General features: G+C 33.2%; 57 protein-coding genes and 1 pseudogene (1 of these 58 running past the window's edge). 36 read left to right on the top strand and 22 right to left on the bottom strand.

The features are described 5' to 3' along the window. Positions 1-145 carry the beginning of a lipopolysaccharide heptosyltransferase I gene (waaC, locus tag LS64_RS02495; protein WP_034573244.1) on the bottom strand. It extends 1,163 nt beyond the left edge of the window, so 145 of the gene's 1,308 nt are visible here — the first part of the coding sequence; it begins with the start codon at positions 143-145; its stop codon lies off the left edge, out of view. Positions 146-217: 72 nt separating this feature from the next. On the opposite strand from waaC, the gene LS64_RS02490 reads away from it, so the two are divergent. Both LS64_RS02490 and LS64_RS02485 read left to right on the top strand, forming a co-directional pair. Continuing rightward, positions 218-505 (top strand): hypothetical protein, encoded by a 288-nt coding sequence (locus LS64_RS02490; protein ID WP_034573246.1) that lies wholly within the window; start codon positions 218-220, stop codon positions 503-505. 27 nt (positions 506-532) lie between these two features. Continuing rightward, positions 533-1,285: a GTP-binding protein gene (locus tag LS64_RS02485; protein ID WP_064773733.1), complete on the top strand. Its 753-nt coding sequence runs from the start codon at positions 533-535 to the stop codon at positions 1,283-1,285. A gap of 49 nt (positions 1,286-1,334) precedes the next feature. Here LS64_RS02485 and LS64_RS02480 read toward each other — a convergent pair whose 3' ends face one another. Further along, positions 1,335-2,537 carry a hypothetical protein gene (locus LS64_RS02480; protein ID WP_034573247.1) on the bottom strand — a complete coding sequence of 401 codons (1,203 nt, stop codon included), beginning with the start codon at positions 2,535-2,537 and terminating at the stop codon, positions 1,335-1,337. A 13-nt stretch (positions 2,538-2,550) separates the two neighbouring features. Next, positions 2,551-3,411, bottom strand: a complete 861-nt coding sequence (locus LS64_RS02475; RefSeq protein WP_034573249.1) for a hypothetical protein — start codon at positions 3,409-3,411, stop codon at positions 2,551-2,553. 87 nt (positions 3,412-3,498) lie between these two features. On the opposite strand from LS64_RS02475, the gene LS64_RS02470 reads away from it, so the two are divergent. From LS64_RS02470 to tssM, 4 genes are all read left to right on the top strand, one after another. Beyond that, positions 3,499-4,002: a hypothetical protein gene (locus LS64_RS02470; RefSeq protein ID WP_052062642.1), complete on the top strand. Its 504-nt coding sequence runs from the start codon at positions 3,499-3,501 to the stop codon at positions 4,000-4,002. 63 nt (positions 4,003-4,065) lie between these two features. Further along, positions 4,066-4,515 carry a hypothetical protein gene (locus LS64_RS02465; protein WP_034573251.1) on the top strand — a complete coding sequence of 150 codons (450 nt, stop codon included), beginning with the start codon at positions 4,066-4,068 and terminating at the stop codon, positions 4,513-4,515. Between the two features lie 107 nt (positions 4,516-4,622). After that, on the top strand, positions 4,623-5,318 hold the full coding sequence (gene plsY / locus LS64_RS02460; RefSeq protein ID WP_052062643.1) for a glycerol-3-phosphate 1-O-acyltransferase PlsY: 696 nt from the start codon (positions 4,623-4,625) through the stop codon (positions 5,316-5,318). 41 nt (positions 5,319-5,359) lie between these two features. Beyond that, entirely contained in the window at positions 5,360-8,917 is a 3,558-nt protein-coding gene (gene tssM, locus LS64_RS02455) for a type VI secretion system membrane subunit TssM (RefSeq protein WP_034573253.1), read from the top strand. A 14-nt stretch (positions 8,918-8,931) separates the two neighbouring features. Here tssM and pgsA read toward each other — a convergent pair whose 3' ends face one another. The 7 genes from pgsA to LS64_RS02425 form a co-directional block, all read right to left on the bottom strand. After that, positions 8,932-9,474: a CDP-diacylglycerol--glycerol-3-phosphate 3-phosphatidyltransferase gene (pgsA, locus tag LS64_RS02450; protein WP_034573255.1), complete on the bottom strand. Its 543-nt coding sequence runs from the start codon at positions 9,472-9,474 to the stop codon at positions 8,932-8,934. Between the two features lie 76 nt (positions 9,475-9,550). Then, positions 9,551-10,429 carry a TonB-dependent receptor domain-containing protein gene (locus tag LS64_RS02445; protein ID WP_202391551.1) on the bottom strand — a complete coding sequence of 293 codons (879 nt, stop codon included), beginning with the start codon at positions 10,427-10,429 and terminating at the stop codon, positions 9,551-9,553. Between the two features lie 11 nt (positions 10,430-10,440). Next, positions 10,441-10,611 (bottom strand): hypothetical protein, encoded by a 171-nt coding sequence (locus LS64_RS12315; protein WP_160659363.1) that lies wholly within the window; start codon positions 10,609-10,611, stop codon positions 10,441-10,443. Positions 10,612-10,681: 70 nt separating this feature from the next. After that, entirely contained in the window at positions 10,682-11,005 is a 324-nt protein-coding gene (locus tag LS64_RS02440; RefSeq protein WP_034573258.1) for a hypothetical protein, read from the bottom strand. Positions 11,006-11,157: 152 nt separating this feature from the next. Beyond that, a complete protein-coding gene (locus LS64_RS02435) occupies positions 11,158-11,715 on the bottom strand; it encodes a TonB-dependent receptor plug domain-containing protein (RefSeq protein WP_034569643.1) in 558 nt (185 codons plus the stop codon). Positions 11,716-12,017: 302 nt separating this feature from the next. Then, positions 12,018-15,545 (bottom strand): TonB-dependent receptor, encoded by a 3,528-nt coding sequence (locus LS64_RS02430; RefSeq protein ID WP_237416291.1) that lies wholly within the window; start codon positions 15,543-15,545, stop codon positions 12,018-12,020. Between the two features lie 228 nt (positions 15,546-15,773). Next, positions 15,774-18,821 carry a TonB-dependent receptor gene (locus LS64_RS02425; protein WP_237416292.1) on the bottom strand — a complete coding sequence of 1,016 codons (3,048 nt, stop codon included), beginning with the start codon at positions 18,819-18,821 and terminating at the stop codon, positions 15,774-15,776. Between the two features lie 197 nt (positions 18,822-19,018). Between LS64_RS02425 and LS64_RS02420 the strand changes: the two genes are divergently transcribed. Next, the gene (locus tag LS64_RS02420) at positions 19,019-19,465 is read left to right on the top strand and encodes a GNAT family N-acetyltransferase (RefSeq protein WP_034573099.1); all 447 of its coding nucleotides are present in this window, start codon (positions 19,019-19,021) and stop codon (positions 19,463-19,465) included. Positions 19,466-19,551: 86 nt separating this feature from the next. Here LS64_RS02420 and pyrD read toward each other — a convergent pair whose 3' ends face one another. Then, a complete protein-coding gene (gene pyrD / locus LS64_RS02415) occupies positions 19,552-20,634 on the bottom strand; it encodes a dihydroorotate dehydrogenase (quinone) (protein WP_034573101.1) in 1,083 nt (360 codons plus the stop codon). Between the two features lie 9 nt (positions 20,635-20,643). Next, positions 20,644-21,708 (bottom strand): flagellar basal body P-ring protein FlgI, encoded by a 1,065-nt coding sequence (locus tag LS64_RS02410; protein ID WP_118949391.1) that lies wholly within the window; start codon positions 21,706-21,708, stop codon positions 20,644-20,646. A gap of 127 nt (positions 21,709-21,835) precedes the next feature. On the opposite strand from LS64_RS02410, the gene LS64_RS02405 reads away from it, so the two are divergent. Next, on the top strand, positions 21,836-23,128 hold the full coding sequence (locus LS64_RS02405; protein WP_034573874.1) for an ABC transporter permease: 1,293 nt from the start codon (positions 21,836-21,838) through the stop codon (positions 23,126-23,128). 265 nt (positions 23,129-23,393) lie between these two features. Continuing rightward, positions 23,394-25,088: a DUF262 domain-containing protein gene (locus tag LS64_RS02400; protein ID WP_052062724.1), complete on the top strand. Its 1,695-nt coding sequence runs from the start codon at positions 23,394-23,396 to the stop codon at positions 25,086-25,088. A 106-nt stretch (positions 25,089-25,194) separates the two neighbouring features. On the opposite strand, the gene LS64_RS02395 is transcribed toward LS64_RS02400, so the two are convergent. Both LS64_RS02395 and LS64_RS13040 read right to left on the bottom strand, forming a co-directional pair. After that, a complete protein-coding gene (locus tag LS64_RS02395; RefSeq protein WP_034573876.1) occupies positions 25,195-26,694 on the bottom strand; it encodes an McrC family protein in 1,500 nt (499 codons plus the stop codon). 17 nt (positions 26,695-26,711) lie between these two features. Then, positions 26,712-29,414, bottom strand: a complete 2,703-nt coding sequence (locus LS64_RS13040; protein WP_052062725.1) for an AAA family ATPase — start codon at positions 29,412-29,414, stop codon at positions 26,712-26,714. Between the two features lie 185 nt (positions 29,415-29,599). Between LS64_RS13040 and trmB the strand changes: the two genes are divergently transcribed. The 6 genes from trmB to LS64_RS02360 all read left to right on the top strand — a co-directional run bounded on the left by trmB (position 29,600) and on the right by LS64_RS02360 (position 36,119). After that, positions 29,600-31,138, top strand: a complete 1,539-nt coding sequence (trmB, locus tag LS64_RS02385; RefSeq protein WP_118962108.1) for a tRNA (guanosine(46)-N7)-methyltransferase TrmB — start codon at positions 29,600-29,602, stop codon at positions 31,136-31,138. Between the two features lie 10 nt (positions 31,139-31,148). After that, positions 31,149-32,129, top strand: a complete 981-nt coding sequence (locus LS64_RS02380) for a hypothetical protein (protein WP_034569285.1) — start codon at positions 31,149-31,151, stop codon at positions 32,127-32,129. Then, the gene (locus tag LS64_RS02375) at positions 32,126-33,091 is read left to right on the top strand and encodes a DNA cytosine methyltransferase (RefSeq protein WP_034569282.1); all 966 of its coding nucleotides are present in this window, start codon (positions 32,126-32,128) and stop codon (positions 33,089-33,091) included. Before LS64_RS02380 ends, LS64_RS02375 begins: the two co-directional genes overlap by 4 nt. Positions 33,092-33,209: 118 nt before the next feature. Beyond that, on the top strand, positions 33,210-33,881 hold the full coding sequence (locus LS64_RS02370) for a cell division ATP-binding protein FtsE (protein ID WP_034571934.1): 672 nt from the start codon (positions 33,210-33,212) through the stop codon (positions 33,879-33,881). Further along, positions 33,868-34,677, top strand: coding sequence for an FtsX-like permease family protein (locus LS64_RS02365; protein ID WP_034571937.1), 810 nt, complete (start codon positions 33,868-33,870; stop codon positions 34,675-34,677). The genes LS64_RS02370 and LS64_RS02365 overlap by 14 nt, the downstream gene beginning before the upstream one ends. Further along, the gene (locus LS64_RS02360; protein WP_034571940.1) at positions 34,674-36,119 is read left to right on the top strand and encodes a murein hydrolase activator EnvC family protein; all 1,446 of its coding nucleotides are present in this window, start codon (positions 34,674-34,676) and stop codon (positions 36,117-36,119) included. Before LS64_RS02365 ends, LS64_RS02360 begins: the two co-directional genes overlap by 4 nt. 147 nt (positions 36,120-36,266) lie before the next feature. Here LS64_RS02360 and LS64_RS02355 read toward each other — a convergent pair whose 3' ends face one another. The 3 genes from LS64_RS02355 to LS64_RS02345 form a co-directional block, all read right to left on the bottom strand. Beyond that, positions 36,267-37,076 (bottom strand): hypothetical protein, encoded by an 810-nt coding sequence (locus LS64_RS02355; protein ID WP_034571942.1) that lies wholly within the window; start codon positions 37,074-37,076, stop codon positions 36,267-36,269. A 25-nt stretch (positions 37,077-37,101) separates the two neighbouring features. Further along, positions 37,102-38,199, bottom strand: coding sequence for a dehypoxanthine futalosine cyclase (locus tag LS64_RS02350; protein WP_034574400.1), 1,098 nt, complete (start codon positions 38,197-38,199; stop codon positions 37,102-37,104). A gap of 163 nt (positions 38,200-38,362) precedes the next feature. Then, positions 38,363-39,586 carry an RluA family pseudouridine synthase gene (locus LS64_RS02345; RefSeq protein WP_034571945.1) on the bottom strand — a complete coding sequence of 408 codons (1,224 nt, stop codon included), beginning with the start codon at positions 39,584-39,586 and terminating at the stop codon, positions 38,363-38,365. Between the two features lie 135 nt (positions 39,587-39,721). On the opposite strand from LS64_RS02345, the gene LS64_RS02340 reads away from it, so the two are divergent. Together LS64_RS02340 and LS64_RS02335 are read left to right on the top strand one after the other, a co-directional pair. After that, positions 39,722-40,807 carry an alpha/beta hydrolase gene (locus tag LS64_RS02340; protein ID WP_034571950.1) on the top strand — a complete coding sequence of 362 codons (1,086 nt, stop codon included), beginning with the start codon at positions 39,722-39,724 and terminating at the stop codon, positions 40,805-40,807. A 27-nt stretch (positions 40,808-40,834) separates the two neighbouring features. Next, positions 40,835-41,602, top strand: a complete 768-nt coding sequence (locus tag LS64_RS02335) for a YebC/PmpR family DNA-binding transcriptional regulator (RefSeq protein ID WP_034571953.1) — start codon at positions 40,835-40,837, stop codon at positions 41,600-41,602. A gap of 46 nt (positions 41,603-41,648) precedes the next feature. On the opposite strand, the gene LS64_RS02330 is transcribed toward LS64_RS02335, so the two are convergent. The 3 genes from LS64_RS02330 to LS64_RS02320 are packed head-to-tail and all read right to left on the bottom strand — an operon-like array spanning position 41,649 to position 43,665. Next, positions 41,649-42,101: a hypothetical protein gene (locus LS64_RS02330; protein WP_034571956.1), complete on the bottom strand. Its 453-nt coding sequence runs from the start codon at positions 42,099-42,101 to the stop codon at positions 41,649-41,651. A 2-nt stretch (positions 42,102-42,103) separates the two neighbouring features. Further along, entirely contained in the window at positions 42,104-43,120 is a 1,017-nt protein-coding gene (gene purM / locus LS64_RS02325; protein WP_034571959.1) for a phosphoribosylformylglycinamidine cyclo-ligase, read from the bottom strand. 5 nt (positions 43,121-43,125) lie between these two features. Then, complete coding sequence (locus LS64_RS02320; protein WP_034571960.1) at positions 43,126-43,665, bottom strand: hypothetical protein; 540 nt, start codon at positions 43,663-43,665, stop codon at positions 43,126-43,128. A 173-nt stretch (positions 43,666-43,838) separates the two neighbouring features. Here LS64_RS02320 and LS64_RS02315 point away from each other — a divergent pair, with 173 nt between their 5' ends. Genes LS64_RS02315 through LS64_RS02305 form a run of 3 tightly spaced genes read left to right on the top strand, consistent with a single transcriptional unit; the run spans position 43,839 to position 46,913 of the window. Beyond that, a complete protein-coding gene (locus LS64_RS02315; protein ID WP_034571963.1) occupies positions 43,839-44,120 on the top strand; it encodes an SEL1-like repeat protein in 282 nt (93 codons plus the stop codon). Positions 44,121-44,170: 50 nt separating this feature from the next. Then, a complete protein-coding gene (nhaA, locus tag LS64_RS02310) occupies positions 44,171-45,505 on the top strand; it encodes a Na+/H+ antiporter NhaA (protein WP_034571965.1) in 1,335 nt (444 codons plus the stop codon). Between the two features lie 34 nt (positions 45,506-45,539). Beyond that, positions 45,540-46,913 (top strand): phosphomannomutase/phosphoglucomutase, encoded by a 1,374-nt coding sequence (locus tag LS64_RS02305; protein WP_034571967.1) that lies wholly within the window; start codon positions 45,540-45,542, stop codon positions 46,911-46,913. Positions 46,914-47,086: 173 nt separating this feature from the next. Here LS64_RS02305 and LS64_RS02300 read toward each other — a convergent pair whose 3' ends face one another. Next, a complete protein-coding gene (locus tag LS64_RS02300; RefSeq protein ID WP_034571969.1) occupies positions 47,087-47,902 on the bottom strand; it encodes a hypothetical protein in 816 nt (271 codons plus the stop codon). Positions 47,903-47,971: 69 nt separating this feature from the next. Between LS64_RS02300 and LS64_RS02295 the strand changes: the two genes are divergently transcribed. The 16 genes from LS64_RS02295 to LS64_RS02230 all read left to right on the top strand — a co-directional run bounded on the left by LS64_RS02295 (position 47,972) and on the right by LS64_RS02230 (position 56,120). Then, positions 47,972-48,649 carry an amino acid ABC transporter permease gene (locus tag LS64_RS02295; protein ID WP_034571971.1) on the top strand — a complete coding sequence of 226 codons (678 nt, stop codon included), beginning with the start codon at positions 47,972-47,974 and terminating at the stop codon, positions 48,647-48,649. Between the two features lie 64 nt (positions 48,650-48,713). Next, positions 48,714-50,870, top strand: a complete 2,157-nt coding sequence (locus LS64_RS02290; protein ID WP_034571973.1) for an AAA family ATPase — start codon at positions 48,714-48,716, stop codon at positions 50,868-50,870. Between the two features lie 114 nt (positions 50,871-50,984). Further along, the gene (locus LS64_RS02285; RefSeq protein ID WP_034571975.1) at positions 50,985-51,779 is read left to right on the top strand and encodes a ParA family protein; all 795 of its coding nucleotides are present in this window, start codon (positions 50,985-50,987) and stop codon (positions 51,777-51,779) included. Positions 51,780-51,828: 49 nt separating this feature from the next. Then, on the top strand, positions 51,829-51,966 hold the full coding sequence (locus tag LS64_RS12310; RefSeq protein WP_160659362.1) for a hypothetical protein: 138 nt from the start codon (positions 51,829-51,831) through the stop codon (positions 51,964-51,966). A 13-nt stretch (positions 51,967-51,979) separates the two neighbouring features. Then, entirely contained in the window at positions 51,980-52,414 is a 435-nt protein-coding gene (locus tag LS64_RS02280; RefSeq protein ID WP_118949394.1) for a hypothetical protein, read from the top strand. Then, a complete protein-coding gene (locus tag LS64_RS02275; RefSeq protein ID WP_034569585.1) occupies positions 52,356-53,396 on the top strand; it encodes a hypothetical protein in 1,041 nt (346 codons plus the stop codon). Before LS64_RS02280 ends, LS64_RS02275 begins: the two co-directional genes overlap by 59 nt. Beyond that, positions 53,396-53,659, top strand: coding sequence for a hypothetical protein (locus tag LS64_RS02270; protein ID WP_034569587.1), 264 nt, complete (start codon positions 53,396-53,398; stop codon positions 53,657-53,659). Before LS64_RS02275 ends, LS64_RS02270 begins: the two co-directional genes overlap by 1 nt. Next, positions 53,660-53,878 (top strand): hypothetical protein, encoded by a 219-nt coding sequence (locus tag LS64_RS02265; protein ID WP_034569590.1) that lies wholly within the window; start codon positions 53,660-53,662, stop codon positions 53,876-53,878. Continuing rightward, positions 53,875-54,168 carry a hypothetical protein gene (locus LS64_RS02260; protein WP_034569593.1) on the top strand — a complete coding sequence of 98 codons (294 nt, stop codon included), beginning with the start codon at positions 53,875-53,877 and terminating at the stop codon, positions 54,166-54,168. The genes LS64_RS02265 and LS64_RS02260 overlap by 4 nt, the downstream gene beginning before the upstream one ends. Positions 54,169-54,180: 12 nt before the next feature. Then, positions 54,181-54,396, top strand: coding sequence for a hypothetical protein (locus tag LS64_RS02255; RefSeq protein WP_034569596.1), 216 nt, complete (start codon positions 54,181-54,183; stop codon positions 54,394-54,396). Beyond that, a complete protein-coding gene (locus LS64_RS13545) occupies positions 54,393-54,521 on the top strand; it encodes a hypothetical protein (protein WP_272916595.1) in 129 nt (42 codons plus the stop codon). Before LS64_RS02255 ends, LS64_RS13545 begins: the two co-directional genes overlap by 4 nt. Before the next feature lie 155 nt (positions 54,522-54,676). Next, entirely contained in the window at positions 54,677-54,871 is a 195-nt protein-coding gene (locus LS64_RS02250; protein ID WP_034569599.1) for a hypothetical protein, read from the top strand. A gap of 110 nt (positions 54,872-54,981) precedes the next feature. Further along, positions 54,982-55,257: a hypothetical protein gene (locus LS64_RS02245; RefSeq protein ID WP_034569602.1), complete on the top strand. Its 276-nt coding sequence runs from the start codon at positions 54,982-54,984 to the stop codon at positions 55,255-55,257. Then, positions 55,254-55,532 (top strand): hypothetical protein, encoded by a 279-nt coding sequence (locus LS64_RS02240; RefSeq protein ID WP_034569605.1) that lies wholly within the window; start codon positions 55,254-55,256, stop codon positions 55,530-55,532. Before LS64_RS02245 ends, LS64_RS02240 begins: the two co-directional genes overlap by 4 nt. After that, entirely contained in the window at positions 55,529-55,741 is a 213-nt protein-coding gene (locus LS64_RS02235; protein ID WP_034569608.1) for a hypothetical protein, read from the top strand. Before LS64_RS02240 ends, LS64_RS02235 begins: the two co-directional genes overlap by 4 nt. 10 nt (positions 55,742-55,751) lie before the next feature. Continuing rightward, positions 55,752-56,120, top strand: a complete 369-nt coding sequence (locus LS64_RS02230) for a hypothetical protein (RefSeq protein ID WP_034569611.1) — start codon at positions 55,752-55,754, stop codon at positions 56,118-56,120. Positions 56,121-56,125: 5 nt separating this feature from the next. On the opposite strand, the pseudogene LS64_RS12305 reads toward LS64_RS02230, so the two are convergent. Then, positions 56,126-57,671: pseudogene (locus tag LS64_RS12305) on the bottom strand (hypothetical protein); the annotation flags it as partial.

Here is a 57,671-nt window from a genome sequence, read left to right as displayed (position 1 = left end):
AACTAAAATTGCCACTAGATTCCAACTTAGAATCTTTAGCGTCCAAAATCGCCCTTTTAACTTCGCCCAAAAAGCCCAAAAACGCCGCACTTATAATCACATCACCAAGCGCGCTCAAGCGAATAATTCCCACACGAAAACCCATCCAAAATCCTTTAAAATCACCAAAAATCCAAAAATTTTCGTTATAATGTTAGCTTTATTTTAAGGAGAAAATATGAAAATTTTTAGCAATATTTTGGCGTTTTTGCTTTGTATTTTGGCGACTTTTGGTATTTTAAATCTCAGCATTTTAAACGCCCAAGAAAAAATTGTGCAGGAAAAATCTCCAAAAATCACTGAATCTAAAATACAAATAAAGGGCGACACGCTAATTATAACTGACGCAAACTGCGATAGCGGCAGGGGAAATTCGCTTTTAGACAAGCTAAAAGATTCTAAAATAAGCAAAGCTAGTGATTGCGATTTAAGCGAGTTAGGCGATAAAAATCCTAGCAAAAAATAACTTCAAACATAGATTCTAAGGCACTTTATGGAATCTAAAATCACTCAATCGCGTTTTATAGAATCTATTCGCCCACTCAATGCTAGATTTATAAAATCTTCTGTGGGCTTTAAAGATTCTATCCCGGCTGAGTGTGCTGAAGTGGCTATTTTAGGGCGTAGCAATGTTGGGAAAAGTAGTTTTATTAACACGCTTTTAAATCACAAACTTGCCAAAAGTTCATCTACGCCGGGCAAAACGCGGCTTATAAATTTTTTTAAGGTTGATTTTGAGGTAAAAATTTTGGATTTTAACGCAGATTCTAAGAATTTTATAGAATCTAATCTAAAAGATTCTATAAAAAATATAGAATCTAGCCCTTGCAAAAACGCAGATTCTAAACAATCCCAAACCCTAAAAATCCCCCTTATTATCATTGATTTCCCCGGCTTTGGCTATGCAAAAGTGGATAAAAAAACACGCAATTTGTGGGATAAAAACTTAAGCGATTTTTTGGCAAAAAGGCTTAGCGTGAAACTATTTTGCCATCTAATTGACGCGCGTCATAGGGAGCTTGAAATAGATTCTAACATCGCGCATTTTTTAGAATCTACGCTAAAAAATCAACAAAGAATTGATTACGAAATCATAAATATCTACACAAAAGCTGACAAATTAAAAAAAAATGAACTAGCTACCCTACGTCATCAAAACGCCCTAACAATCTCCACCATCAAAAAAGATTCTAAAAATTTGCAAGAAATTTACAAAATAATTCTTATTAAAACGTTGGGAATATAGAATCTAACCCATAATTTTACTTATATTCTAAAAAATACCACATCTATGATTACCCAAAAAGGCTTGGTTGGGTGGGATTTTTGGGCTTTGGGGTAAGGTCGATTTGAGTTTTATTGCTTCCGCATATTATGGCGATGTCAAAGGGAATGTTACTTAGAATCTGCTTTAGATTTGCTATGTGTGGGTAGGGTAGGATGCTGCATTTTGCAAAGGGTTTTTTAAGGCTTGAGCCATTTTTGTAGCAAATTAGCACTTTTTGGTGTGAAATGTGGATTTTAAAATATGTCATTATGATGTTTAGGAATTTAGATTCTGTATTTTCCTTAATTATTTTTTTTATTTCGCTTTGCAGGCTTAGCGAAAAATCTTCACGCTTTAAAGAAATAAGAGAAAAAATCTTAATATTTGGCAGAAAAATTAGGGCTTTTTGTCGCTGCGTATTACTGAATCTAAGCTTAGAATCTAAAAACGCACACTCAAAATACTTGATATTTTCACGCACATTATATGTGATATTTGCACTAAAATTTTCATTTATATAAGAAATACTATTTATTGCACCCTGCAAAAATGGCGTAAAAATATAAGGGTAATTTAGTGTAAAAATCTTTTCGTTAAGATGTATTTTTGTCTCAAAAAGATTATAAGAAAAAATATTTAACTTAGCATTTTTATCTATAACTTTTATAAATTCATTATTACTAAAATCATAATTTCTAGCCTGCATTTCTTGCGTATATAATAAGGAGCATATTTTTAACACTTCTATTTTTTCTAACTCTTTTATATCGCTAATTATAATTTCTTTTTTAGAATCAACTCCTTTAGATTCATCCAAATAATTACTAAAAAGATAATTTAATGTTTCATTTAAGTCATCATTTTTTAGTATTTTTATAGCCTTTTCATCGTGCATAATTTTTGTTATAGAATCTATTTCCAAAGTATTCATCATTAAAAAAATATAATTAGATTCTAAGATAAGATAGCGAATTAGCCTAAAAATGCTCTTTTCCATAGAATCTACTTTTATCCACGCTATCTCACTATCGCTAATCTCGCACTCACCGCTAAAAACTACGCCATACGCCCCATTTTTAATAGCCGCTCCTATATCATCATTATTAAAAGAAAAAAACAATGAGCCTTTTTTCGTCTCGTCAGCCGAATTTGCAAGAGAGCTAAATGTGCTAATATAGCCCTTATTCACAAGAGTGCCATATAAAATATCAAGTATTTTTTCAAGTCTCATAAGCTTTCCAAATCTAATTCACTTTAGAATCTAAAATGCTATAAATCTCGATTGTGCCATTGAGATTTTTCTCATCATTATTAAATGTGTAAAGTATATCCACGCCCTTTTGACAGCCTGTTAGATTTACTTCTAGGGTCGTCTTATTTTTCCGCCACACATAGTATTTGCACACGGCGTTATTAGAATCTTTAAAGCTAAAATCATGCTTTTTATAATCCTTTGGTAAGCCAAAATTAATAAGCTCTTTTATACGATTTATAAGGGCTGAATTTCTAGGCTTCTTAGATTCTAAAAAGGCTATATGCTCTTTTAGAATCTTTTTATAAAAGCCCAACGCATCGCTATTTTGACGCTCTTCAATAAATGTATAAACCACATCAATATTTTCATTGCATCCACTAATATTTAGCTCTAGCTCTTTTATATCTTTCTGCCAAACATAATATTTACACAATGTGTTATTAGAATTTGTAAAGCTAAAATCATGCTTAAAATTATCCGTTGGCAAGCCAAATTCTATCATTTCTTTCACTCGCGGCATAACTTCTTTTAGCTCTTTATCATTAGAATCTTGCAAGGAATCAAGATGCGTAACTAAGGCTAGTGCGTATAAATCCTTTGTTTGCGTATTGTAAGCGCACTTTGTGGAATAGCACATAAAATCGCCCTTGCAGAAATTTTCCTGCCAAGTTATATCGCATTTTGGCGTTAGATTTAGTGAATCTTCATCGATATATAGTCGTTGCAGTGTTTTATAAATGTAGTTGTATGCTTTTTTAAAGTTTGATTTTTTCTCACTTTCTGCATTTAAAGTTAGAAAATTTATAGCTATAAAGCTTAGTAATATGATACTTTTTAGAATCTTTTTCATTTTTCTCCCCACTTGTTGAAATTCATAGAATCTTCAAATTTTTAAAGTAAAATTTTAGCAATCTTTAGTGTTTTTTAAGTAGTTTTTATGCAAGAAAAGAATTTTTTTACTAAGACTGAATCGTTGCTTGAAAAGATAAGCACCTTTAGCATTTTTGATAAGGATGTGCTGCAAAAAGGAATGAAATTTGATTCTAATGATGGCAAAGATTCTATATTTTTTACGCTGTATGTAGGCTCTACTCTGCATTTGGGCGTGGCGTATAGTTACATTTTTGATGAGCGAGATTTTAATAAAGTTGAGTCACCTAGACTACACATTATTAAGTGTGATAGCTTTAAGAAGATTTCGCCTGATAATATCAAGGTGTGTGTGCCAAGTGTGAATGCCTTTGACTATCGCGTGCGTGTAAATGGCGTGGATACAAGGCTTTTTTACGAGCATCCGCTGCATATTTGTGAAGTGTGCGTTAGCCTTTTAATGCGGATTCTAAGCAAGAAATACAAACGCGAAATGCCGCCCTTAAAGGAGCAGGAAATATTGAATCTAGTTTTTAGAAATAAGCTTAAAAATCTAATTTTTGGGCAGTGAAAGTTATGGATTTTAGAATCTAGATTCTATAAAAGTTATAAATTTTAGAATAAAAGGAGTTTTATGGTTCCCTCTCTTATTATGTTGCATATTTATGACAAGATTCCAAATGAGAGCTTTAATATCGTGCGTGGCAAGCTTAAAAAGCTCGATAAAATCGGCTTGGCAAAAATCGTAATCGGGCTTCCCGCACTAAAACTTCACAATGTCAGCATGGTTTTTTGGGTCGGCAGCGTGATTTTGGGCATTTTTGGCGTGGGACGCTTTATGATAGGCGACAAACTTTTGGGCTTTCTAAAAGTCACGCTACTTTTTTTATCCTACATTTTACTCGCCGCAAGTCTCGCCCTAGCCCTATTTCCCGACTACGCCACACTCGCGGTTTCGCTTATGATAGCGGGCTATGTAGGCTTAATCCTTTGCACGATATGGTGGGGCATTGACATTTTCATCATCTCCACAAAAACCAAACGCGTGAATCTAAACAAAATCCTTATGCTTTTCACGCTGTAGAAAACTAAATAAAACACAAAGTATTAATTCTACGTTACTTTATAAAATCTTTTGTATAATACACATTTTTAGATTCTATAAATTAGTATCAATAAAGGAGAGCAAAAATGAATATCTTAGAAATCTTAACAAACCCAAATGTGCTTTTTTACATCATTGCGTATTTTGTGGGGGCAATTCCCTTTGGCGCGATAATCGTAAAGGTTTTTGCGAAAAAAAATGTCCTTGAAATCGGCTCAAAAAGCACGGGCGCGACAAATGTGTATCGTGCGTTCGCGGATATTTCGCCTAAAAAAGCGCGGTTTTTCTCCATTTCTACGCTCATTTTGGATGCGTGTAAGGGGATGTTTGTCGTGCTTGCTGCAAAATGCGTGGGGCTAAGTTATGAAACGCAATACACAATCGCAATTTTGGCTATTTTAGGGCATTGTTACAGCCCATTTTTGCGATTTAATGGTGGCAAGGGCGTGGCGACCGCAATCGGTAGCGTGATACTTTTAATCCCCATTGAAGGCACGTGCGGACTGCTTGTGTGGGCAATCGTTGGCAAGGTTTTCAAGGTCTCATCACTTAGCTCACTTTTGGGCGTTTTAAGCGGCATTTTGCTGACATTTATCGTGCCAAATGTATTCGCCCTACCGCCTAGCATTGATGTAAATGTGCAAATCCACACGCACACGCCACTTGTCCTAATCGGGCTAATCATCCTAAACACGCACACGGAAAATATCAAGCGACTAATCAAACGCGAAGAGAAAAGCTATAAGGATAATAATGTGGTGACAAATGCCATTAAAATATAAACTAGATTCTATAATTTAATATAATTCAAAGTGTTTTATGAATGTTTAAAAAAATATTTAATTTTTTATTTTCTAAGAAAGTATTAATTTGCGTAGGGCTATTAACCCTACTTATTTTAAGTGTGCTATTTTTTTTATATGGCTCATTATTTGCCTTTAATGATATATATATTTTTAGTAGTAGTTTTATTCGTCTAGGTATCATTTTTGTAGTTTGGATTATAGTTTTTTTGGTATTTTTTTTACAAGAAACAATAGAATTTATACAAAGCTTTAAAAATGAAGATAAAGAAAAACTAAAAGAAATCAAAAAAGAATCAAAAAGTTTTATACACAGAATGAGACGTAACTTCAAATTATCCATAAAAGATTCCAAAAATACTTGGAAATATATGCGATTAAAAAGCATTCCATTAGTTGTAATTATCGGTAATGAAGGAGTTGGTAAAAGTACATTAATAAATTATGCAAATATTGATTATCCTTTAAATGATAGTTTAGAATCTTATAAAAAGTTTCATCACTCAACAACAAATTTTAGTCTTTATATTAGTAAAGATGGAGCATTAGTTGATACAGAAGGAAATTATTTTAATCAAGAGGAGCTATTTAATCCTGCAAGTAGTGATGAAATGCCAGAGGATGATTTAGATAAAAATAAAGATTATATTGTGAAAAAAAATATATGGAAAAAATTTATAAGTTTTTTAAATAAAAATATATTTTATAATAAATTAAATGCGATTATTTTAGTAATTGATACAAGATTATTTTTGACAAGTGATGTTGAATACTCAAAGAATCTTGCTAGATATTTAGTAAAAAGAGTTAGCGAGATTGAAAATAATACAGATACAAAATTTCCTATTTATCTTGTATTTAGCAAAATTGATTTAATTGATGGTATGGGTGATTATTTAAGAATTTTTAGTGAAGATGTAGCAAATAATGTGCTTGGGATTTCTTTACAAGATTCTATTAATTTAGATTCTAATATATTACACAATGAATTTAGTATTTTAATGCAAAATTTGCAATATTATTTATTTAGCAAAAATAATTTAATTCATTCACTAGATGAAAAAAATAAAGCATATTTATTTTTAAAGCAATTAGAAAATCTTTTCTTTCTTGCAAGTGAATTTGCTCTTTTAGCAAATAAAGAAAATATTTTAAAAAATAAATCATTTATAAAAGGCATATATTTTGTAAGTCCTTATCAAGAAAATATACCTATAAATTATTTATATGATGCTATTTGTGATAAATTTGATATTAAAAAGCCCATAAATAAAGCACGTAATAATTACACAAAACAAAGTTATTTTGTAAAATCACTTCTTAAAAATGTGATATTTAAAGATTTAAGTGCTAGTGGTGTTTTAAAGCAATTATGGAAAAAGGTTGCCGTGACTTGCGTAATTATTTGCACTATATTTATTACATATAAAATTAGCAGTTTTTATATCAATAAAACAAATGTAGAAATAGAAATCGCAAATAATAATGCTAAAAAAATACTAAATCTAATGGATATGTATAGAATCTATGACAGATTAAGTATTGAAGCTAAGGTTAGATTTTTACAGAATCTAAAGGGGATTTTAGATTCTTATCCCGAGCTTTTTAAAAAAGATTCTATAAATAACTATATCACCCTAGATATTTCATATAAAGCATTTGAAAATGCAAAAGATATGTATATAGAATCTATTAATAAACTTTTAAAGGATACACTAATAATAGAATTAGAATCTAAATTAAAAACCACACAAGATTCTAAAGAACTTATAAAGACACTATATATTTATAAAAGCTTATTTGATAGCACATATTTAGATAAAGAACTATTAAAAATATGGTTGCTTAATAATTACGAATCTTTTAAAAAATATAAGATTCCACAAGAAGATTTAATATCTTGCATAAATAATATTCATTTTCAAAAAAATAAGGAAAATAAAGAGATTAGTCTATTTGCTAGTGAAAAGATTCTAAGGATTCCTAGAATAGAGCGATTATACACGATATTAGAAATTACGTCATATAAAAATAATAAAAAGATTCTATATAATCTAAAAGATGATATAGGCTTAGGTTTTGATATATTGTTTACGTATAATGACAATCTAAAATTTGATAGTATTTATACTAAAAAAGGAGTTGAACGATTTTTAATAAATATTAATAAATATGTAGATAATAGCATAGATATAGAATCTTGGCTATTAAAAGATTTTAGTTTAGATTCTATAAATGATAAAGTTGCAATTAATATTGGGCTTATAAATTTATATTTTCATAGCTATGTAGAAAAATGGCAAATTTTACTAGATAATCTAGAGCCAAAAAAATATAACACAAAAGAAGAAATGATTATGTATCTAAACACATTAGCAAAAAATCCTATTACCACCAACACAATGTATAATTTAATTAGTATAGTAAATAAAAACACAAATTTAAACGACCCTTTAATCTTTACGTTTGCGTATAATTTAGGCTTACCAACAAGTGAAATTAAAAATATATTTAATAATGTAAGTTCTAATTTTACGTCCTATCACACCTTAATAAATGAAGATTCTATGATAGATAACATAGCTCAAAAGGCAAGTCCTAAAAAAGATTCTAATAACACACAAAATAATCAAACTAAAGATTCTAATATCTTAGAAATAATTAGTAAAGATATAGCAGGAGTTAGTGCAAGACTAAGTGAATATCTAAATCAAAGTGATAATAAAAAAGAAAGAATAACTTATGCTTTTTCTAAAAATTTACCAAAAGAAGATGCCTTTAGCATTTTAAGAAAAGATATAAATGCCTTGCCAAAGGAGCTAAGGAAATATTATAACACTGCGATTAGTAATGTATGGAATCTAATAGAATTGGTAGCAATACAAGACTTAAATACAGCTTGGAGTGATGAGGTATATTATAGTTTTATGAATGATATTGCTCCATATTATCCATTTAATCTTAAATCAAATGATTCTATAAGTATGGATAATTTTAAAGGTTTTTTTGGTAAGAGCGGAACTTGGAGTAAATTTTATGAGCAGTATTTACAAAATATATTATTGAAAAAAGGAAGTGTGTATTATATTAATCCATCTTATATTAATAAAATTAGATTCTCAAGTGAATTTATAAGTGCTATTACAAATATTGCGACACTAGCAGATATTATGTTTGATTTAAATAGTAATCTAAGAATTTCATATAATATAACTAGCATAGATTTATCCCCTGAATTTAATTATATAACTTTTGGTTATGATAATGTAATAGCTAAATACGACCATACATTACAATCAAAGTTAGATGTAGTGGCTAGTAACTTTAAAGCCGCAAGTTTATTTGAATTTAGTGCGACTAATCACAACAACATAGTTGAATTTTCTAAGAAATATGATGGAGAATGGGCATGGTTTAAATTCCTAAAAGATATTACTAAGACCAAAAAAGGATACTCAATGATATTTAACAATAACAATAAAATGTATTTTGATATAAAAATAGACTCTAGTGATAATCTAGACAAACTAACTAGCACGCTACCAAACTTTAGTATCCCTTTAACAATCATATACTAAAGATTCTATAGAATCTATTTTATCGCCTTATAATACTTAAATGTGTAATCTAAGCCCGAATATAAAGTCACAAAAACAGCTATCCATAATAGCACTTCGCCACCCGGAAAAAAGTTTGCTAATAAAATTGCAATCGCTAAGATTTGAAAGCCTGTTTTGTATTTGCCTAGCGGGCTTGCGGCGACATTTTGCTTTGAGCTTGCGGCTACTACGCGAAGCCCTGTGATGTAAAATTCGCGCGACAAAATTAAAAAAACAGCCCACGCACTCGCCCTTTCAAGCCAAAGAAGCCCTATAAAAGCCGCCAAAATCAGCATTTTGTCTGCTAATGGGTCAAAAACCTCGCCAAAAACGCTGCCAAACTTAAACTGGCGCGCGATATATCCATCGAAAAAATCAGTGATTGACGCCAAGCAAAACACGACACACGCGCTAAAATCACGCCATGAAATATCCACCCAAGCAGGCATAAATTTTTCCCAATACAAAATCACAGCAAGTAATAAAACTGATAATATTATGCGTGAAAAAGTTAGAATATTTGGAATATTTTTCATAAAAATCCTATTATTTTTAAAAAGGATTATAACAAAATATATTTAAGAGTAAAATCCTGTTTTATATTTTTAGAATCTAGTATTTATAGCCTACTTGGGCGTAAAGGCTGGTGACGGCGACTTGGTAGAAGTAGTCATAATAGCGATAGTTTGTGATATTAGTAGCACTTAAGCTTATATCAAAGCCATTAGCAAAAATATAGCCGATTTTTGCATTTAGGCTAAATTGCGTGCTATATTGCTGAAAAGTGTTTTCTAGCGGCGTGGTATTTATATCATCGCTATAAAAAGCTGGAGCGTAATAAAGCCAAAGTGAGCCATAAAGTCCATCTAATCCGCGAAACGCACGACGTTTAGATTCTAAAGAACGTCTAGATTCTAAAGGAGAATCTAAAACACCATTAGAATCTAAAGCACTATTAGAATCTAAAGAAGCGCGTCTAGATTCTATAAAATCATTAGAATCTAATGGCGAATAATTTAGCGAAACATTTAACATATGCAAAGGTATTCCTATTAATTGCTTTCCTTGCGTAGCGCGGTTTATGGGGTTATCTATGATTCTAGCACTTGTTAATGTATATGTCGCATCTAGGCTTAAACGCTCGACAAATAAAGGCAAACTTAAACTAGATTCTATCCCTAAGATTCTACCTTTCCCTGCGTTTTCATAATGCGTAGGTGCAGTCGCACTGCCATTTCCTGCGCGATATATCATATTATCTAGCTCTATTTGAAAATAATAAAGTGACGCATTAAGTCGCCCTTTTAAAATATTAGAATCTAGGCTATACTCGCCCCCTATATCAAAGCTAATGGCACTTTCATGTTTTAAGTTTGGATTAATACTCCAAATTAAAGCCGCTGGGGTAAAGTATTTATCTCTCATAGTTGGCATTCTAAAGCCTGTGCCTACACTTGTCTTAAAAACAAGATTTTGTGTTTGACTTTGCAGTGGAATATAATTTATGCCAAATTTAGGGGAAAAATTGATAGATTATTACTTTGATTTTTGCTATCTAAGGTCGCATTTCTAAAATATCCATCAAAATTTTGCCAAAAATCATATCGCAAACCCAAAGTCGTGCTTAAAGATTCTAGCCACATAGAATCTAAATTCACATACACACTCGCCATTTACAAGCAAGCTAGGATTGCCATTCCAAAACCCGCACAGAATTTATGCAACTAATAAAAAAATAAAAAATTATTTTTTCTTAAATGTAGCAGCCCTACCTGTTACACGAATAATGTCTTTACCAAAAGTCTTTGAAATAATCTCGTAACGAGGCAACAAGATTGTGTCACACTTATTATCAGTAATCGCCTTATTTAACAAAGTCTGCGTCATATTCAAATTCTTTGGGTCATAAGGCATTTCTGTGGTGATAACATTCCCCACATCAAAATCGCTCCCATTAAACTGCACAATATAGCCAACATTAGAATCTACTTTTGTCCCTACAAGTTTTGAACATCCACTAAAGAATACAACACAAACACAACCAGCACAAAGCAACATTTTTTTCATTAAGAAATCCTTTAAAATTAAATTAGAATGTGATTATACAAAAAAAAAAAAGCTGTCAAGAGTTTTTCTTATTTTTTATAATAAAATCAAAATTTTGCATTTTAAATCCTGTATTATATTTTATACATTATTTTATGATACAATTTTAGCTTTTATATTTTTGCGAAATGTTTTGCGATTTTAAGGCGACCTAGCTTATCTGGCATATTAGTGATAAAGTTGATAACGCCCCCGATTGCGCCCGTGCCATAAAGGCTAGAAAACGCCCCGCGTGCCACTTCTACGCGTTTAACATCAAAAAGTGAGATTTGATTAAGTAGCCTTGCTTCGCCTTCTAAATCGCTTAAAATCACGCCATCAAGCATTACTAATGTGCCAAAATTTATACCGCGTATTTTAATTTGCGGACGCGGATTATAGCTACCATCATTTTCGATTCTAACACCTGCTAGCTTTTTTACCACATCGCTAATTTTATTATTTGGCATAGAATTTATGCTTTTAGAATCTACAACGCTCATATTTCCCGGGATTTGCGATACATCACTGCTTAGAGCCGAGCCTGTTGTGATTAGAGATTCTAATTTATAGTTTTTATCTGTGTTTTTAGATTCTTTTGTGTTAGATTCTATGTTGTCGTTAGAATCTTCTGCGTTTATACTTACAATCAAGCAAAAAAGCAATAAAATGTGTTTAATTCTTATTAGCATAGATTTCCTTTAAAAAAAAGTAAAATGATAATCTTACTTAAAAACCTTAAATGCTTTAGAATCTAACTTGTTTTCTTGCAGGATAATGACTTTTTTTTACAATGATAGAATCTAGATTCTATAATTTTTTAGAATCTAATTTTTTATAGAATCTAAAATATTTTTATTTTTATCTATTCCCATCCTACCACCCTTAAGGTTGTAAAAATATTTTACAGAATCTAGCTAGATTCTATGTTTTACTTTGCAAATGCCTAACGCCCACCCACCACCCTATTAACAAAATGGATAGAATCTAGATTCTAAAATTTATACCCAACTTGTAGCCAGAATTGCCGTCCTATTTCATAAAATGGCAAGGAGCTTATACTAACAGAGCCGCCATTTACAGATGTTACTTGCGCTATGCTAAGATTTTGTGAATCTAGCACGTTATAAATATCTAGATTTACATAAAGTATATTTTTATTCCACACATCCACTTCAAAGCCTATTCGCATATCCCAAGTAAAAGCCCCCTTTACATCTAAAGGACGAAATGTAGAAACAGGCACTCCATTGTATGTATCTCTATTAGCCCCGCTTACACTAGCCATCGCAGTATAGCCACTACGGAATCTAAAAAAGTTATTCCATATAATATTTGTATTATAGATTCTATAAGTATGCGTAGTATTTAGCCTTATAGTATATGGTCGCACAAAGTTAGTCGCAGGTCTATCCGCATATCGTATAAACTGCCCATTCCAGCTAATAATCTCATTATTTACAGAATCTAGCGTCATATTTTCAGCATAGTCTTGATAATTGCGAATGACATTTGTCCAATCAAATGCAAACAAATATTGATGTTTTATACCAAAAGTATCAATTACACGATTATTTTGTATGCTTAGGGTTACTACATCAGTTTCACTTATTCCTTCATTAGCATAGACAAATCTTAGAATTGATGTATTTATAGTAGGCAAATTTACATTGCTAGTGCAGTTTAGTGTGCTAAAGCTACCATCTGGAGCCTGACACATTCTCCTTATCTCATCACGACCAAATCTATGTATATACTTCGCACTAATATCAAACATATACACCCTTTGGACAAATCCAGCCATTAGCTCATCGCTATAAGGCACTTTTATTTGCTTGAAATTCGTGTCGTTTTTATTTTGCGTATATGCGGCATCTTCCCAGTTTTGATTATACGCTCTATTAGTTATTGTTCGCTCTAAGGCACTTCGCCCATCCATTAGCCCAAAGGCAAATAAATTTCGTCCATAATATCTATTATATCCAAAGGTAAATTGTGTAGCAAAATTTTTTGTAACATCACGCACATTCCACGGCGCCTCATAACTTATAGCAAGACGTGGGGCAAGTGTAGCCTTATTCATATAAGTATCATAATCTAAACGCAGCCCAAGACGCGAGTTTATCTCCCCACCATTAAGCCCTAAGTCAAATCGCATAGAATCTTCTATAAACGCACCTAAGCTAAAGTTAGAAATATCAATTTTCCCAGCTTTATAAATAGTAGCACGATACATATATTGTCCATTATTATTTTGCCACTGCGTTAAAGTGCCACCTGTCATAGAATCTGTATATACAGGCGAATTACTACACCACTCACCCCACGTCTGCGAACTATCACACACTTGCCCTGCAGCCAAAGGACGAGTAAAAGCAGAACCGCTAAATATAGTATCTTGATACCTTTCATAAAACGCATTTACATAGCCAAGCTCCACTCCAGCATTGAATCTATTTTCCCAAAAGCCTAGCTCAATTCGACTAAATTCCTGTGAAGATTTTAGATTAAAAGTGATTTGTTTAGAATCTACATTCCCGTAGCCACCTTCACTTGCACTACCTAAAGCGGGACTCCAGTTTTTATCCGCACTTAAACGCCATCCTTTCATATTTACCGCACTATTTGTCCTTGAATTATCCATATAATTAAAGCTAAACTGCGTTTTTAGCTCACCTAAAGCATTATCCCAAAAGCTTTTAAGCCCTAGCTGATGCCCACCGCTTAGCATATCAAAGCTAGAATCTTTTGTATTTGCGATAAAGTATTCATTATATTGTGGCAAATAGCCATAGTTTAGCTCTAAACGCAGACTTTCACCTATATCATAATGCCCTTTTAGATAGAAATTATAGCTTTGACGCTTTTGCGTTTTAGTGATTTCCATTGTGCTATTTTGTGCTTGTGCTACGCTATTATAGGTATTTAGCGGGATAAAGCTTTGCGTTGTGGTAAAACTTAGCACAATCCCAGCATTTTGGCTGAATCTAGATTCAAAGCTAGATTTAAAAAGATGTTTTATAAACTTTGGCTGATTAGACGCAGAGCTTGAGTTTAAAAAGTTAGCATAGTCGCTATCACTAGCATTATAAAGATGATAGTTTGTCATACTTGCTTTATCTAGCGTGGCGTCACCTTGTGTTATTTGATAGCTTACATTTGCGCCAAATTTTTTAGTTGCCTTTTTAGTATTTGCTTCTACTACACCACCTGTGAAACCGCCATACGCCGCAGATATGTTAGAATCTTGCACATTTATAGATTCTAATATGCTAGTATCTACATTTAGCCCTTGACTTCGCCCTGGCATTGCATTAGCAGCCACGGGGTTACTAGCTTGACTACCTGCTGGGTCTAAGTCATTATTCATATTAAAGCCATCTAGTTGGAAATTATTTTGATAATATAAGCCACCACTAATGGAGATATTTGCAGTGTCAATTTCGCCCGGCGTTGTGCTTTTATTTTGCTGTGTATCATATTGAACGTTTGGTAAGATTCTAAGAATGCTTGTAATATCGCCATTTCCGCTAGGATTAGAATCTAGTAATTGTGATTTAAGATTATTACTACCTTGATATGTGCCTATGATACTATTTGTCGTGGCAACTATGGCGTTTAGTTTGTAAGATTCTATATCATTGTTGTTAGAATCTTTTGTGCTTGTTGCAGTTGTTTGTGTGGTGTTAGAATCTTGCGAGTTAGATTCTATGCTTTGATTATCCGCTAAGATTAGAATCTTATCATTAAAAGGGTGGCGAACGACGTTTAGAGAATTAGATTCTATAGAATCTCCCTTACTTGTAGGGCGGTGGATGGGCGATAGGCTATTAGATTCTATACTTTCATTATCTGCTAAGACCAACACTTTAGAATCTACCTTTTTAGATTTTATACTTTGCGTTTGATTATCTGCTAAAGTTAGAATCTTATCACTAAAAGGTCGGTGAGCGGCATTTAGGTTTTTAGATTCTATAGAATCTTTTTTATTAGTAAGTCGGTGAGTTGGCGTTAAGCTAGATTCTATAAATTTATTAGAATCTAACAAACTAGATTCTATAAAATCTTTTTTATCCACAAAAGCCATTTTAGATTCTATATTCTTAGAATCTTTAGAATCTAAAACATTTTCCACATTTGCTAAACTTTCAATATTAGAATCTATGTTAGATTCTACACTTTGCGTTTGATTATCCGCTAAAATTAGAATCTTATTATTAGTAGGGCGGCGGGTGAGCGATAGGTTAGAATCTTGCAAATTAGATTCTATACTTTGCGAGGTTTTATTATCCGCTAAGATTAAAATCTTAGAATCTTTAGAATCTAAACCAACATTCCCTACACTTTCTAAACTTAAAACCTTAGAATCCTTAGCATCCATTCCACCAAAAAGCCCAAATAAAAAAACAAAAACAGCGAGTAAAAGCCTATTTACCCCCCCCCCCCCCGTTGTAGCAAATACATTATTAATACAAATCATATTAATAAAAACAAACAAAAAAATATTACGTAAAAAAGTCATTTTAAGCCTTTCAAATTAAAATTAAAGAATTATTACTATTTTTTAATTAATTTAAGCTTAAAAAACTATTATTTATATAAAATCTTATAGAATCTATAATGAAGTTTAAAATAGATTCTATATATTATTGCGAAATTTGCGTAAAAAGTAATCCAAACATAAATCTAGATTGCCACGCCTTTTTGCTAGTTAAAAAGTCTTGCAATGACGTTTTTTAGAATCTAGATTCTAGAATTTATAGCCCACTTGTAGCCAGAATTGTCGTCCTATTTCATATACAGCTACAGCGGTAGCGGCGGTTGCAATGCCTTGTGTTATAGCGCCACTATTAGCACTACTTAAAGCAGTCATATTTTTAGAATCTAATACATTGTAAATATCTAGATTCACATATAATGTATTTTTATTCCACACATCGATTTCAAAGCCTATTCGCATATCCCAAGTAAATGCTTCTTTAAAATGCCTTTTGCCATATTGCGTTAAATTCGCATAGTTTTGGTTATATCCTGCTTGATTTTGAGCGATTAGCACCATTGCATCATACGCACCGCGAAGTCTAAAAAAGTTATTCCACATCCACTTTGTTTTCCAAATATTAAATGTATGTGTAGTATTGAATCTTAATGTGTAAGGACGTGCAAAATTTTCAGTTGGTCTATCTCTATACTTAATAATTTGTCCGTTATATAGCACATCAACATCATCTGCATAAGCATCATCAGCGGCATAAATATTATAACTTCGCCTTGTATTTGTATAATCAAATGCGAGTAAGTAATAATGTTTCACCCCAAAAGTTTCAATATTTTTATTATTTTGAATGCTAAGTGTGATAATATGACTTTGTGAAGTGCCATCATTGCTCCAGCTACAAGGGATATTAGTCGTGTTAAGATTAGTTGGAGGTTGGCAATTATTAGTCGTTGCATTTGGTCGCTGTCTCATTATCTCATCTTTACCCCCACGATAAATGTATTTTAACGCCATTTCAAACATATAAAGATTCTGTGAAATTCCAGCCATATATTCATCAGCATAAGGCACATTTAATGTTGTAAAATTAACATAGCCAGAATCTCCAGCGGTATTAGTAGTAGCACTCCACGCTGTATTAGCATTTGGGCGAGTATATATTATTTGATTATTAGCGATAAAGTCATAAAGACGATAGCTTAGTAAATTTCGCCCATAATATCTATTCGCACCAAGTATAAATGTCGTTTTATATTCATTCTTAAAAGGCGTTGTATAATTAAGTGAGAATCTAGGAGCAATTGTATGCTTTTTCATATAATCGTCACCATCAAGCCTAAAGCCCGGTCGAAAGCCTATATTACCAAATTTTCCTAAGTCAAACTTTATATCATCTTCTACATAGATTCCATACGAAAAGGTCCCAAAGGCTATTTCACCTACTTTAGATTCTGTAACTCTATTAAAATACTGCCCTTGCCAAGTAGCATTACCACTATATGCAGTAGCGCTATCACAAGTATCAAAGCTAAACATACTATCACTTCCACAAGTTGCCCCATTTAGATTCTGTGGCAAACCAAAGGAATAATATGGATTTAATCTATTACGCAAAGCATGTGTATATCCTAGCTCTAATCCTACTCTAAAATTATGAGCGCTTTTCCACCACTCTATTGTCTCAAAGCCCATATCACTTTTGTAATTAAAGGTATTTTGCACTTGCTGCATATTACCATAGCCACCTTCACTAGCTGTGCCTGTGGCATTTGCACTAGCCCAATTTTTAGTGCTACTAACTCTCCAAGTCATAAAATAATTTCTTTCGCTCTCCCTGCTATTTTGTAAATAATTATAGCTCATTTGATTAGTTAAAAGCCCAAGATTAGAATACCATAAAGCTTTTAGCCCTGCTTGCCAACCACCACTTTGCATACTATAAAAGCTATCTTTTGCAACATTATTATAGTATGTGTTATCTTGTGGCATATATGCTAGTGATGCTTCTATATTTAAAGATTCTAAAGGATTGTAATTTAGCTTTACATAGTAGTTATCTATATAGCGATGCTGCTGCCTTGTGCTATTTGCAGCACTCCCTACATTAAAGCTATATGCTTTTAAGGGGATAAATGAACGCGTGGTAGAATAACTAGCAATAATTCCTAAATTATTAGTCACATATCCTTCTACATTTGCACGCACTAAATGCTTTGTAAAGTTTGGTTGGTAATTTTCATTGCTACTTGTGGCAAAGTTTGCTTCTTGTGAGCTATCGACAAAATATTGTGTAAAATAATTTGATGTGTATTGATAATTTATATTCGCATGCCAAGAGCCTAGCATTCCTTTATCTCTACGTGGTTTTCTAATATTAGCTTCTACCACACCACCTGTAAAGCCTCCATACGCCGCAGAAATATTGCTATCTTGCACGTTTATAGAATCTAAAAGGCTAGTATCCACTGCTAAACCTTGCGAACGTCCGCTACGCATAGCATTTGGTCCATTTGTAGTCCCGCCATTTGGGTCTAAGTCATTATTCATATTAAAGCCATCTAGTTGAAAATTATTTTGGTAAAAAAGTCCGCCACTTATTGAGATATTAGCAGGGTCAATCTCGCCTGGCGTTGTACTTTTTAGTTGAGCATTATCAAATTGCACATTTGGTAAAATTTTAAGAATGCTTGTAATATCACCATTTCCACTAGGATTAGAATCTAGCATTTCTTTATTTAATACGCCGCTACTACTTTGATAAGTCTTTAGCGGATTATTCGCCGTTGTAGTCACGGCATTTAGTTTGTAAGATTCTATCGTGTTGTTTTTAGAATCTTTTGTTGTGTTTTTAGAATCTATGGCGTTAGAATCTTTTTCATTTGTAGGGCGGTGGATGGGCGATAGGCTGTTAGATTCTTTAGTTTCATTCTCCGCTAAGATTAAAACTTTAGAATCTTTATTATCCGTCATGTTGAGCGAACGCGAAACATCTACTTTTGCATTCTTAGATTCTATGTTTTTAGATTCTATAGAATCTTCCTTACTTGTAGGGCGGTGAGCGGCGTTTAGATTTTTAGATTCTATAGAATCTTGTTTATCCACAAAAGCGAGTTTAGATTCTATATTTTCTTTAGAATTACGCAAAGCAAATTTAGATTCTATATTCTTAGAATCTTTAGAATCTTGCAACTTAGATTCTATATTTTCTTTAGAATCTAAAACCCCAAAAAGCCCAAATAAAAAAACAAAAGTAGCGAGTAAAAGCCTATTTACCCCCCCCCCGTTATACGTAGTTTGCAACTATTTTTAAATCTAGATTCTAAGAATCTACCCAAAAACTTTTTTATTATCAACTTCATAAATATCCTTAAAAGTAAAATAGTAATAGATATTACATTGTAAGATTATTATTCTTAAAGGAAGCTTAAAATCAATAAAGATTCTATATAAACAAAAATAAGCTATCATTTTGCTTTGATAATTGACAAAGGAAAAATATGCAGCTGCGACTTATGAATATACGCGATTATGATAATGTTTTGAGCCTGTGGAAAAGCATTGAGGGCTTTTATATACGAGAGATTGATGATTCGCTATCTGGGATGCAAAAGTTTTTAGAGCGAAACCCTAGCACAAATGTAGTCGCCCTGCAAAATGATAGAATCATAGGCTCAATTTTATGCGGATATGATGGGCGATGTGCGTATCTTTATCATGTGTGCGTGCATAAGGATTTTCGACATCAGGGTATAGGTAGTGCGATGGTTAATTTTGTCATTTCAGCCCTGCATAAGATTGATGCTACACACATAAATCTTGTCGCTTTTAAGACAAATGAGCTAGGCAATCTTTTTTGGAAAAAGCTAGAGTGGGAATTTAAAGGCACACTAAATCTTTATGAATATATTTTAGATTCTAAAAATATTAGACGACTTAATACTTAACTTGTAAGTTTATTTTTAAACCCTAAAGATAGCAATGGTAGGAATATATAGAAAAGAAAATATTTTGGTTTTATAGAATCTAGATTCTATAAATTCTTAACAATCCCGCTCCCCACAATTTCACTAATATTTTTCACGCCTTCTTTTTTGCATTTAATCGCCAGCTCTTTGTTTATTTTTTTTATTAGACTTGGACCTTCATAAATTAGGGCAGTAAAAAGCTGCACTAGACTTGCCCCAAGCTTTAGTCGCTCCCACACATCATCGCTACTAGAAATGCCGCCCACAGAAATCAAAGTAATTTTCCCAAAAAAATGCTGTCCCAAAATCCGCAAAACTTCCCTACTTTTCTCACGCAACGCCGCCCCGCTAATGCCCCCAAAAGGCACGCCATCACGCACATTAGGCGTTGCCACCACGCCATAATCAATAGTCGTATTAGTCGCCACAATGCCGCTTGCGCCGCTATTTATCGCACTCTCCACTACCGCTAACATAGAATCTACTTCCATATCAGGCGAGATTTTTATAAAAAGCGGCTTTTGCGTATTATTTTTCGCCATTTTTAATAGTTCGCTTACAAATTCCACATTTTGCAAATCGCGTAAATTAGGCGTGTTTGGCGAAGAGAGATTAAAGACAAAATAATCACCAAAGCCCTCCAGCGTCTGCAAACTAAGCTCATAATTTGTAAGCGAATCAACTTGCGCTACAAGCTTATTTTTACCGATATTTATACCAAGCGGGACGACAAAAGGATAGCAATTTTTAAGATTTGCTAGCATTCCGCGCGCACCGATATTATTAAAACCCATCGCATTTTGCAGACTATTTTCTTTTATATGGCGAAAGATTCGTGGCTTAGGATTCCCGGCTTGTGCCATTTGCGTTACACTGCCAAGCTCCAAAAAGCCAAAGCCCATCGCACTTAGTGGACGCACAAGCTCTGCATTTTTATCAAAGCCACTAGCTAAACCTAGCGGATTATAAAATCTTAGTCCATTGATATTTTGACTTAGAGTTTCATTGATAACGCAGTGATTTTTTGCGATACTAGATTCTATAAGTGGGAAATTTTGCGGAATTTTCATCATTTTCACAGCGATTTCATGCGCACTTTCAGCATCCATTTTGTAAAGTAGCGGAGCAATTTGTTTGTAAAGGTTCATTTATTATTCCTACAATACCTCAATATCAGCGGCGATTGCCCCGCTTCGCTTCATTGTTTCAAGGATTGAAATCACACTTTGCGGACTAGCTCCAAGCCGCTGCAGCGCTCGCACCACACTTGCCACGGTAGGAATTTTCCCATTGCTACTAAGCGTATTAGTTTTTGGGTCAAGGCTCATAGAATCCACACTCACGCTGCCATTGCTATCAAATTCATTTGTGATTTTTAGCGTCAAATCGCCATGCGTCAAAACGATGGGCTGCACACTAATGCCAAGCCCAGAGACAATCGTGCCAGACTTCTCGTCAATTACGATTTTTTCACGCGCCGAGTAGGGAATATCGACTTCCTGCACCAAGGCAAGATACTCAATCATACTCAAATTATCAGGCTTATTTATCCGCACAGTGCGAGAATCCAAAGCCACCGCCGCATTCTCACCAAAGACCTCACGCAGCTTATTTTGCACCTTTATAGCGTTTTGAAAGTCGCTCTTTTTAAGGCTTAAAATCGTGCTATCTTGCTTGCCGATGTTATAAACGACCTCTTTTTCAATAGTCGCGCCGCCATTTATCGTGCCACTTACCAAGCTATCGCCCTTGCCTACACTAATCGCGCCTTGTGCTACCGCATAAATCTGCCCATCGACCGCATTCAAAGGCGTCATCACAAGAGTGCCGCCCTGCAGGGACTTCGCATCGCCGATACTTGAAATCTTAATGTCAATCTTATCGCCCTGACGCGCAAATGGCGGCAGGCTCGCAGTAACCATTACCGCAGCGACATTTTTGGACTTAATATCATTCGCGGATAGCTTCACATTCATTGTTTCAAGCATATTTGCCATTGATTGCGCGGTAAATTGCGAGCCACCCTTATCGCCCGTGCCATTCAAGCCGATAACGATGCCATAGCCCATAAGCTGGTTGTCGCGCACGCCCGCAATGCTAGTCAAATCGCCGATTTTTTCAGCCCTTAAAGTGTTTCCAAGAAAGAACGTCGCTACTAGAAAAATGCCTACCGCAAATAACGTCGCAACTTTACTAAAAATCACATTCCCTAAAAATCTCATAACAAATCCTTTTGTTAATTTTGTAATTATTTTGGTTTTAAGCAAGAAAGATTCCAAATAATTATTGCAAAACATAACTTTTATTGATAGAATCTTAACTTTATTTTGTGGTTTTTAAGGTAATTTTATGCTGATTTCCTTTATTTTAAAGCATTATTTGAAGTTTGATAAGACGCAGCCTTTTATTTCCATTACGGCGATTTTAGCGTTCCTTGGCGTTGGCGTAGGCGTGTTGGTGCTGCTTGTGACGATGAGCATTATGAATGGGATGATTAAGGAGTTTGAGAGCAAGCTTTTTATTATGAATTATCCGCTGACTATTTTTTCTACTTCGTTTCGTGGGCTAGATTCTAATATTTTGAATTTTTTAGAGAAAAAGTTCCCAAATTTGAAATTTAGTCCTTACATTCAATCACAGGCGATTGTGAGAATGAATGCCGAGATTTATCCTGTGGTGGCTTATGGCGTGGATTTGGAACGTGAAAGGGCGGTAAATTCTGTGCTAGATTCTATGAAAATGATAAATGTAGATTCTAATAATTTAAATACTTCACAGAATCTTACAACTAATAAAAACATAGAATCTAACCACAAAGATTCTAAAAACCCCTTCATCGCCGTTATGGGCGAAAATCTATACCACACTTTAAGCCTTGAGAGTGATGAAAAAGTCACGCTAATTTTCACAGAACTAGCCCCCACAGGCATCGCAATGACCCCGCGTATGAAAAAATTTGAGGTTGCTGCGACCTACACAAGCGGACTAAAAAACTACGATAATTCCATAATTTACACCACTTTTGACGCGCTAAAAGCGATAAAATCACAGCAAAATTCGCGTTTTGATGGTATCCACATTTATAGCGATGACGCGTTTGGCGACATTTCTAAGCTAAAAGAAGCCCTTTTAGAATACGAAAGGGAAACACAAGAGCGGCTATTTGCCGACGTGCAGGGCTGGTGGGAGCAAAATGGCAACTTTTTTTCGGCTATGGAACTGGAAAAAAAAGCCCTATTTTTCGTGCTTATGCTAATCATTTTGATGGCTAGTCTAAACATCATTAGCTCGCTTTTAATGGTCGTTATGAACCGCCGCAAAGAAATCGCACTCCTAATCTCGCTAGGGGCGAGCAAAAAGCAGGTCAAACGCATATTTTTTCGGCTAGGAGCAGTAATCGGGGGCAGCGGCGTTATCTTTGGCGTGGTGGGCGCGCTCGTGGTGATTTGGGCGCTAAAGACATTTGATATTATTTCCATACCTGCCGATGTTTATGGCACTTCGAGTTTGCCTGTGGATTTGCTTTTTAGCGATTTGATTTACACGATTATCGGTGCGTGTGCTATCGTGGCGCTCTCGTCCTACTACCCCGCCAAAAAGGCAAGCCAAATCGATGTTTTATCCGTGCTTAGGAATGAATAGATTCTATGTTTATATTGAATTTAGATTTTGTATATTAACTTAGGCTATCATATTTGTAAATTTTAGCTAAAACTTAAAAATATTTCGTCATAACATTAGAATCTTAATAACAATAAAAATATACAAAAAATAGAGAATAAAGTTGTCCTTGCAAATTAAAATTATTTTTGTCGTTTAATATAGATTCTATAATTTTGGTTTAAAATCCTTCAGATTCTTTTGCTATTTTATATTGAAATATTTATCTCAATGATAAGGAGCAATAATGGAAGCAAGGGAAAATAACTTTAATTTTGTGCGAGATGAAAAAAGATTAATAATACCATTTTTTCAAAGAGCTTATGTATGGAAACAAGAGCATTGGGAGCAATTTTTAGATGATTTATATAGTAGCTTTCAAGAAAAAAGAGAGCATTTTTTAGGCTCAATTATTTTAAAACGACAGCAAGGCGTAAATAATGAATCTTTAGTGATTGATGGACAACAAAGACTTACTACATTTTCTATTCTTTTAAAAGTGTTATTTAACAAGGTGGATGATGATAAGAAAAAACATTTTAATGATTATTTATTTGAAAGTTTTACAAATGATAAGCCAAAAATTAATCATTCAAGGCTTGATAAAGAGCAGTATTGTAAAGTTTTGCAAAATGTTCCTATTAACCAAAAAGAGGAAAATGGAATCTATGGTTGTTTTAATTATTTTAATAAGCAAATTGAAGAGCTAAAAATAGATTCTAATGAAATTTTTGAATTTATGAAATTTATTATTGAAAGTAAACTTTGGGTTATTGTGTGTTTAAAAGATAATGAAGATGAGCAAAAAATATTTGATTCTATAAACTCCACAGGCGAGCGATTAAGTGCGACAGATATTATAAAAAATGCTATTTTTGATAAAGCAATCAAAGAATCTAATGAAGAAAAAGCATTAGAATATTACAAAACATATTGGGAAAATATTTTTGAAAAAGATGAAAAAGAGCGAAATTTTTGGAATAAAGAAATTGAGACAGGCAGAATTAAACGCACTAGAAGCGAAATATTACTACACGCAGTTGCTATTATAAAGGGCATTTTTGATGCAGATAAAGATAATTTATCCAAACTTAGTGTGCTTTATAAGCAAGATATACAAAAAACAAATATACAATCTTTACATAAAATGCTAGAGCAAATAGCACAATATGCACAAATATATCGCAATTTCCCACAAATTACAAAAGAAACTGATTTAAGTTTTGAGAACTATGAGGAGAGATTCTTCCATTTAATAGATGTGTTTAATATCAATGCTGTTTTGCCTTTAGTGATTTGCTTAAAACACAAATTAGATTCTAAGATTTATAAAGAATGCTTGTATTTATTAGAAATGCTTATTTTATGCAATGATGCAACAAAAGATTACAATAAATTTTTTGCCAAAATTATTAAAGAAGATTCTAAAGATATTGTAGAGTTTATGAAACAAGAGATTAAAGAAAAATATGAAAATTGTCTTAAAATAGATTCTATAAAGCAGTGGTTAAAGAATATAGAAAATAAAGATGCAAAATTTATTTTATTTTGGATTGAATTGTATAGAGAGTATAAAGATAAAGATTTTAGAGATAGGGCAACGCTACATTATGAATACACTTTAGAGCATCTTTTACCACAAAAGTGGGAATCTAGCTGGAGTGATGTTATTAAAGATAAAGAAAAAGCAAGTGATTTAATCTATCAAATAGGAAATATGACTTTGGTTAAAGGTGCTTTAAATGCCGCGTTAAGAAATAGTAACTGGCAAACTAAGCTAAATGGCACGAAAAAAACTAGACACTATCTTAAGAAAAACGCAGAGTTATTAATCACAAAAGAGCTATTTGGCATAGAACAATGGAGCGAAGATTCTATAACTAAACGCACAAATGAATTAATAAAAGACTTTTTAACTATATGGAATGTGGAAATATTTTAGTTTCCAAATTTTGTGGCCTTCTTAATCATCTTTTCTTAATATATGGAATCTAGATTTTAGTCGCTCACAAAATAGGAGCGTTATTTTCAACCCCTTTTTTTTGATATTAAAATAGTGGAAAAAAGGCGAGTTGTAAAGAAATAGTGTTTTTAGAATCTTTTAAACTTGCTTTGAAATAATGCGTTTGGTTTTGCAATGTAGATTCTTTATTATTTTCTGTTTGCGGATAGATTAGAAATGTTTTTACTTCTTTTTTAGAATCTTTAGAATCTGTTTTCCTATCGCCCACCCGCCGCCCTTTAACAATATGCGAAATCGCGTATTTACTCGCATACGCCCATATTTGATAAAGGTCGGCTGACGAAATGGCTTTTGAAATCTCATTAGATTTTATATTTTTCCATTTCGTATCAAGTATTAGAATCTGTGAGTTAGATTCTATCACAATGTCAGGCTTTAGCGTAAAAGTCTCATTATTGTTAGAATCTATTAGCATTTTCTTTTGCGTAGTCTGTGCTTTTGCGTTAGGAGCATGTTTTTTCACATAAAAAGTCACAAAATATTCAAACAATTTATTCATATCAAATAATAGGGCAAACGCAATAGAATCACCGCTATAAGTGCTAAAAGACTCGCGTTTTAAAAAGATTTTACACCACGCATAAAGGCTTTCATACTCTTTTGCGTGTAGTTTTAAATTTCGCATTTGCGAATGCGCAATGGCAAAATCTTTACTTAGATTCTTACTCTCATTTATATCTTGGAGTATAAATCGCATTTTGTTTAATCGAGTAGAAGTTTTCCCGCTTAAAGTTAGATTATTTAGAACTTTTAGTGTGGAGATAATGAGCCTATTGATAGCTATATCATTAGAAAATTCATCACTTTGCGTATAGAATCTTTCTTTGTGAATGAGATTTTCCCTTAGATTTTGAGCGAACAAAAGTTTGCCTTTTAAGAACTTTTTATTAGATTCTATATTGATATAATCGTGTTTCACGCCCCTTTTAATTAGTGAATCTAGGCTATCCAAAAACATATTTACAAAAATCTCTAAAATATTCATATTTTGAGTGTGCAAATTTGCAAAATTGCTATCTTTAAATGGCGTTTTTTTAAGCGTTTTTAGGATGTTGAAAAGTAGGATTCTACTTTGTTGTTCTGTGCTAAGTTTTTCTTGTGAATCTTTGAATATTGATTCGTAAGTTGGCGGTTTTTCCGAATCTGTTGTTATATAGTTTGTAAATTTTTCCGCATTTTTTTGTATTTTTTCGCGGTATTTTTTAGAATCTATTTTGATTTTTTCCTTAGATTCTGCATTAGAATCTTTTAAATCATTCTTAAAAATCTTAGGCAAGATTTCTACACAAAAGCCGCTTTTTGTTTGGATTAAGCCGACATATTTTTGGGCTCTTAAAGCGTGTTTTCCATAGAATCTTAAAAAGTTGTGATTGTCTTTTCCCATTGCAAAGTCGCAAAGTTCGCTAAAATATTTTGTCGCCTTAGTTTGTATTTTAGAATCTGAATCCTTAGAATCTATTTTTAAAGCAGATTTTATATTACTTATGCCAAATTTTTGATGTTCAAGTATGCTTAAGGTTTTCATTTTTGCTCTTTAGAATCTTAGTTTTTAGAATCTTCTTTTTTAGAATCTTTAGTATAAATATCTGTAAAAGTCTCAATATTCCACTTGCTAGATTCAGTAATCCTATAAACCCTTTTTTCACTATCCACAAAATCATCGCTCAAATTCACTTTTAAATCACTCATCGATTTAGATTCTATCATTTTATTCCCATTCAAAACCGCATCGATTTTCGCATAATCTTCATAAAAATATTCCTGCAAAAGCGGAATGATTTTATTTTTAAAGATAAATTTTAGTGAATCTAAACTTAGTTCATACCATTCACCAAGTTCATCGTCTGTATAAAAAATCGCCCTTTCATAAAAAAAGGAATGCCCGATAGTATGCTCCCTATCAAGCAAAAATTCAATTCTATTATTTATAGATTCCAAAATCTTGCTTAAGATTTCCGCTTCTTCGTTATCATTTATATCTATATAATTTTCATCAGCTTGATTTTTATCATCGTGTTTCACAAGCCAAATATTTTTTAAAAGCGTAGAATCCGGCATCATTTCCACAAAGCTAAATCGCCGTCTTAACGCCGTATCAATGAGTGCGATACTCCTATCGGCGGTATTCATCGTGCCGATAATATAAAGGTTGCGCGGCACACCAAAGCCCTTGCCATTATCAAATTCGCGCCCACTATAAGGTAGGCTAACCCTTAGCTCTTCTTCATTTCCTATCCTTTTACTTTCTTCTATAAGCGTAATTAGCTCACCCAAAATCTTGCTAATATTCCCCCGATTTATCTCATCGATTATTAAAATATAGGGCTTTAAAGTCGGCTTAGATTCTATAGAATCTGTGTTTGTATCTGTATTGTCATTTGGATTTAATATATTGCTAATCGCACTTAGAATCTTATCTTTATTTTTATATACTCGTTGAAATGTAGGGCGACCAAAATTAACATCGCTTAACATCAATCCACCGCCACTTTTATCAACCCAAAGCCATTTTACCTTGCGATAACTTTGAATGCCTTTTGTCTCTATAAAATCGCCCAAGATTCCAAAAGCTCTAATCGTCCTACTTCTACCATAATTTGCCGTAGGGATAACGATATAATCACCGATTTTACTTTGTTTTTCTAATGCTTGTGCTCCATAATCTTTATAAGCCCACACATAATTATTATCTATACATTCCATAAAATAATCGTCTTGCCTTTCAGGTATCGTATAAAGTCGCCATAATGATTTTTTATTGTCGATATTTACATTTTCTTTACGCTCTTTTTTAGCTATTTCTTTATACTTGTTTATTTGTAAATTTTCTAAAGCTCGTCCGCAAATCTGCTTAAAGATTCCATTTTTTAATTCGTATGTTATGGTGTTAGAATCTTGCTTAGATTCTATATTTTTAGATTCAGTATTTTCACTAGATTCTATATTTTCTATATCATCACTAGATTCTATAGAATCTTCATTATCCAAACCAAGCAATTTAGGCTTTATCCCCTCCACAAACTCTTCATACGAAAAGCTTTGATGAAAGGTCACAAACTCAATTTGCCCTTGCGATTTATAATAATCAAATAAAGCCTTAGCATAAGCCCTATTTTTTTGATTTTCAACATGTAAATTTAACTCGCCAACTTTTTGCTTTATTTTGTCATAATCCAAATTGTCTTTAGAATCTTTCTCTCTTTTATTAGAATCTTGCGAATTAGATTCTATATTTTTATTAGAAACATTAGAACTAGATTCTATATTCTTAGAATCTTTAGAACTAGATTCTATGTTTTCATTTGAATTATTAGAATCCTTAGAATCTATTTTACCAAAGCCCAAAATCCTTAACGCCACATTTATAGTATTATAAGTTTTCCCAGTCCCCGGCGGTCCATAAAGTATTTGATTTAACTCATTCTTAGAATCTTTAGAATCTAAACCCTTAAAATCTACATTACTCATATTCTCTCCTTGTGATTTATCAAAACATTGCACGATTAGCTCAACACCAGCTAATTCTTTATCATCTCTCATTCTAGCGACATCGCCTTGTGGTGGATAGTTTGTAAGGGGGCTAAGTTTTCTAATATCTTGCAATGTTATAGAATCTTTATTGCAGCACAAAATCTCAAAATATGCAAGTTCATTATCAATTTTATATACACGACCTATATGCTGTATAATTTTAATGCCAATTTGATAAAATATAGCTAAGTCACCAACTTCAAAATTGCGTCTCCCGCTATCTTTCTCATAGCATATTTTGCCATTATTCTCTCCTAGCTTCCAACTATCAAATGGAAATTGTTGCCAATATTGCCCATCTTTACTTACATTCAGCCAAAAAATAGCAGGCAACTTAAAATCATTCACAAAATCAATATAATGATTATTCAATAACGCACGAAATGGATGTCTATCAAAACTCTCTTCAATTTTATATAACTTAGAACCTTTATTATTTAGCTCATCTTTTAGCTTTTCTAAAAAGTTAATATCATTTTTCCCTAAATTAAAAAAATCAAAATTTTGTGAAAAAATGCCCTGTTCGCTCGCCTTTTTTATCACGCCATTTATATATGTCGCATATCCATTATTTTTTCTATATACAAGTTTATCTTTATCATTCAAATACGCATAAAGGCGAAATAAAAGCTTATTTTCCTTAGCTTTTTTCTCATTAGATTCTATATTAAAAACATATTCCCCACTAGAAAAATTACATTTTATCTCACTCATTTTATTAACCCTTTGAATCTAGATTCTAAAACCTACATTATAATACCACAAGGACAAAAAAAAAAAAATATTTATTGTTAAAAAATAAGATTTTAAACATTAATTTTTAGTTTAAATGCGTTTAATTAATTACAAAGAAAGATAGTAAAATTATTGCTTTGAATTTGTAAGTAAAGTTTAAGTTTATGCCGCATTTTATTAGTAAAAATATGTTTTTATGTGTGAATATTTCGCATAATGATTTTTTTATTATGCCTTATTTGCGTAATTTTCGCCATCCTAATCTTATGATTTTGCCTATTATATTAGAATCTAAATCGCAAAAAGTTGCTAAGAAAAATCTAGATTCTAATAGCCTAACTACAAAAATAGATTCCACGCATGAAGTGCTTTTTATCCGCTGTGTTGTGAAAAGCGATAGATTTTTGTATAAAATTGATAAGCTAACGCAGGTTAGTAATTTGAATAAGATTAAAGAGATTCTAAGTTTTTTGGCAAGCCACGTAGATGTTATTAGCCATAATTTGAGTGAGACAAAAAAGCACACAAAGGGAAGTAATACGCCATTTTTGCTAAAAGAAACGCAATTAACAGGCTTAAAACCGCACTTTATAGAAATAGGCTTTGGCTCTGGGCGGCATATACTTAGTCTTGCTAAAAGCAATCCAAAAAAGATAATCTTAGGCTTTGAAATCCACGCCCCTAGCATTCGCCAAGTGCTAAACGCTATAGAATCTTACCAGCTAAAAAATCTCTACATTTGCGCGGCGGATGCTAGAAATGCTATGCAGCTAATAGATTCTAGCGTGGCAAATGCGATTTTTTTGCACTTTCCTGTGCCGTGGAATAATGCTAAACACAGACGCGTTATGAGCCGTGATTTTTTGCTTGCTTGTTTTAGAATCTTGCGGCTAAATGGGCATTTGAACTTGCGTAGCGATGACTTAGAATATGTGAGAGATTCTATAAATGAGATGCTATCCGCGCCCATTGCGCATTTTGAGGTGAAAAAAAATAATGCGGCGAATGTGATTAGCAAGTATGAGGCGCGATGGACCAAGCAACAAAAGGATATTTATGACTTATTTTTGTATAAGCAAAGTGATAGCGAGAGCTTTTTAAAATCGCAAGATTGCGTGTTTGAGTTTGACTTTTCTCTTAGCAATATAGAATCTTTTTGCAATCAAAAGTGGGTGGATAAGGAAAATAGCGTATTTATTTCTATCGGTGATATGTATATTAGCGTTGATTCTAATGATTTAGTGAATCTAGATTCTAAAGAAAACATAGAATCTAAATCGCAAAATTCGCAGGATAATTTTCCTTTAGATTCAATGTCCCACCCATTCCCACCCACTGAAAATTTAAAGGAAAATTATCCTGCGAATTTTGCCAACACACAAGAAAACGAAGTTTCTTTAGAAAACGAAGTTTCTTTAGAAAACATAGAATCTAAAAACCTATCGCCCGCCCACCACCCTATTTTAGAGAAAGATTCTAAAAACAAAAGCCAAACGCCCGCCAACCACCCTACTAAGATAGTAGAGCTAACCTTTGGGAGTTTTTATGTCCCATTTAGCACCTATTTAGTGATAGAAAATGGAAATTTGCATTATCTAAAATATCCATTAAATATAAAATCGCATATAATAGCACATAAATTTTTGTGTAAGATTCTAAATAACAAACTAGATTCTAATATAATACATCAAAAGTTATCCTAAGGACAAATAAATGTTAAAAGAGCTTTATACAATTAGCCTCATTAAAGATTATTTACAAGAATGCAAAATCTTGCCAAAAGAGACTAAAAGCATAAATGATATTTATAACTTTTTTGTATATCTAAATGACAACTTGCAAAGTTTTAATACGCTTTATATTTTTAACTATTTATATAACTTTGTAAGTAGTGATGAAGTTGCAAAACGAAAAACAAGTGCTAGAGTTTTTGAAGATATGTTAGCCATTTTATTTAATGGCATTGTAAGCGATACAAAAGAGAGAAAAAATTTAAGCTATCAAGTGCCTAATTATTTTAATAATGTAAAAGATAAAATAGCCTCAAATAGACGAGAAAAAGCTGATATTATTTTTGAAAATTATAGTATATCTCTTAAAACTCTTATGCAAGATAATCAAGAAATAAATATGGGTTCTTTTGAAAAATCCGTCCTTTTTGACTCTTTAAAAGTAGATGATTATTTAAATGAAAGAAAATCAAAAAGTGGGGCTGGACTAGGTAGCAAATCCCAACTCTTAAAGCTTTTTAGTATTATAGAAACGCTTTCAAGCTGGGAAAAATTTAGTGATAAATTTAATGCTATGATTAATTTTATTTATGCTGATGATTTATTAATCGCTGTAAAAAACGATAAATTAATGAATCTTTATTTTTTAAGTGGGAGCGAATTAATAAATATTTTTAAAGATTTAAGTATAAATAAAAATGAATTATTAAAAATAGTAAATCGTTATGAAGGCAATTCCCTGCGTATTGATAGAAATATGTTATTTGAAAAATGCAATAAAAAACTTGAGCTTGATTTTTCATATTTAGATTCTACGATTATAGAATCTATTAATAAAATGGATTTAAAACTACATAAAAACTATGCACATTATTTTAATAGCAATGATAAAGAAAAGATAAAAAAAGATTCTATAAAATCATTAAAAGATTTATTTAATGAATTTGACAAGGCATTAGTATGAAAGATATTTCTGTAATAAGCTTATTTTCTGGCTGTGGTGGGCTTGATTTAGGTTTTATAAAGGCTGGCTTTAATATAATTTTTGCAAATGATATTGATAAAGAAGCTTGTGAAAGTTACAAACAAAATATAGGAAATCATATTGTTTGTAAAGATATTTATAAGCTAGATTCTAAAGAAATACCAAATGGGGATATTTTAATAGGTGGTTTTCCCTGCTTAGGCTTTACTATTGCTAATGGTAAAAATAGAGATTTAAACTCACACTATAACACTTTATATTTAGAATACGCAAGAGTATTAAAAGATAAGCAACCAAAATATTTTTTAGTAGAAAATGTAGCGGGCATACAAAGTGGCAAGGGCTTTAAAGAGCATTTTTATGAAAAAATATTACCTACTTTTGAATCTTGTGGATATGATGTTAAGCATAAGATTCTAAACGCAAGTGATTTTTTTGTCCCGCAAAATAGAAAACGAGTAATTATCTTAGGTAAAAGAAAAGATATACAAAAAGAAGTAAATTTCCCAAAACCTATTATAGAATCTCCTAAGACCTTACGTGACGCTATTTTTGATTTGCCTAGTGATTATAGTGAGTTAATCCCTAATCACACAGGCTCAAGGCATAAGATTCAAATCACAGGCTATATAGGTAATAGAATCTTGCAATGGGATAAGCCAGCCCCTACAATTACAGGACGTGGCAGTAGGGGCGGTGGAGCAGTAATTCATCCGCACCCAAATTTACAAAGACGACTAAGTGTTAGAGAATGTGCTAGGATTCAAAGTTTCCCTGATGATTTTATATTTTATGGTAGCAATGGAGCGTGTTTTGCACAAATAGGAAATGCAGTTCCGCCCTTAATGAGTTTTTTTATAGCTAATGAATTTAGAGAAGCCTTTGGATTAGAAAAAATCGATTTAAATAAAAAACTATGGAATCTAAGATATGTATGCTAGATTATTATCTAAATTTTTGTGTAAGATTCTAAATAACAAACTAGATTCTAATATAATACATCAAAAGTTATTATAGAATCTAAAATTGCAATGACGATAAACATAAGGACAAAACAAAATGGAAATAATGATACAAGCAAAAAATTTATGTCTTGGCTATAAACGCACAGGCATTGTGATAAAAAATGCGAATTTTACGATATATCCAAAAGATTTTGTCTTTATATCTGGCGCGTCTGGTAGTGGGAAAAGCACACTTTTGCGTTCAATATATGGTAATTTACCTGTGGCAACGGGCGATTTAAAAGTAATGCACTATGATATGAAAAAGATTAGCTCACACCGACTCGTGCTATTAAGACGAAAGCTAGGAATAGTATTTCAAGACTATAAACTAATCCATGACTGGAATATAGAAAAAAATATCGCTTTGCCTATGATTATAAATAAGTTTCCACGAAATGAGATAAAAACGCAAACTGAAAGGCTACTTTCACATATAAATCTATTACATAAGGCAAATAAATATCCTTTAGAGCTTAGCGGTGGAGAGCAGCAACGTGTAGCCCTTGCACGTGCAATAGCACACAGACCGCGTTTGATTCTATGTGATGAGCCAACAGGAAACTTAGATGATTACTCAAGTGATATGATTTGGGGCTTATTAAAGTCTTCAAATGAGCAGTTAAACATTACGATTGTAATCGTTACACATAGGATTCCAAAGCATTTGAATCTAAGATATAGAAAAATTGAAATAAAAGAAGGAGTTGTAAGTGAATACGCTTAAACAACATTTATCATTACTTATACCGCTTATAACAATGGCGTTTTCCTTGCAATGTTTATTGATATTAGAACGCACCGTAGCCAAACAAGAGCAATTTATCACGCAAAAATACGCCATAGGAATAACCGCTAAAAAGCCCATAAACTTTGAATCTATCCAAAGCAAAGTCGTGGAAGCAAAGGAGCTGAAAGAATTAAACCCAAAAGATTCTATAAGCAAGCTTACAAAAGATATAAATGAAAGCAATATTATCGCCCTAACCCAGCAAATGCCCTACTTTTATTCTTTAAGCCTAGAGTATTTCCCAAACACGCAACGACTAAGCGAGATAGAATCTATTTTGAAAAAAAATCCAAATATTATAGCCGTAGATACTTTTAGCAAACGCCATTTAGAAAACTACACGTTACTTAGCTTTATAAAATTTAGCGTTATAACTTTTAGCGTGATACTAGCCTTTATAAGTTTTATGTTAATGCTAAAGCAAATAGAAATATGGCGATATGTTAGCCGTGATAAAATGGAAGTGATGGATATTTTAGGCGCGTCTGTGTGGATACGAAATCGCAGTCTTTTTAAACTCGCCTTAATTGATTCATTTTTAGCGTCTTTTAGCATTGCGGTGCTTACATTTTATATATCCACACTAAGTTTCACAAATGAGATTCTAAACTCATTATCACTTAGTGGTAGCGTGTTTCAAATCCCGCTTGATTTTATTAGAATCTTTTTTGCGTGTTTAATGGCGTCTATTCTTTGTGTAATCTTTATTATTTTATCAAAGGCTAGACGATGAAGATTCTATTATTTATTTTATTGAATCTAGCTTTGCTAAATGCTGCAAATGATATAAATGAAATCAATAAAAACATAGCAGCGCAAAATCAAAAGCAAGTAGCCATAGCAAAGCAACGTGAGAATCTTAATATGAAACTAAGCACCTTAGGGCAAAATATTAGCAATAATATCGCACAAATTCGCAAGTTAGATTCTGAAATCCAAAGCCTATCAAGAAATATAGAATCTAATAAAGACCAAAATAAAAGCCAAGAAGAAAAGCTAAAAGATTTAGAGTTTGAAAAGGCAAAACTTAGTAAAAAAATGGAAAATTCTAAAAAGGAATTAAGTGCGCTGATTCTAAGATATATGACTTTTTCACAAGTGCTAGATGACGAGGAAGTGCAGACAATGGATGATATTATCAATAAAGAAGCCTTTAATATCTTAAAAAAGCAAACCACAAAAAATATCGCCACAATCCAAAAAGAGCAAGAAATAATCGCAACGCAGATAAAAGATATAAACGCTAGTATAAATCAAGTAACCCAAATCATTACAACGCAAGAGAGCCGCCAAGTCGAGCTGCAAAAGAAAATCACGCAGCAAAGAGCGTTGGTAGAAAATATGAAAGGCGAAATGGCTGTATATAACGCGCGACTTAAAGAAATCGATAATCAAAAAAAGGAACTTGATAATCTATTATCAAAGCTAAATATTTTGAAAAAAAATACTGAAGCAGCAAATGCTAAAAAAGAAGCGGAACGTTTGGCTAAATTAGAAGCCGAGAGGCAAAAAAAGCTAGAAGCAGAGCGGCAAAGGAAAGCAGCTGAGGCTAAAAAACTAGCTCAAAAGCAAAAAGAGGAAGCCGAGAAAAAAGCAAAAGCAGAAGCAGAAAAAATCGCTAAAACAAATACGCAGGAAGCCCAAAAATTCTTAAGTGATAAAAGTAAAGAGATTCAAAGAGAATATGACGCTAAAATTAGCACGCAAGAAGCGGATTTGGCAATCACTAGCTTTGAAGACTTAAAACGCGTAGATAGCGTATATCAAAAGCCAGATGTGGCAAAATACACAGGCAAAAAATTGATAAGTCCGCTAGATTCTTACACAATAGAGCAAAATTTCGGCGACTACCTAGACCCTGTGTATAAAATAAAGGTATTTAATAATGGCGTGGTGCTAAAGCCAAAAGTTAGCGATGCCCAAGTGTATAACATAATGGATGGAAAAGTAATATACGCCCAAGAAATGGCAGGGCTAAAAAAAGTCGTAGTAATCGAACACGCAAATAAAATGAATACAATCTACTCAATGCTAGATAAAATCCCCCCAACATTAAAACAAGGCTTTGTCGTGTCAAAAGGCTATGTTATAGGACGCGTAAATGATAGATTAAACCTAGAAATAATCCAAGATGGCAAACACATAAACCCGTTAGAAGCCATCGCCCGTAAATAAAGATTCTTTATCTAAAAAAAATCGCGGAAAATACACATTTAAATTTAACCTATTTTAGTCGGTTGAATCTAACTCAAAAAAAGCATATAAAATCTATTAAGATAATAGCAAAAATTACACACATTTGGGGCAAGAAACTTTTAGAATCTAGGCTTTATCTTTTATTTTTATATTTTTGATTCTATAAATCCCTAAAATAAAGCAAATCAGTGCAATAAAAGCAATAAAACACGAAATAAAAAGCAAAGCTAACATAAAATAAGATAAATTATCTCCAGACAAAATATCTTCAACTCTATGCCATAGAATCTGTGAAGTTACATATATCACAAATGGCAAGACAATTATAATAGCCGCACACATAAACTTAAAAGAATACGCAAAATCCGCAATCCCACTAATTTCACGCATCGCCACACAAATTTTATAATAAAAATAAATCACACACACCATAAATATAACGCTAAGAATGCCACAAAATACCACACTTAAAGTTCTTAAACTCGTATTGCTACCATCATCACTAATATACAAAATCCATACAAAACAACCATACATTACACACAAAATAACATTAAATATTATGTAGCGAAATAGTGGCGTGCGCGTAAGATTACTAAGCTTTTTAAAACTTGTCAAAACATTAATAGATACCAAAAACAACATAATACTTGAAAAAATACTACAATATTTTATAAAGTTATTTATGTAGGTAATATTATCTATGGCGATTTTATCCTCTAAAATTTGTAAGCTACTATCCATTCCATTTATTAGTACATCAAGTAAATTTAAAGAATTGCCATATTCATTTAAGATTATCATACTCATGCTAGTTACAATCATAATCTGCATAACCATCACTGCAACACACAAAAAAACACTATTTAATAATATCTGTCTTGTTTCCTTAGCCAATTTTGCTTTATCACTTTCATCGTTTAGATTTATTATCATCTTTGTCCTTTATAGAATCTAGATTCTAATAAATTTTTAGCATCCTATACGCCGTGTTGCGTTTGGCGGGCGTTTCGTTTATATCGCGGATTAGGGCTATCATCTCATCTTGATTCATCGAGTTATGCGCCCCCGCAGATGATACGACATTTTCCTCCATCATCGTGCTGCCTAAATCATTCGCACCAAATAAAAGAGCTAGTTGCCCTATGTGACTGCCCTGCGTAACCCAGCTGCTTTGGATATTCCGCACATTATCCAAATAAAGCCGCGAGCACGCCAAAAGCCGCAAATATCGGTTCGAACTAGCCCTCTCTATCTGCGGATACTCGGCTTTCAAAGGCGTATTATCCGGCTGAAAGCTCCATAAAATAAACGCGCGAAAGCCATTTGTGCTATCTTGCAAATCACGCACACGCCGCCAATGCTCCACGATGTCCTTATCACTCTCCACGCTGCCAAACATCATCGTAGCCGTGCTTTTCATCCCTATCTTGTGCGCTTCATGATGGACTTCTATCCACTCATCACTACTTAACTTTTTTGGCGCAATTTTATCGCGGACAGAATCACTTAAAATCTCCGCACCAGCGCCAGGTATTGAAGAGAGCCCAGCCTTTTGCAGTCGTTTCAGCACTTCAGCAATGCTAAGTTTTGAAATCTTAGAAATAAAATTTATCTCAATTGCGGAGAAGCCATGAATAGTAATCTGCGGATATTTTTGTGCGATGTGTGCGACAAGATTCTCATAATAATCAATTTTTAGCTTTGGATGCACACCCCCTTGAAATAGAATCTGCGTTCCGCCTATTTCAAGCAACTCATCGATTTTTTTATCAATCGCTTCAAAGCTCAAAATATACTCGCCATCCTCGCCCAAGTGCCGCTTAAACGCGCAAAACTTGCAATCAACCCAGCAAATATTCGTGTAATTTATATTCCTATCGACCACAAAAGATGTGATTTTATGCGGGTGCAGCGTGGCTTTGACCTCACTTGCCATTCGCCCAAGCTCCTTTAGGCTCGCATTTTGCATTAAATCAAGGATTTCACTATCGCTATATCGCTTCAGTTTCGCACGCGTCACACTATCGACTTCATCGTGGCTGCTATTTTTATACATATCAAAATTTGGCTTTGTCATTTGCTTCTCGCTTATAAGATTCTAAAAAATGGTATTGTAGCATAGAATCTAGAATTATAAAATTCATAGGGTCATTTAAATAATAATTAATAAAAAGATTTTTAATAAAGTAAATAGAATCTGTCTTTACTTGAAAGTAATTTCAAATTATAGAAACTTTTAACTCATTTTTCCACTCATCCAAATGTGCGTTTAAAACCTCCTTGTAATTTGTAAAATTAGATTCTAAAAAGGCTGTGAAATCGCGTGGCAAAGGGGCGAAAAAGACTTCACCACCGCTATTTTTACATTCCATAATATTTATAGAATCTTCGCCATTTTTGCATTCCCTAGATTCTATAGAATCTTTAGAATCTATAATATCTTTAGCTTCCAAAATAGAATCTTTAGAATCTAAAACGCCCTTAGATTCTATAAAATTTGGCAACGTGTTAAAATAAAGCAGCGTGGCGTGCAGCAGCATTTTACACTTATAGCCCTTAGCCAAAGTAGCTGGCGAGTAAAGGCTATCGCCGTAAATATGGCGATTTATGCTATCCAAATGCACACGGATTTGATGCGTCCTACCGCTAAAAAGCCGCACAGAAACTAGCTCAAACTTGCCATTATCGCTTCTCATAATTTTACGAAACTCACTCTTACTATCGCGCGCTTGTGGGAATCTATCCTTATCTAGCACCGCCATTTTCAGCCGATTATGCGGATTTCGCCCTAAAAATTTCTCAATTATCACATTCTCTCTCAAAGGCGGCGAAATCACGCAAAGATAAATCCGCCCCATTTTCCGCTGCTTTAGTAGCTCGCTAAAATGCGCGTGTGATTTGTTATTTTTCGCCACCAAAATCGCCCCGCTCGTGTCCTTATCAAGCCTATGCACGATGCCAAGCCGCTCCTGCCCGGCAAGATTTGACAAAGTGAAATTACGCGATTTTAGATAGTCACAAAGGGTTATTTCTTTCACGCTTGGGGCGGCGTGAATGACTAAGTTTTGCGGTTTATTAAATATCACAAAATCGGGGGTTTGCGCGATAATTTCGATATTTAGATTTTCTAAGGCGTTTTTAGAATCTTCTTTGAAATTTGCAATATTTTTCCCCCCTAAATTCAATGTCCCATCCATTCCAAAGCATTTAGAATCTAAGGGCAAAAGCCCCTGCGTTATAGAATCTTCTTGCATGTTTTTACTAAAATCAATTCTAATTTCATCGCCTTTTTTAAGGGCTTGCGACTTTTTAGCCACTTTATTATTAACCAAAACTCGTTTAGATTCTATAAGTTGGCTTACTTGATTGCGTTTAGAATCTAGCAAAATTTGCAAGGCAATATCAAGCCTTTTGTAAGAATGCAACACGCAAAACACACACATAACACCCTTTCAAGATTTTAGAATTTAAGTCAAAATATTTTAGATTGACGTAAAAATTCTTATAATGACAAAATAGATTCTATAAATTTTGCAAAATAAAGATAAAATTTTATCACATTTTTAGTAGGGAGTTTTATGCGTTGTTTTGTGTTTGTTTTTAGTGTTTTTATGCTTTTAAATTATGGAATCTGTAAGCCAAGTCAAGAGATAGTTAGCTTAGATTCTAACGTGTATAAATATTTTATCATTAAAAAAATTGAAATAAAAAATGTAAATGATAGAATCTATAGAATCCAAATTGCTTTGCCTTTATTAGATTCTATAAATTCTACACGAGATTCTTTAAACGCTAAAACCGATGATTTTTCGCTAGATTCTAAAAAGCTAGATTCTATAAATTCCACGCAAGATTTTGCGTTAGATTCTAACAAAAAAGATTCTAACTTTCAAAAATCCCAAGTTATAGAATCTAGAACTTTTTCCCTTATTAAAAATAACCCTAAAAAGCCACAAAAGATTCTATATTTACTTGATGGCAATGCCTTTTTCCCACGATTTTTAAATCTAATTACAAATGATATAGAATCTAATCCATATTCTTTAAAAAACCTGCCTATTATCGTAGGTATAGGACATGATAGCAACCTAGCCTTTGATAGAAATCTGCGTGAGATTGACTATACGTTAAATATAGAATCTAGTAAAAATATTGAAGCTTTCCATTATTTTTTAGTTAAGATTCTAAAACCTTTTATTGAGAGTAATTATGCTAACTTTCAAAATTTACAAGTTATAAAATCTCTAACTTTAGATTCTAATAACCCTAAAATTTCCAAAGATTCTAATAATATAGAATCTATCCTTTTTGGACACTCTTTTGGCGGACTTTACGTCCTTTATAATGCCTTTAATTATCCGCAAGATTTCAGTATTTATTTTAGTGCTTCTCCTTCGCTTTATCTTAATAATGGCGCGATTTTCCCGCGATATTCGCCGATGTTAAGCAACTTTAAAAACAAAACATTAATTATCTCGCAAGGCTCGCTTGAAAGGGCAAGCAGAGCCACTTTTAGCCGCGAAAATTTATACAATTTGCTAAAGCGTGAAAACCCGCAAAATGATATTAGATTCTATGATTTTTATAACAAAACGCACGGGGAGAGCGTAAATGACGCATTTTTAATGTTAATTAAGATTCTAAAAGATTATGATAGAATCTAGATTCTAAAACACGCAAAAGGAGCGAAAATGGGCAGAGCCTTTGAATACCGCCGCGCCGCAAAAGAGAAGCGTTGGGGGAAAATGAGCAAAGTTTTCCCCAAGCTTGCCACCGCCATCACACTCGCCGCAAAAGAGGGCGGGGCTGACCCCGAAATGAACGCAAAACTTCGCACCGCAATCGCAAACGCCAAAGCCCAGAATATGCCAAAGGACAACATCGAAGCCGCGATAAAGCGCGCCAGCGGCAAGGATGGCAACTTCCTTGAGATTACCTATGAGGGCAAGGCGGCAAATGGCGTGCTGCTCTTTATTGAGTGTATGAGCGACAATCCTACGCGCACCGTTGCCAACATCAAAAGCTACTTTAATAAGACGCCGGGGGCTAGTTTGCTAACAAATGGCGCGGTGGAATTTATGTTTGAGCGGAAGGGCGAATTTGTGCTTGATTTGGCTGGTTTGGAGGCTGAAAATATTGAGAATTTGGAGCTTGAACTCATTGATTTTGGGCTTGATAGTTTGGAATCTGTGCTAGATTCTATGGACTTAGATTCTGCGGAAACAAGCGAGATTGAGAGCAAAAAGGGCGAGTTTGTGGCGTATTGCAAGTATGAGGATTTTGGGAATTTGCAAAATGCTTTAGAATCTAAGAATATCGCGGTAAAAAGTGCAAAATTAGTGCGTTTGCCAACTAGCCCTATAACCTTAAATGAAGCCCAACTAAGCGAGTTAGAAAAACTCCTAGATAAAATCGAAGAAGACGACGACGTCCAAGAGGTTTATACAAATTTGGGCTGAGAGATTTGCAAAAAAGATTCCATAAACACATTGCAAGTTAAATTATTTAAAACTTAATTTCGTGGGTATTTATAGAGCGATATTCCGTTGTAGATTTTTTTACTTTGTTAGAATCTAAATTAGATTTTGTATTAGATTTTAACTGGGGCTCTTCGTTTGTTATGTTTTCTTTTAGCGCTCTATTCGCGGCGATTTTGCCCTTTTTCTTTTTATTTTCAAACTCAAAGTCCGCGTGGGATACGACATTATCGATATTTTTATTAAGCGTATCCTTGATAAATTCCTCTTTTGTGCTATCTTTGATTTTATTTAGCTCATTTTGCGTTTGGACTTGCTCGATGATTTTTTTGGTATCGCTAAAGTCGCCGCCGCTCTCGATAATCGTGGTAACCTTGCTAGGCTTATACTCGCTTAAAGCTAGCGATATAGGCACATACACCGCGATGCTTGCCGCCGCCACGCCAACAGGAATTAATATCATTTTACTAATGCTTATCATATTCACCTCAAAATTACTTGTTTTGTTTGGCTAGATTCTATACGCCCGATTGCGTAAGCATCGCTATTTTTCACTATAGAATCTACTTCGCTTTTATCGACTATCACGCACAATCCTACGCCCATATTAAACACGCGGAAAGCCTCTTTAGAATCTACAAAAGGCAGGAAAAATTCGATAATTTTTGGCACCTTTATGGCTTTAGATTCTATCACGGCTTGTGTGTTTTGCGGTAAAACGCGCACTAAATTTTCACGCAATCCACCGCCTGTGATGTGTGCTAATGCCTTAAATTTATCCTTAAATTTTGCAAAAATATTAGTGTAAATGCGAGTAGGTTTCATTAAGCCATCAAGCAACGTCATATTAGCATTTTTAGAATCTTTACTATCAAAAACCTGCGATAAATCTAACTTTTTAGATTCTATAATACCGCGAATAAGCGAATAGCCATTACTATGGAATCCACTGCTTTGGAATGCTAAAATAATATCGCCATCCTTAACACTCTCGCGTTTCAACATATCAGCCTTTTCAGCCACGCCTATGCTAAATCCAGCCAAGTCAAAATCGCCCTTCCCATACACGCTAGGCATCTCCGCGCTCTCACCACCGATTAACGCACACCCAGCGAGCTTGCAACCCTGCGTGATACCCTGCAAAATCACTAGACTTTTCTCAATATCAAGGGCATTCATCGCGTAATAATCAAGGAAAACAAGCGGCGTAGCAAAGTCGCAAATTAAATCATTCACGCACATCGCAACTAAATCAATGCCGATATTTTCAAGCCGATTATGCGTGATAGCAAGGGTTAGTTTGCTCCCCACGCCATCAGTGGCAGCGCAAAGCACGGGGTTTTGATAGCCTTTTGGCAGCTCAAAGCAGCCGCTGAATCCGCCAAGTCCGCCTAAAACTAAAGGGCTAAAAGTGCTTGCCACAAGGGGCTTTAGCCGCTCCACAAAGGCATTCCCACTATCAATATCCACACCAAAATCTTTATATGTGAAATTTTGCATATTGCTTAATCCTTGTCTTTTCTTATTAATAAGTCTTCTATTTTGGCTAAATCTTTATCATATTCTTTCAGTATATTTAAACAGTCTTGTTTATTTGGTATTAGTAATAATAAAATAATTAATAAAATCTCAAAAACCAATAACTTCTTGATGTTGCTACAAAGAAAAGTAAAGAAACTACATTTTTCATGTATTGATAATTGTTTTAATAAAAGCCACGTTAATAACAGCAATGTATTGACAACTAGACACAACCATGATGCAATTTTTAATGCCAACAATACATCCAAAATATAAACCACTAAACTAATATTTTTGTTATCTGCGGCAAGAATAACCGAAGCTATATCTTTATTTGGTATCAAAACCCATAAAGCAAGACATAAGGTTTCGAGCAACAAAAATAGCTTAATTAATTTCTTTGAACTCACAGAATTGTTATATGAAGCAACAACCATAGGAATCACCAAAAAAAATAATATATATAATAAAATTCTTACTTTAGGTAAAACACTTAGAATATAAACAAATACTATATTACTCATAAAAACCCTAAAATTTTTAGAATCTAAAAGCATAATAATATCAAATTAAGGCTGAAAAGTAGCTTTAAAATAAAAAGATTCTATAAAATATACATTTAAGATTCTATAAATATTTGCTAAAAATTTACATTTTTTTTTCACAATTAGTCTTTATTTTCACAAAGGAGATGGTAATGAAAAAACTTGTTATTTGTGCGTTAGTAGCGTGTAGCGTGGCGTTTGCAGCGGAGAATTTGGACGAGGCAAATAAGGCATATAACGAAGGCAACTACACAAAAGCAATCGAGCTTTACAAAGGGCTATGCGATGCAAAAGAAGCGAAAGCATGTGCGGCACTAGGGCTAATGTATCGCAATGCAAAGGGTGTAAGCGAAGATTCTACACTTTCAAAACAATATTATCAAAAAGCCTGCGACGCCGGCGATAATGAATCTTGCAATGTTGTAAATTGGTAAGGTTTATAATCTAATTCTTAAGATGTAGCCAAACCACAAAAAGGACAAATATGCGGCTGACACAGGCACTTAGCGATTTTATTAAAAGTGAGTCTTTTGGCGGGATTTTCCTTGCGATTAGCACGCTCCTTGCCCTTATTATCGCTAATTCGCCCTTGCAAAATCTATATCACGAATTTTTCCATTTAAGATTCTCATTTAGCCTTGATTTAAGCCCATTTCATTTAAATGACTTAAAATTCAGCATGTCAATGCACGATTTTATCAACGACATTTTGATGTCCTTTTTCTTTCTTTTGGTCGGCTTAGAAATCAAACGCGAAATGCTTTTTGGCGAGTTAAATAGCGTATCAAAAGCCGCATTTCCCGCCATTGCCGCACTTGGTGGTATGATAGTCCCGGGTGCGATTTACTACGCTTTGAATTTCAACACGCCATCATATCACGGCTTTGGAATCCCGATGGCAACCGACATCGCCTTCGCACTAGGCGTAATGCTAATGCTAGGAAAACGCGTCCCACTCGCACTAAAAATCTTTTTAGTCACACTCGCCGTTGTCGATGACTTGGGTGCAATCGTGGTAATTGCCCTATTTTACGGCGGAGAGATACACTTTGCGTGGCTATTTGCTTCTGCGTTGGTAGTGATTATCCTTAGCCTATGCAACTACTTTGGCGTGAAAATGCTGCGCGTGTATATCCTGCTTGGAATCTTGCTATGGATTTTCGTGCATTTAAGCGGCATACACGCGACAATCGCGGCTGTGGTTTTAGCCTTTTGCATTCCTGTGCGCGCTACGCAGGATTTTAAGGCGTTAAAAGGGCAGATTAAAACGCAGTTAGCCGAGCTAGATTCTATTGATAGCAAGTTAGAATCTAAAAATAGCAAACCCGCTTCTATTTTGCTAGATGCGTATCGTGTGGAGTTTATCGATAAGATTCAGCGCAATACGCAAAACACGCAAAATCCGCTGCTGCGGCTGGAGCATTTTTTGCAGCCTTATAGCGCGTATTTTATTATGCCGCTTTTTGCCTTTGCAAATGCTGGTGTGAGCGTGAGCGGCGACTTTGATTTTAATATTGATAGAATCTTTTTTGGGATTTTCTTAGGGCTACTTGTGGGTAAGCCTGTGGGGATTTTTCTAGCGTGTTTTTTGTGTGAAAAATTAAGGATAGCGGTGCGTCCTAGTGGCGTTTCATGGCTGCATATTTTGGGCGCTGGAATGTTAGCTGGAATAGGCTTTACGATGTCGCTATTCGTCTCTGCTTTAGCCTTTGATAATGAAAGCGCTAAGGAATTAGCCAAAGTTAGCATACTAATCGCTTCGCTATCTTCGTGCATTATAGGTGTAATATTCTTACTTTTAGTTGGGAGTAAAAGATAGAATCTAGACTTAAACAAATTTTAAAGGAGCAAACATGTCAATATTTAGAGAATACGATATACGCGGGATTTTTGAGAAAGATTTAAGCCATGAAGTAGTGTATAAAATCGGCTTTCTTTTAGGACAAAAGATTCTAAAAACGCAAGATAAAGTCGCTATCGGCTATGATGCAAGGACGCATAGCCCCACACTTTTTAAGTGGCTAGCAAGCGGGCTAAATCAAAGCGGAGTGCAAGTCTTTGATTTAGGGCTAATCCCTACTCCTGTGGCGTATTTTACGACATTTAAAAGCGATATAAAAAGCTCGATAATGATAACAGGCTCGCACAATCCACCGCAATATAATGGCTTTAAAATCACCATAAATCAGGCGCCATTTTATGGCAAGGATATACAGAATCTAAGCCACGAAATGAATAGCGTAAAATTCATTGACGAAAGTGCGGAAACTACAAAGCTTGATATGCTTAGCGAATATGTGAAATTTATTAGCGATGAGTTTAGTGCGCTAAAGGGCTGGAGTGAGCCTATCGCCTTTGACTGCGGTAATGGCGTAGCAGGCGTGGCTATGGATAGAATCTTGCAGAATCTACAACTAAACGCTACGAAGTTATATTTCGAGCCAGATGGCACTTTCCCAAATCATCATCCAGACCCAAGCGAGCATGAAAACCTTGATGATTTGAAAAAAACGATGAAAGAAAAGGGCATAAAAGTTGGCATTGCATTTGATGGGGATGCCGATAGAGTCGCACTTTTAAGCCCTAATCACATTTTTAAAGGCGATGAACTTGCCATACTTTTCGCGCAAGATATTGCTAAAAAGGTCAAGGATTTAGTCGTTATCGGCGAGGTGAAATGCTCGCAAATTATGTATGATACCATCGATAAAATCGGTCGCGCTGTGATGTATAAGACGGGTCATAGCAACCTGAAAGTCAAGCTAAAAGAGCTAAAAGCGCACCTTGCGTGTGAGATGAGTGGGCATATTTTTTTCAACGATAGGTATTTTGGCTATGATGATGCGATTTATGCGGCGTTTAGAATCTTGGAGCTAATAAAAAGCCAAGAGAGCGGCATCGCGGCGTTAGAATCTGTGATAAAGACACTACCAAAGACTTATAGCACGGATGAGGAAAAAATAAAAACTACGGAGGATAGGAAGTTTGCCCTTATAGAATCTTTAAAGAAAAAGCTAGAGGATTATGTAAAAGAGCAGGGCGCAAATAGCGTTCCACATATTAAGAAAATCATTGATATTGATGGCGTTCGCGTGATATTTGATAATGGCTGGGGGCTTGTGCGCGCTAGCAACACCACGCCTATGCTAGTCACGCGCTTTGAAGCTTACAGCAAAGACGACCTAGCCACATACAAGACTTTTTTACTGAATTTGCTTGAAGATTAGACTTTATAGAATCTAGATTCTATAAAATATTTTTCTACCTTAAGGGATGGCATGGCTTAGAATAGATAAAAGAAAAATATTTACAATTAGATTCTATATTTTTTAACCTAATCGCCCACTTATCGCCCTTTTTTATAAAACATATAAAACATAACCAAAGAATGTATAGAATCTTACTCCTTAATATTTAGAATCTTAATCTTACGAATGCCTGAAATAAAAAAAACTTGTGCGTTAAATCCTATTGCAAACGCCATCGCAAATATAAAAAACATAGGAGTTAAAGCCCAAGAATTACTAATCTTTTCTGCAAAATCGTCAATATCTAGCCAAAGCATCTGCCCGCCAACATAAAGCATCAGCGGCAATGTCATAAAAGTGCTAACTAACATAGACTTAAAAGATTCTAAAAAATCACTCACATTTGTAATCTCGTGCATTACCCTGCAAATCCTATGATAAACATAAAGCAAATACACACAAAAGCCCACGATTAGCCCACTGCCAGCCACCACGCAAAGCCCCCTTACATTCACATTATAACTCTCACTCAGCTCACACAAAATAATAAATGCCACAACACACAAAAAATTCACCACCATCCCACGCACAAAGCAAGAAAATAGCCCACTACGCGTAAAATCACTAAGCTTTTTAAACGCATTCAAAACAAAAATACTAACCACAAAAATAATCATATTCACCACAAATAAAAACTGCAGCAAATTTTGCGTTGCTTCAATCTTTTTTAGCTTAGTATCAAATGTATTTAGCATATCAAAAAACATACCCATCCCGTCATAATCGTGACCGCTAAAGCTAAAACTACTGCTAGAAATACTAGAAATATTGATAATGCCTAAAACAAACGAACACGCCCAAAACGCTATGAGCGCAAGAAATATAAAGTAAGATTTATACAAAAAGCCCTTGATTTGCCAAGCTTGCTGCGATTTTGCACTAGATTTATTGTCTAAACTCACTTGCATTTTTTACCTTTTTAGAATCTTTTAAAACTTCCTTGCTATAATACACAAATTTTTTATGGATTTTAAGCGATGTTGGATAAGAATTTTTTAAATAAATTTTTAGATATAGATTTTATAATTTCTATTTTACCATTATTTCAAAAAGCGTTTATTTTAACGATAGAAATTTCATTTTTTGGAATCTTATTTTCTATCATATTAGGATTTTTATTATCTTTGATATTATATTATCGCATTAGATTTTTTCAATCCATCGCTAGATTCTATATTGAGATTTCGCGTAATACGCCCTTAATCATTCAGTTGTTTTTTTTATATTTTGGGCTTTATTATTTTGTGGAATTAAGCAATTTTACTTGCGCTATCATCGGTGTGACCTTTCTTGGCGGCAGCTATATGGCAGAATCCTTTCTACTTGGGCTAAAAAGTGTGAAAAAATCACAAATTGAATCAGCTCTCGCACTAGGATTTAACAGAGTGGAAATCCTAAGATTTGTGATTTTACCACAAGGGCTAGGCTTAAGTATGTCCGCAATTTGCGCTAATGTTCTTTTTTTAATCAAGGAAACAAGCATAGTAGGCGTCATCGGCTTGCAAGATTTAATGAGCTTTAGCAAAGAGCTAATCGGCAATTATGCTATGACAAATGAAGCTTTATTCCTGCTCATAGTTGCATATATCATAATTTTATTGCCATTAAGTATCATTTTTTCATACTTAGAATCTTGGTATAGGAAGCATTTGTAGAATCTAAATTTTTTTGCTAGAATCTTTGCTTTATAGTTACAAAACACATAAAAAAGGCAAGGGCATGAAAACTAGAATCTTGGAAATACGCACTTTTAAAAATATCATAGGTAAAAATGTTAGTGCAGATTGTCATATAGAAAATTCAAGGGATGTTAAACCGCAAACTTTACTTTTAGATGCAGTTATAAATACAAATGGCGTTGATACAAAACTTGGTGGATTAGTAATTATCATAGGGGAAAATAATACGGGTAAAAGCAATGTTAGCCGCGCTTTAGAAAAATTTATTAGAACAAAAAATCCACAAAATACTTTTAGTGAATCTGATAAACCAAACTTTGATACTTGCACAAATTGTGAGCCGATTTTAACTCTTAAAACTTCTTATATTGATTTTACAATAAATCCTGAAATAAGCAATAAAGATATGCCAAATTATACACAGGAATTTAGCACGAAAATTATTTACTCAAATGGACGAGTTAATATCCATGATTGTCAAGGCAGTGCCCATGAGATAAAAGCGGCAGAAATGCAGCAAAAAGAAGACAAACAAAAAGCTCTGCAAGATGAAATAGAGCGAGAAATAAGAAAGCTAAAACGTTCAAACATTGAGATTTATAACGAGTTAAAAGATAAATTTATACATCCAGCGGACAATCAAAATATAAAAGATTTAGAGCATTTTAAAACCATATATAACGAGCAAATAAACCTAATAAAAAATGCAAAAGATAAGGTCCAGCAATCGCAAACTTATGATGAGACAAAAAAGGCGTATATTGAATTAGAAAAAGTTATAAATAATGCTGTTAGAATCTATAATGCAAGTCCTTGCATAAGCAAACCTATAAATATAAAAACGCAATTTATAATCCCAAAAGTATTTGATAATGTAAGTGTGCCTAGCAATAACACAAAACACAATATACGCCCAAAAGTTATAAAATATGATAACTCAAAAAATACTTTCACGTCAAAAGATTTAGAAACTACAATAGATTCTATAGAATCTAGCAAGTTTTTTCAAAGCTTAGCAAGGGCAGCAAAAATTGATATACAAAAGGATATAATACAGCCCTTTAAACATCATGGTAGTAAAAAAGACTACTTACCAAGGATAGAATCTAAAATCAATAAAAAGCTAAAAGATACTATTGAAAAACGTTTTAACAAGTTATATAAAAAGAAAGGCGATTTATCTTATGAATTTGAAATTAATTTATATACTAATGAAATAGCCTTTTCAATCTCACGGAATAAAAAGCAAGATGTTTTGGAGTTAGATTTACAAAGTGAGGGTTTTAAATGGTTTTTTAACCTATTCTTTGGTCTTTTATATGGTGAAAATACCTTGAGTAAAAACTCAATTGTCTTAATGGATGAACCAGCACATAATTTATCCGTGCCGGCGCGTAAAGGTTGTAGGGATTTTTTAAAAAGCTATGGTGAAAAACATGGAATCACATTTGTAGTTGTAACGCATGACCCATTTTTAGTAGATATTGATAACCTAGATGAGCTTAGAATCATTACAAATATGCACTCAAGCGATACGATAGCAGAGGGCAAGGGCGTAAATATTAGCAATGATTTTTCTGTGATTGAACGCGAAGATAGCAATGCCTTGACCGAAATAAAAAAAGCTTTTGGCGTTAGTAGCCACTTTTTTTATAATCCGGGAATGCGAATTGTGTTTGTAGAGGGCATTACAGATTATAATTATCTAACGACTTTTAAGATTTTGAAACAAAAAGAGGGCGGTGAGTGCAATATCGCCTTTTTACCTATTGGCGGGCTTGGCGCTAGTGATGCTGATAAAGAGCAAGTGATAGAAAATCTTATACATATTTTCCCAGAGCCTATACTTTTAGTAGATAGTGATATGGCTGGTAGAAAATTTAAAAAAATAAAAGCTGGGGAAAATAAAAAAAGAAAGCCTATGGATAAGCTACATATAGTCGAGCTAAGGGAAATAGATTCTAACTTAAGAGAAATTGAGGATTGCTTTAGTGATATTGATTTTGAAACATATCGCTTGGATAAAAAAATAATTGGCATAGAATCCACACAAGAAGAAAAACGCAAAAACCCAGTAAAAAACTCACAAAAATCAAAAGCTATGAAACGTGAAATATTATGCAACAAAGGCACAATATCAAAAGAAGCAAAAGATAGATTCTACAAAATATTAGAATTTTTGGAGTTTAATGTTTAGAATCTTTTTTATCCTTTAATTCGTTACAATTTTTCACATAAATTCATAATCTTAAAAATTAGATTCTATAATTACAAATTAAAAGCAAATAAAGGCGATAAAAAGGATAAAAAAATGGCTGAAATTATCGGCATAGCAAATCAAAAAGGGGGCGTAGGAAAGACCACCACAGCGGTAAATCTCGCCGCTTCACTCGCCCTAAATGACAAAAAAGTGCTGCTGCTTGACTTTGACTCGCAAGCAAACGCCACGCTTAGCCTTGGCTTCAAACGCAGTATGATAAATCATAGCATTATTTCTGTGATACAAGGGCGAAAAAAAATAAAAGAGATTATCCAGCCCACGCTTATTGACACGCTTTTTATCGCGCCAACTGACCAAAATTTAATCGCTGTAGAAAAGGAGTTTTATAACCAAGAAAAGGGCTTTCGTGAGAAGATTCTATCGCAGTGTTTGCAAGAAATTCGCAATGAATACGATTTTATAATTATTGATTCTGCCCCGGCTTTAGGTCCGCTTACAATTAATGTTTTGGTTGTTAGTGATTCTGTGATAATCCCCGTGCAGTGCGAGTATTTCGCCCTTGATGGTATCGCGCAACTGCTAAATACCATTAAGATTCTAAAGCCTTCATACAATCCAAAGCTGCAAATTAGAGGCTTTCTGCCAACGATGTTTAGCCCGCAAAATAACTTATCAAAGCAGGTTTTAGAAGAGCTAAGTTTGAATAATTTTAAGTTTTTTAAGGATGAAAATGGCGAAATTATTGTGATTCCACGCACGATACGCCTTGCGGAAGCTCCGAGTTACGGCAAACCTATCGCATTATATGAGAAAAAATCCAGCGGAAATATCGCGTATATGAAGCTAGCCCAAGCGATTTTGAAAGAAAAGAAATATAAAATCTAAAATACAAATGCTAAGATTTCACAAAATGAAAATATTTTTAAGGCTACAAATGCAAGATAAAAAAACAGATTCTATGTTTTTAGAATCTAAATTACAAAATATAGAATCTAACCACAAAGATTCTATCAAAAAACATAACTTTATAGAATCTAGATTCTATAAAGTTTTCTTTAAGCAAGGATTTTAGGGCGTTTGAGTGGTTGTGTTTTGCCACAAATGCCACAGCTGTGGCAGATTTTGCCACAGGTTATAGCAAATTTAGCCTACTAAAATCCTATTTCTATACAAATAGGAGCTTAAAGATGAAAAGCAATTTTACCATAGATTTAGAGCTTTTATCTAATCTATCGATAAGTAAGAGTGAAGCCATAGTGTTAGATATGCTGGATTACATTAATAAAAATCCACATTTTCCTGCGTTTAAAGTCAGCAATGTTAAATTAAGCGAAATGTTGCAATATTCAAGGGGACATTTACAACGAATACTAAAAATCTTAGTCAAAAAAGAATTAGTTTATAAAGAATCTAATAGATATATTGTTAGTGATTATTATAAGGAAGTTAAAAGTTTATGCTTTGAAAAGTCTCATAAAAGGATTAGTAAGCATAGCCACAAGCACACTCAAGTTACTTAAAGAAAGCTTAGAAATTAACACTTCAATTTCTAGCAAAGAAATAGTAACAAAGCAAAGGTATAAAGTCAATACTAAATCGCAAAAAAATGAAATTTTTTCAAGTGATAAAAATACCGAAGATTCCATAGAATCTAATGATACTTTTTTGAATCAAAATGTTACAAAAGTGAATCAAAATGTTACACTTCCTATACATTATAATATACAAAATACAATCACTATGTTTGAAAAACATAGTGTAGATATTGCGGAAAAACCACTCACATTAGAAGAGACTTTACACGCATTTCTAAAAAACACAAACGCAATAAGCCTTAAAGAAATCAATAATTATAAATTTGCATTACCAAAGGCATTTATAGACAAATACGATGAGATTCTGCCTGAATACACCAAAGAAGCAGAAAATATCAAATTAAGCCCACAAATTGCTAAAAAAATAGATTCTAAGACTTTGGCTAGTTTGAGTGAATTTATTAGCAAATTTAACTATCTACACTTACCAAAGGCTAAAAAAGAATTAATCGAAACGATAGAATCTATGGTGCTTGACAATAGCCTTGAAATCAATTTAAAAATTTGTAAAGAAAATAATCTAATCACTTTGTGTAATCCTAGCGAGATAGAATCTAAATCAAAACAAGCCCTAAGCTATCTAAAAGAGTTATGGAATCTGCTATTAGTTAGAATAAATGTAACTAAAAAAGGCTTAATACAACAAATTAAAGAAGTTTATAAAGAAAAACTACTAGATTTTATAACTTTTAGAGAATCTAAGCGTAGATATTTTAGCACTTATAGTTTTGATGCGTTATGTCTTAGACTTGCTGAGTTTGAAGCAAATGGCATAGATGTAGTTAAGGCAATCGAGCAAAGCATACAGCGAGACTATAATTGGGTATTTCCACCAACGCATAGAAAGCCTAAATTTCACAACTACAAACGTTATCCAAAACGCAAATATACCGAAAGGATAGCGTAATGAAAAAGGTTAAAAAGAGTAAAAAGCAAATCGTGCAAGAATTAGAAAAAGAATTTGTAGGATTTTATGAAATGCGAAATGAGCTAAGTGAAATGAATATCAACATTCAAAGGCGAGAGTTTAACAAAAAGCTTAAATTTATCTGCAAAAAGCTAGATATTGCATATTTTTTACTGCCATATCGCTTTGGATTCTATAACGCTATTGAATCTAAAAATAAGCAAAAAGTGCTTGAATATATCTTGCGAAATAAAGGAGAGTAAATGGATAACATTAACAAAATGCCAACAAAGGCAAAGGAAATCGCCCTAGATTTTATAGAAGATTTAGTTTCTTTGTATGATGCTTATGAAGCACAATACCAAGATGAGATTAGGAAATATCCTAGCCTTGCGGAATTTTTTGAAATTGCAGAAGAAGAGTTTAAGATAGAAGAAAGTAGGAAATTAGTTGAAAAATTTGAAAAAGGAGAAATCAAATGAATGTGGATATTGTGAAAAAGGAAATATTGCTAGAGTATTTGCAAAGCTATCTTGCTAATCATAAAGATATTTGCGAGAAATATGAAAATAAGTTTAAAGGCAATGAGAAAATCGCTGAATTTCTACGAGTGCTTGATAAGCAACAAATTGAAATGTGTAAGAAAAGTATAGAAATCTTGCAAGATGAGATAAAGAGTGAAAAAGATTTTGAATATTCTATAAGCAAGGCTATGCACAAGGCAAAGGCAAATGTGAAATTAGGGAAATCTTTTTGGCATAGCCCTATTTAAAAAGGATTCTAAATGAAAATATTTGATAACAAATATATCGTAAGCCAAAAGATTTTCAAGGATAAGCAAAAAGCTTATGAATATGCTAATTATCTAATGCAAAAATATGCAGAATCTATAATTGTATTAGAATGTATTAGTTGTCTTGGAATAATCATATACACGCAAATAAAATGTGTTGAATATTATTGTGGCGGTGGATATAAAATAAAAGGAAATGTGAAATGAGTTTGTTTATTTATTGTGCGGTAAATATTATCTTAGTGGCTAGTTTTTTCTTTGTGATTTACAAAGTCTTTAAGGCTTCGCAAGTAGGACAAGATTCTAAACTAGATTCTAAAAAGGATAACTAAATGTTAGAAATATTACAAAAAGTGTATAAGTATATTACTAAGAACTTATGGATTTTAGTAATAAATGCGTTTTTAATTATACTTTTAATAATTTCGTTTAAAGGAATTATTGATAGTCAATTAGATTCTAAAACTATTAAAGAAAGGAGCAAAAAATGAGACCAAAGGCAAAAGAGTTAAAGTTACCCTGCGAGATTGATTTTAGCAAGATTATTAAGGGCAAGTGGAATCAAAGCAAGGCATTAGAATTTGAGCGTGAGAAAAAGGCTCAAACTAGCAAGGATTTAGAATCTAAATTCAATATGAAGCTTAGTAAAAAGACAAAAGAATTTCTTAAAAAGGGCTATTAAATGAGTGTGTGTTTTGAAATAGATTCTTTTGGATTAGTCGGCTTGGTAATGATTATGGTGGCAGGGCAAATTGTGATTTACTCGCTAAAAGCGTATGGAAAGGATAAAAAATGATAAAGAAAAAGTATGTGAAATACCTAGATAACGATGCAGTTAGAAGCTATATAGAATGTGTTAGCAAGATTAATTCTTTGCTAAAAGATTTTAGTGAAGAGCAAATTGATGAAATTGAGACAGCTTTTTATGGCAAACACACTAGCACCGATGAAATATATAGTTTGTTTTTAAACTCAAAGCCTTTATTCCCAAATGAAATGGCGAATAAAATGACTGATTTTGCAGAGTTTATGGCGTATTTAGACGAGAAAGCAAAGGATAAAGAATGAAACTAGATTTAAATGTAGAGCGAGTGATAAATGCCACTATTGCAAAATACAAAAAAGAATGCCAACGCATTATGATATTTAAAACAAGGCGTAGCGACCAAGTGTGTATAGAATCTAAAAAGCAAATAGATTCTATTGTGGAAATAATCTTTAATGAAATAGCAATAGAGTGCAAAAGATTTAGCATTAAAGCTATAAAAGGCTATATCTCAAAAAATAGCGAATGTGGATATATCTACAATATCTACTTTGAATCTATAAGGGAGCAAGTATGAAAAGTATTGAATATAACGCAATTATTGATAATGTGGAATTTGTAATTAAGGTTAAAAAGATTAAAAAAACGCTTAATATAAGAGCAGATTCTAAAGATTTTAGCCTAATTACTTGCATAAATCCTTTAAAAGATGAAAACTTAGAATCTAGCGACTTACAACGCAAGGTAAATAAGCTTGTAGCTTATAAATTTAAAGAAACTTTTTAAAGGGGAAAGTATGAAAATGTTTGGCAAGGATTATAAACACACAAAGGTTAGAAAAGATTCTAAGTTTATATACATTGAAAAATGTATTGATAAAAAGCGAATTAGATTTAGCACTAGCTTAGATGTGAATGTGGAAAATATGGACTATGTAGAATCTAATTATAAGATTCTAATACAAAAATATCTATGTGAATTTAAAAAGCAAGTGTATAGTGATAGCAAATATAGCATTGCAAATTATGGCAAAATCGTGCTAGAGCTAGAAAAAGCACATTTAAAAGATTCTACATTCACTCGCTACAAGAATGTGTTTGAAAACTTTAAAATCTTAAGCTTTATAGAATCTTTCATACTAAAAATTATAATTTATAGAATCTAATTTATTTATTCGATTAAAAATTCGTATTCGTAGGTTTTAGATTCTATGTTTAAGGCAAGTTCATCTAGGGCGGTGTTTAAATCGTTTAGTAATGTTTGATAGTGGGAATCTTGGGCTTTGTGAAGTGGATTCATTTTAGTAGGGTTTCCTTTAGAATCTAGGCTAAAGCCTTGAAAGTGCGCTTTTATATCATATAACGAAGCGTTTGGATTATATGAGCGGTCATAGCCGTCATCATAGTGAAAAGTTAAGTTAGAAAAATCTTGTGAATGATAATATTTAAAGACTTCACGTCCAGTGTTAAACACGGCTTGAGCTTGCTGGCTAAACTTTAAAGGCGAGCTTGGTATAAAAACATTAGATTCTATAGAATCTATTTCTATCATTTTACCCTTTTTATATTGCATAGATTTTATAGAATCTGCTTTAATCTTTCCATTGATAAATTTATACATAAAGTCGCTATCAAAGGCTCTTTTTGCATTTACTTCTTTTTCACTAAAAGGTATAAAATGATTTATAGAATCCACATTATAGGGCAAAGATATACGATTTTTAGGATGAAATAACGCAAAAGCCAAGCAGTCGTTATGAAAATTAGAATCTTTTATCCATTTATCCTTTGGGTATAAAAACTGCACATCCGCATTAAGCCACGTAGCCTTTATACATTGTCTCACGGCAAAATAAACGCAATAAGGTATCACATTTTTTTTAGTAAAAGTGGCGTATAAATGTTTTTTTATATCATTTTGTGATAAATTATTTGTTATAAAAATATGGTCTTTATGCGACATATCAGTGCCTAACATTCGCAAATATACTAACTTTTCGCCTTTTTTATCGTGGAAAGTTTGTAACCATTGAATGATATATCCATTTTTATCTACTACCCTAACTTTTTTCTTTTTATACTCAAAAATTTCTACATTTTTATTTTTTAGCTCTCTTGCTTCTTCTAGTTTTACTACGCCTTTTGGCGCGAAAACATCTAAGGTTACTTTTTTGATTTCATCTTTAGAATCTAGATTCCATATTAAAAAGCCGATAGCAAAATGCCCATTAACATTATCAAAAGTATAAGCTGGACAAACAAAGCCACTTAAAAATTTAGCCTTAAAATTTTCTCTAAATTTTATAAAATTACTAGCATTTATATATTTTAATTTTGAAAAAGATGCCAAAATGCAACCCTTAATTTCATTATAGATTCTAATAAAAAATTGCATAAAAAGCTCCCTTGTAGCAGTGCCGTAATCTTTAGAATATTTTTCATAAATCATTGTTTCTTTTGCTAAATTTTCCCTATTTTTCCCTTTTCCTACGATAGTTTTTTTATTACTCGCTTCCGCATAAGGCGGATTTATAAAAATTATTAGCTTTTTTCGCTTATTAGAATCTCGCAAAATATTTTGCAAATTTTGTGGCACTTTTGAAGTTTTACACTTTTTGCATTTAGAATCTGCGAAATTTTGATGTTTTAAGCAAGGTTTTTCTAACTCTTTACATTTCTCACATTTAGAATCTATTTTTCCTATATGTTCCTTGCAA

Source organism: Helicobacter saguini, from assembly GCF_000762875.2.
Classification (GTDB): domain Bacteria; phylum Campylobacterota; class Campylobacteria; order Campylobacterales; family Helicobacteraceae; genus Helicobacter_A; species Helicobacter_A saguini.
Note: the sequence above shows the minus strand (reverse complement) of the source record. Positions and strands in the feature narration are given on the sequence as shown.

Bases quoted from the DNA above. Each gene is read 5' to 3' on its own strand.
- LS64_RS02490 (WP_034573246.1), top strand. From the start codon at position 218: ATGAAAATTTTTAGCAATATTTTGGCGTTTTTGCTTTGTATTTTGGCG.
- LS64_RS02485 (WP_064773733.1), top strand. From the start codon at position 533: ATGGAATCTAAAATCACTCAATCGCGTTTTATAGAATCTATTCGCCCA.
- LS64_RS02480 (WP_034573247.1), bottom strand. From the start codon at position 2,537: ATGAGACTTGAAAAAATACTTGATATTTTATATGGCACTCTTGTGAAT.
- LS64_RS02475 (WP_034573249.1), bottom strand. From the start codon at position 3,411: ATGAAAAAGATTCTAAAAAGTATCATATTACTAAGCTTTATAGCTATA.
- LS64_RS02470 (WP_052062642.1), top strand. From the start codon at position 3,499: ATGCAAGAAAAGAATTTTTTTACTAAGACTGAATCGTTGCTTGAAAAG.
- LS64_RS02465 (WP_034573251.1), top strand. From the start codon at position 4,066: ATGGTTCCCTCTCTTATTATGTTGCATATTTATGACAAGATTCCAAAT.
- plsY (WP_052062643.1), top strand. From the start codon at position 4,623: ATGAATATCTTAGAAATCTTAACAAACCCAAATGTGCTTTTTTACATC.
- tssM (WP_034573253.1), top strand. From the start codon at position 5,360: ATGTTTAAAAAAATATTTAATTTTTTATTTTCTAAGAAAGTATTAATT.
- pgsA (WP_034573255.1), bottom strand. From the start codon at position 9,474: ATGAAAAATATTCCAAATATTCTAACTTTTTCACGCATAATATTATCA.
- LS64_RS12315 (WP_160659363.1), bottom strand. From the start codon at position 10,611: ATGGCGAGTGTGTATGTGAATTTAGATTCTATGTGGCTAGAATCTTTA.
- LS64_RS02440 (WP_034573258.1), bottom strand. From the start codon at position 11,005: ATGAAAAAAATGTTGCTTTGTGCTGGTTGTGTTTGTGTTGTATTCTTT.
- LS64_RS02435 (WP_034569643.1), bottom strand. From the start codon at position 11,715: ATGCTAATAAGAATTAAACACATTTTATTGCTTTTTTGCTTGATTGTA.
- LS64_RS02430 (WP_237416291.1), bottom strand. From the start codon at position 15,545: ATGACTTTTTTACGTAATATTTTTTTGTTTGTTTTTATTAATATGATT.
- LS64_RS02420 (WP_034573099.1), top strand. From the start codon at position 19,019: ATGCAGCTGCGACTTATGAATATACGCGATTATGATAATGTTTTGAGC.
- pyrD (WP_034573101.1), bottom strand. From the start codon at position 20,634: ATGAACCTTTACAAACAAATTGCTCCGCTACTTTACAAAATGGATGCT.
- LS64_RS02410 (WP_118949391.1), bottom strand. From the start codon at position 21,708: ATGAGATTTTTAGGGAATGTGATTTTTAGTAAAGTTGCGACGTTATTT.
- LS64_RS02405 (WP_034573874.1), top strand. From the start codon at position 21,836: ATGCTGATTTCCTTTATTTTAAAGCATTATTTGAAGTTTGATAAGACG.
- LS64_RS02400 (WP_052062724.1), top strand. From the start codon at position 23,394: ATGGAAGCAAGGGAAAATAACTTTAATTTTGTGCGAGATGAAAAAAGA.
- LS64_RS02395 (WP_034573876.1), bottom strand. From the start codon at position 26,694: ATGAAAACCTTAAGCATACTTGAACATCAAAAATTTGGCATAAGTAAT.
- LS64_RS13040 (WP_052062725.1), bottom strand. From the start codon at position 29,414: ATGAGTGAGATAAAATGTAATTTTTCTAGTGGGGAATATGTTTTTAAT.
- trmB (WP_118962108.1), top strand. From the start codon at position 29,600: ATGCCGCATTTTATTAGTAAAAATATGTTTTTATGTGTGAATATTTCG.
- LS64_RS02380 (WP_034569285.1), top strand. From the start codon at position 31,149: ATGTTAAAAGAGCTTTATACAATTAGCCTCATTAAAGATTATTTACAA.
- LS64_RS02375 (WP_034569282.1), top strand. From the start codon at position 32,126: ATGAAAGATATTTCTGTAATAAGCTTATTTTCTGGCTGTGGTGGGCTT.
- LS64_RS02370 (WP_034571934.1), top strand. From the start codon at position 33,210: ATGGAAATAATGATACAAGCAAAAAATTTATGTCTTGGCTATAAACGC.
- LS64_RS02360 (WP_034571940.1), top strand. From the start codon at position 34,674: ATGAAGATTCTATTATTTATTTTATTGAATCTAGCTTTGCTAAATGCT.
- LS64_RS02355 (WP_034571942.1), bottom strand. From the start codon at position 37,076: ATGATAATAAATCTAAACGATGAAAGTGATAAAGCAAAATTGGCTAAG.
- LS64_RS02350 (WP_034574400.1), bottom strand. From the start codon at position 38,199: ATGTATAAAAATAGCAGCCACGATGAAGTCGATAGTGTGACGCGTGCG.
- LS64_RS02345 (WP_034571945.1), bottom strand. From the start codon at position 39,586: ATGTGTGTGTTTTGCGTGTTGCATTCTTACAAAAGGCTTGATATTGCC.
- LS64_RS02340 (WP_034571950.1), top strand. From the start codon at position 39,722: ATGCGTTGTTTTGTGTTTGTTTTTAGTGTTTTTATGCTTTTAAATTAT.
- LS64_RS02335 (WP_034571953.1), top strand. From the start codon at position 40,835: ATGGGCAGAGCCTTTGAATACCGCCGCGCCGCAAAAGAGAAGCGTTGG.
- LS64_RS02330 (WP_034571956.1), bottom strand. From the start codon at position 42,101: ATGATAAGCATTAGTAAAATGATATTAATTCCTGTTGGCGTGGCGGCG.
- purM (WP_034571959.1), bottom strand. From the start codon at position 43,120: ATGCAAAATTTCACATATAAAGATTTTGGTGTGGATATTGATAGTGGG.
- LS64_RS02320 (WP_034571960.1), bottom strand. From the start codon at position 43,665: ATGAGTAATATAGTATTTGTTTATATTCTAAGTGTTTTACCTAAAGTA.
- LS64_RS02315 (WP_034571963.1), top strand. From the start codon at position 43,839: ATGAAAAAACTTGTTATTTGTGCGTTAGTAGCGTGTAGCGTGGCGTTT.
- nhaA (WP_034571965.1), top strand. From the start codon at position 44,171: ATGCGGCTGACACAGGCACTTAGCGATTTTATTAAAAGTGAGTCTTTT.
- LS64_RS02305 (WP_034571967.1), top strand. From the start codon at position 45,540: ATGTCAATATTTAGAGAATACGATATACGCGGGATTTTTGAGAAAGAT.
- LS64_RS02300 (WP_034571969.1), bottom strand. From the start codon at position 47,902: ATGCAAGTGAGTTTAGACAATAAATCTAGTGCAAAATCGCAGCAAGCT.
- LS64_RS02295 (WP_034571971.1), top strand. From the start codon at position 47,972: ATGTTGGATAAGAATTTTTTAAATAAATTTTTAGATATAGATTTTATA.
- LS64_RS02290 (WP_034571973.1), top strand. From the start codon at position 48,714: ATGAAAACTAGAATCTTGGAAATACGCACTTTTAAAAATATCATAGGT.
- LS64_RS02285 (WP_034571975.1), top strand. From the start codon at position 50,985: ATGGCTGAAATTATCGGCATAGCAAATCAAAAAGGGGGCGTAGGAAAG.
- LS64_RS12310 (WP_160659362.1), top strand. From the start codon at position 51,829: ATGCAAGATAAAAAAACAGATTCTATGTTTTTAGAATCTAAATTACAA.
- LS64_RS02270 (WP_034569587.1), top strand. From the start codon at position 53,396: ATGAAAAAGGTTAAAAAGAGTAAAAAGCAAATCGTGCAAGAATTAGAA.
- LS64_RS02265 (WP_034569590.1), top strand. From the start codon at position 53,660: ATGGATAACATTAACAAAATGCCAACAAAGGCAAAGGAAATCGCCCTA.
- LS64_RS02260 (WP_034569593.1), top strand. From the start codon at position 53,875: ATGAATGTGGATATTGTGAAAAAGGAAATATTGCTAGAGTATTTGCAA.
- LS64_RS02255 (WP_034569596.1), top strand. From the start codon at position 54,181: ATGAAAATATTTGATAACAAATATATCGTAAGCCAAAAGATTTTCAAG.
- LS64_RS13545 (WP_272916595.1), top strand. From the start codon at position 54,393: ATGAGTTTGTTTATTTATTGTGCGGTAAATATTATCTTAGTGGCTAGT.
- LS64_RS02250 (WP_034569599.1), top strand. From the start codon at position 54,677: ATGAGACCAAAGGCAAAAGAGTTAAAGTTACCCTGCGAGATTGATTTT.
- LS64_RS02245 (WP_034569602.1), top strand. From the start codon at position 54,982: ATGATAAAGAAAAAGTATGTGAAATACCTAGATAACGATGCAGTTAGA.
- LS64_RS02240 (WP_034569605.1), top strand. From the start codon at position 55,254: ATGAAACTAGATTTAAATGTAGAGCGAGTGATAAATGCCACTATTGCA.
- LS64_RS02235 (WP_034569608.1), top strand. From the start codon at position 55,529: ATGAAAAGTATTGAATATAACGCAATTATTGATAATGTGGAATTTGTA.
- LS64_RS02230 (WP_034569611.1), top strand. From the start codon at position 55,752: ATGAAAATGTTTGGCAAGGATTATAAACACACAAAGGTTAGAAAAGAT.